Raw genomic sequence first — 57,671 nt, 5'->3', positions numbered from 1 at the left:
GCATGGCAGGCCAAATGGTATTGGCTCTTAAACGCAATAATAACTCAAATACTTTTGCATAGGTTTTTGGTCCGATATCCCCAGTTTCCGGTTCATAATTTAAGGCTGCCCAACGTTGCAGTCCCCAGTCTTCATCATTTAAAAAAATACCACGGTATTTAACTGAAGGGCTTCCATAAGTTTTGTTGTTTATATTTAAGACTACTTTTTCTTTTTTATTTGGCGTTACATCGGCCCACCATTCCCAGGGGGAAACGCCCATCATTCTGGATAACTCCAATATCCCATAAGCAGTTCCCCTTCTATCGCTACCAATAATTACCAAAGCCTCCTTTACGCCTTTTATTGGATTATTAACAATCTGTATATTATAGCTTTCCCATTTTGATTTAATTGCTTCTATGCTCACTTTCCCATTTGAAACCATGGTATCAATCCACCGGTTGTTTCCTAATGTTCCTGCTATTATCAACGAGTTTGATTTTGGCTTTTTTGTAGTTATCAAAGGCTTTGTGCCCGTTATATTAAGCACATCAGCAGCAAAAATATGGGCCGCAATCTCTACTACTTTTGCATCTTGCTTATCGATTAGTATGCTCGCTTGCTTGTTATTATCTACAACTAAAAACTGTTGTTGTTGCGAAAATGCCAACTGAAGCCCTAATATTAGTAAAGCATATTTATACATAATCTAATTTTTTATGCGCTCGTAGGTACCGTCTTCAAAACTTACTTTGAAAGTAGACGGGAATAAACCTGTGGGGATATAATAGTCTGTTGAAATAACCTGAGCCCCTGAGGCCTTGGCTTTTATAAACTTGGAGTAATCGTTGGTACGCGCTTCTTTAGTACCGGCATCAGCTCTTGTACGTACCATATAACCTTTGGCAACCAACTGTTGAATATAGTCAAAATCCTTAATGGGATTATTTATAATCCTGAAGGCCGCTTCCGGGTTTCCCTCCTTACTATTTGCAAAAAGCACGCGACCTTTTAAGGCAGGGTGCCCCTCCAAGTACCTGCCAATTTTCTCCGCTTTCTCATCCAAAACAAAAAGAAACTTCCCTTTAGAGGTTTCCAAATTTGGCCAACCTTTGGTTAAAACGGCTTCTTCTAAAGTATTGTAATGGCCACGTACGTCATCCGGTGTTATTAATTGGTCGTTTGAAAATACGGAACGAATTTCATTATCCAAATCATCATAGGCCCTTTTTGTAAACGATAAAGGTGGCGTTAAACCATCTATTACTTTATCTTTTGTATTCATTAAAATGAAAACAGGAGTATGGTTTGGATGCGTTTCAGACCAATTTTTAAGTGCCTTTAGGCAGTCCTTAAATAATAAATAATGACTTCTAAAATCAATATCCTGTATATGAAACAGCTTTAATCCCGGTTGGGCTAATTTCCCTGACACATCGAAAGCTAAAGGAGCTTTACCCGAGGCTTTCACTATTTCGAGTCCTTTTGGATTTGAAAAACGCCCGCCTTCCGGGTCGTAAAACACATCCAATTCCAGGTTTCTCAATCCTAAATCAAGCTGTTTTTCAATTGGAATATGGTCGTATTGCAATGACTTTGCTCCAGAAGAATCTTGAGTATACAGATAATCCCATAGCGGTCCCTCAATAGCCATTTTATAAGAATTGTGGCTACCTATTACCTGAATGTCGTTTAACTTCTGAGCCTTTCCTGTGTTATTTGAACAAGCCAAAAGCATAACACTTAAAATAACCGCTATGAATATTTTACCGTTCACTTTAAATGGATTTCAGCAACGCTGGTTTTTCATTATACAGTTTTACAATCAACTCACCAAACAAGGTATTGGCCCATGCAAACCATTTTCTAGAGAATTTAGAAGCATCATCTTTGTTAAATGTTTCATGCATAAAACCTGTATTATCATGGGTTTTCATTAATTGTTTGATACACCAAACAATTTCATTATCATCTTCGCTGGTCATGGCTCTTAAAATAATACCCATTGGCCAAATGGTATCTAACCCTGCATGAGGCCCACCTTGTCCTTCTCCAGCTTTACCTTTAAAATAGTACGGGTTATCGGCACTTAACAAGTATTTACGCGTATTTTGATATACTTCCGGTTGATAATACTTTTTCTTGTTCAAATATTTCATTGCTATTAAGGAAGGAATGTTTGGGTCATCAATAAAGACTTTATTGCCATAACCATCTACCTCATAAGCGTAAATTTTTCCATAATCCAAATGTTCAGCAATGGCATATTGGTTAATAGCTTCCAATACTTCTTTTGAAAAAGCTTCACACTCATTTGCAAATGCTGTATCGTGTAAAACCTCTTTGTAGATCTCGCTTAATTGCGCTAATGATTCTACTGCAAATAAATTGGAAGGAATTAGGAACGGATACATACAACCATCATCTGAAGGACGGAAGGCTGAAGCGATCAACCCAACGGGTTTCATTGGCCTTCCTTTTCCTTTAAATGGTGCCACAATATTGTTATTCCACCTTAAACGTCTAAAATAATAAGGAGTTTCCCCATCCTTTCGCTGTTCGGTTTTAAACACCTCTACTATTAAACGCGCTGCATTATCCCAGTCTGAATCAAAAATTGAAGTATCCCCCGTTTCCTTATAATAACCATGTGCCAAACGCACGGCATAACACAATGAGTCAATCTCCCATTTACGTTCGTGAACACCCGGGCGTGGCATTGGTTCATCATTTTTCCAATGCGTTTCCCTGTTAAAATCTTTCAAAAAGGAATTTGCATAGGGATCCAGATTGATGCATTTTGTTTGGCGATTTATTAGTCCTTTAAACAAATCGGCTAACTTTTTTTCTTCCTTGATTAATGGAAGGTAGGGCCAAATCTGTGCTGTTGAATCACGTAACCACATGGCGTCAATATCACCTGTAATAATATACGAATCCGGTTTGCCGTCGATATATTCAAAATCTACTGTGGTATCCAAAGTATTTGGAAAACAGTTTTCAAACATCCATGACAATTCTAGGCTATCTATGCCTTTCTTTACCTTTTTTATTGTTTTCTCAACCGCTATACTTGTAAATGTTCGGTCAGCTATGGCTGGTCTATTCGATTTAAACTCTTGATAAGTCATTACCCAATTTAATGCTGGACTATTTAAGGTGGAAAGTCCTACCGTAGCCAATGTTGTATTTTTTATAAAATTCCTTCTGCTTGCCATATACATTGTTCTTTTTACTTTACTGGTTTATAATATCTGACATAATCAAATATGGCAGATGATGGTAATTTTGTATCATCTACAGATTCTGTTCCCCCTAAAAAGGAGGCAATACTCGTGAGCCAAATATTTAAACCACTGTGATTTAAATCTTTAATATTTATTTCACGTACTACTTCTCCATTTAAATAGTACCTAACATACTCTGGGGTATATTCGCATGCTAAAACCTGAAATTTTTCATCTATACCAAAAGCTTCAACATGTTTTCCAATATAATCTTTATGACCGTCGTACCATTTGTGCAAGTTTACATGGTATCCCTTTCGGTCTTTGGAATCATTTTCTAAAATATCAATCTCTATCGTAGCTACATTGGTGTTAGTGCCACCAGAACCATCATGAGTCATTAACCAGAACGATGTATGCCACCCACCTCCAAAAGGAGTTTTTAATCTTGCTTCATAATACCCATATTTAAATTTTTTTTTGGATATCAAACCGGCTCCTGTATATTCTTTATCTAATGATTTTTCTTTTTTAAGATTAAGATATAGAAACCCATCTTTTACCTCGACATTTTCTTTTTTTTGCGTACTCCAATGTTTACTATCCGTGCGATAATCCCAAATATCTGTTTTTAATGATTGTTCATCAAATTCATCTGAAAATGCCAATTCGTAATTTGTATTGCTAATTTTAATTACATTGTTGCCTTTACAACAGACTGTTAATATAATTATACCAAGTCCTGCAATTATTTTTTTCATAAATCCTAAAATTTGCATCATTTAATATTTAATTACTCGACATTTAACTCATCAACAAAAATCCAAGGAGATTTGCCTGCGCCTTCATGCCATTTTGGTAATTCACCATAGTTTTCAACTTCCAGCTTAATATGTTGTGCTTTTACCTTCTTGAATTTTAAACTATGATGGATTATTTGCTTTTGACCAGCTTTCAGCTTTTGGTAGGACTCTTTTTTAATTAGTTTATAACTTCCTAAATCATCTTTTATAAATACTGAAATACTTTTTGGAGGAAAACGCCACTTTTTTGTAGAAGTAAGGGTATTTAACTTTATGGAACTGAATTCACAGACTTTACCTAAGTCTAAATTTATGATGAGGTCTTTATTGTTTACCCCTGTCCATTTTCTATCGGAAAAGGTAGTAGAAGCCTCTATTAAATCTATTAATTGGCTACCATCTTTTTCTCCATACTTTTCAGGAATATTATCGAAAGTTATTTTTGGATAGCCCTTTTCTAAACCTTCAAAAATTGATTTTACGATGGATTTTGAGAAAACGGGACTAGGCTCAAACCCTTCTTGAAAAGAAACCGCTTTAATTTGTGTCGATTTATTTACAGAAAAAGGTCCTGTATACAAATACGAATTTTGGGTAGGGTCATTTCCATCTAAAGTATAATAAATTTGATCGTTTTTATTATTTGATATTAGCTCAATTTTCAATTGCTTGCCAAACCTAAATACTTCATCCTTTATAAAAGGGGTATAACAGGCCATTGGTTTCGTTTTATATGCCAATAGCTCTTTTTGATATTGTGGCAAGGCTTCTTTTGTTGATGCCCATTCCTTGTTAGGCTTTGGCCCCATTTCAAAAATCAACTCGCCTCCATTTGAGACGTCTTGATGCTTAATAAAAATCTTGTCTATGGACTTCCCGTTCAATGTCACAGATTGGATGTACTTATTCTTTTCTGAAACATTATTTGCCAATACGGTAAAGGTTTTTCCGTTCTCTAATTTTATTACAGATTTCGGGAAGGACGGCGAACCCAAATAATAATTCATATCTGCCGGTGCCACGGGGTAGAATCCCATTCCCGAAAGGATGTACCAGGCAGACATTTGTCCGCAATCCTCATTATTCACCATGCCATCTAAATGATGGGAATACATCTCTGTCATGACCCTTCTTACCAATTCCTGTGTTTTCCAAGGTTTGCCAGCAAAATTATATAGATAAGGAATTTGATGTCCAGGCTCATCACCATGACTGTACTTACCTATAAATCCAGCTATATCTACATGTTCTTCACCTTGCATCTCTATTGGGTTATTAATCATATCGTCTAACCATTTGGAGTAGCTATCATTATCACCAAATAAGTTTATGGCCCCCAACATATCATGAGGTGTATAGGCCGAATATGCCCATATATTCCCAGAAACATAATTATGAACCAAACCATCCCAATGTGTGGTATCCATCTCTATAAATCTTCCGGATGACTGCCTAGGCCATAAATATTTTGTTGTGGGATTATATAAATTCCTATAGCCTAAACTTCGTTTTTTAAAGTATTGGGCATCTTCTTTTTTCCCCAGCTTCTCTGCTAATTGGGCAATGGCAAAATCGTAATAATTGTTTTCGGTTGTTTTTGTTACGCCACATCCCACTTCGGCAGGGACAAAACCATAATTCACATAATAACGCACACCATTATCCGATCCATAATTAACACTACTGCCGCCATCTCTAAAAGCCGTTTCCCTTATACTCTCATAGATTAAATCTACATCCAAACCTTCTGGATGTTTTAAGGCTGCTTCTGCCATTGCTGAAATTCCGGGGTATCCCGGCATACAATAATTATCATGGCCTAAAGCTTCCCAAAGGGCTAGCCCTGTTTTGGTATCGGTAAATCTGGATAGCAGCACATTCACCATTTTTTTATTGGTTTCCTGGTCAATTATAGACCAAAGTGGATGTGTAGCCCTAAAGGTGTCCCAAGTTGAGAAATTACTATACTGAGTCTGTTTTGGAGAATGATATCGTTTACCCTCAACAATATAATCACCGTTAACATCTGAAATAATGTTCGGGGCTATAAAATTGTGATACATGGCTGTATAAAAAATGGTCTTTTGCTCAGGCGTTGCTTCAATTTCTATACGGTCTATTTTATCTTCCCATAAGGCTATGGCTTCTTTATGAACTTCATTGAAACCTTTACCTCTAACTTCTGCCTCGAAGTTGGCTTTGGCTCCATCATAACTCACAAAAGAAATGGCCACGTAAACCTCTACCTGTTCATTAGGCGTACCCTCAAACTCAAACACAGCTTTGGTGTTTTTAAAAGCACTTTCATTAATTTTTCCAATTATGATATCGTCAATGGCCATGTCTGATTTAGAAAATGGCTTCGAAAATTCAGCATAGAAATAAACCTTTCTATTTCCACACGAAGCATCAAAAGCATGTTTCATTCCTTGTATTGAATTATTGGAAAGCACCTTTAACTCAGTTAATTTGGTTTGCCCCCTTGTGTTGTGTGTTGGGTCGATTAGAATCCTGTGAATCCCATCTTCCTTAAAAGTGTATCTATGAACTCCTACCCTAGGTGTGGTTGTTAATTCTACATTTACATTGTAATCATCCAATAAAACCTGATAATAGCCAACCGAAGCTTTTTCATTTTCATGGGAAAACCGCGACCTATATCCTTTATCTGGATTTTCCATGGTTCCGGGTTTCAATTTTAAGTCTCCCGTTGTAGGAATAAATAAAAAGTCTCCCAAACCTGTTAGGCCAGTTCCACTAAAATGTGTATGAGCAAAGCCTTTTAATGAAGTTGATTTATAATGGTACCCCGAACAATAATCCCATTCTTCTATATCCTCAGAGGGGCTTAACTGTACCATTCCAAACGGCGTGGTTGCGCCAGGAAAGGTATGCCCTAAACCATCCGTTCCTATCATAGGGTTTACATAATCAATAATGTTTTTAGGTTCTTGCTTTTCACAGGACCATATTATTAGCACAACCAATAAAATTGTTATTACTCTGAAATTCATTTAGAATTTAATTTTTGAGTTTGAAACATTGTTTTTAACCAAAAGCTCTTTTTGATTACAATTTGCTCCAACATTTACAGTATTAATTCTTAGACCTTCAACATCGTCGGCCAAAAAAACGGGCCTGGGGTCTGGTTCCAATGTGTTTAATGAAAAATTTGTCACCGAAATATCCTTGGCATGGCGAATAAACATGCCGGAGCACGGCAGCTTTTTCCAAACAGTTGGTTGGGGATACCCTTTTATATCTTCTTTTACATCATTCAATGTAGCTAAATAGTCCCCTTTCTTTAGGCCTCCTTTTTGAATAATATTGATATTATCTAATCGGATATTTTCGACTTTGTGGTCTGGAATCCCTGTAATAGAACAGGCCCAATTACCACTATTATAGGCTGTAATATTGCTAATGGTAACATTTCTCAAAGTTCCTATTTGAGGTTCCGGAGCTTCGGCAATATGCTTTCTACTTCTTCCTCCTAACCTAATGTAAATAGGACACATGGTACCGTTAATAGTTAGATTACTCACCGTAACACCTTCCATTGTACCTCCATCCACAATTTCAAGGGACAAACCGGTAATACCTATACCAAACTTATTGCCAGTTGGAGGTGTTTCACATCTTGTGGGTTTCACTATGCAATTGTTTATATTAATATTTTTAAAACCTCCGGTTGATTCCGTTCCCATTTTTATGCCATTGCAATAACTACTGGCTATACAATTTGTTATTACAACATCTTCGCAGGGTGATGTTCCTGTACTTTTTAAGCAAATAGCATCATCATCTGAATCAAAGATACTATTGGCTAAAACAAACCGCCTGCATCCATCGATATCAATACCATCATTGTTTCTATTGCCGTGATTCCAAACTTTAATACCATCAACCAATACATCCTCACAATTAAGGTAATGCTGATTCCATATTCCGGAGTTTTTTAGATAAATATCCTTAACCACAACCTCAGAACAACTAATAAATAGAATATTTCTTGGTCTGCCGTCTTTATCACCACCAGCTTCATATGGCCTTGGTTTTTGTTTTGCACCTTGTCCGTCAACAATACCATGCCCCGTAATGGCTATATTTTTTACTTTATGGGCATAGATTAGAGCATACCAGCCACCAATATCCTTTTGAGAACGGTATTCAGGTTGTATTTGCCTAGGGAAATCATCGTGGTTTTCACTGGCCAGTAAAGTGGCTCCATTTTCAAAATGTATTTTCACGTTATCCTTTAATGTAATAGTACCGGATAGAAAGGTTCCTGATGGGATAATTACCTGTCCGCCTCCTGCTTCATGACACTTATCTATGGCTTCTTGAATAGCCCCGGTATTTAATGTTATACCATCCCCAATAGCTCCAAATTCAAGCACATTGTAACCAGGGCTTGTTGGATGCTCTTTACAACTAAAAACTGTAATGATTATAAAGGCCAAAAGGATGCACGGTGTTACACATACTTTTTTCATAATCTTAATTTTTAATTCGTATAGTGGATGCATTTAAATTGTATTTAGGCAGGCTAATATTTGAAGGGGCTGCAAGAACGGCATCTAAATAACCTCCCTGAACATTTTTAGCCCATAACACCGAGAATTCGGTCTCTCTGGGGTTTGTATAATCTGGTTTATGTACTCTGGTGGTTCCGTTTTCAATTCTTTCCGGGTGCTGCCAGTTTAAAGGCACATTAGCTGTTGGCCAATTTAGTTTTACATTATCCAATACCAGATTAGAAACATTTTCGGCTACAAAAACAGCTCTAGCGGCCCCTGCTTCTTTAAACTCCGACACTCTTGGAAATTGGTTACTCCTGGCTCCTTCAATCATGCTTGCGGGGTCTTCAATTCGGGGATAGGTTAAAATGACATCCCTAAAATATATGTCTTCCAAAAAACCATCAGGATCTGATGTCATTAATATCCTTCCGTCTGTATGAGCGGCCACATTCGAAATAATGACATTCCTTATCCCTCCTACCTCACCTTTGCCATTTTTCTCCACCATTAGTTGAATGGGTCTGTTATACACCAATTTAGCATTTGTATTTCCGGTTAAATTATTAACCACGATATTTTCGATAACGGCACCGTTTTTTGAATACAGTCCAAAAAAACGCGAGGTTCCATTAAACACACAATTAGAAAAACTAATATCACGCATGTCCTTATAGGATTCTCCGGCTCCTAACTTAATACCAACGCACAAGGTTTCCATGACACAGTTTGAAACCGAAATACGTTCCGATTCATTACTATCTGCAACGGTTTTTATAACAATGGCATCGTCACATGTTTTTATAAAACAGTCTGAAACCGTAATATCGCTACAGCCAGTTAAATCAATACCATCGGAGTTCGGGCTATAAATGTTATTAATAACCTTAACGCTATTTATAGTTGCTATTTTTGAATTGAATAAATGGATATTCCAACCGCCTCCAGTTTTTACTGTAATATCTTTTATGGTAATACGTTCGGAATGGTTAATATCAATTAACGGACTTACCTTCTGCTCTTTAGCTTTAATCCATCTGGGAACCACCATATTATCATTATCATCTTTTTCATAAGCTTCCCAAAAATGTTCTCCATTTCCATCGATGGTGCCTAAACCCGTTATGGCCACATTGGAAATTGAATCAGCGTAAATTAAGTGCCATGGTTGACGGTCTTTATTATGTCCCCAGGATAGTTCCGTATAATCTTCAATATGGGGAGACCCCAAAAGTATAGCCCCTATCTCCAAATGAAGATTGACGTTGCTTTTTAAAAAAAGGGTTCCCGATAAAAATGTTCCTGAGGGAACAATAACTTTTCCACCTCCATTTTGATGCGCTTGGTCAATAGCCTTTTGAATGCTTTGGGTATTTAATGTTTGACCATCTCCAACAGCCCCAAAATTCACAATATTATATACGGCCTTTTCCTGACTACAGCCACACAATAGAACGATTATAAGCACTAGTTGTATATGGATTAACACTGTTTTAGTACTCATTGAGGTAGCTTATTTATTATTCGACATTTTAAGATTTAAGAGACCACCATTGGTCAATTGTTTGTGATCAATTTTATAGTCGTTTATAGCTTTATCATTAAAATGGATATGGTTTACATAAACATTGTCTTCACTATTGTTCTCCGCCTTAATGACTAGCGTTTTTCCGCTATAATAATCCGGGTTTAATTGAATGGTTACTTTATCAAAACCAGGGCTTCCTATTTGGTATTCCGGATTATCATCAGTTCCACCATTCACCTGAAAAAGGCCAATTTTCATTAAAACAGCAAGGCTTCCCATGAGCCCTTGGTCTTCATCTCCATTATAGCCGGTTGCTGGTGAAAGCCCTCCAAAAACTGTTGTAGCTACTTTTCTTGACCAATATTGCGTTAAATCGGGCCTGGACAAACCACTAAATACAAAGGCCGTTTGAATAGATGGTTGGTTACCGTAATTAATTGGGATCCTTCTATACTCGGGATGGCCTTCCACGGCATGGGAACTGCCAGAAGTGAACCCCAATAAATCAGCCTGTTTAAACTGTTCATTTAATTTTTCAATAGCTTTATCCATTCCCCCCATAAGCAATGCTAATCCTTGCAGGTCGTGAGGCACAAACCATGTAGATTGCGCTGCGTTAGACTCGATAAACCCATTTTCATATTGATAGGGATCAAAAGGGCTAATCCACTGCTCATTAGAATCTTTGGCTCTCATCCAGCCTGATTCCTTGTTAAATACGTTGTGATAGTTTTTGCTACGCTTTACAAAGTAGGCATGGTCTTCTTGATGCCCCAGTTTTTTTGCCAATTGGGCCAAGGTCCAATCTTGATAAGCATACTCCAAAGTAAGTCCTGCACCATCTTGATGTATCCCAAACTTACCTTGAGGATTCGGATGTGGCACGAAACCTTCTTTCAAATAGTGCTGCAAGCCACCTCCCTTAAAGGTATTATGCTCATACCCTGCCTTTTCCATAATACCTCCGGAAAGATGGTTCTTCTTTAATGCCTGATATATATATTCATGATTACTCTTTATAATCCCTTTCTGGATAGCACTAACAAAAAAAGGCGTTGCTGGATTTCCAGTCATTACATAAGTATAATTTCCTCCCGAAGGTCCTCTTGGCACTAAACCGCCATCCTTGTAGTATTGCAAAAAGGAAAGCACAAACTCTTCGTATATTTCCGGATAAACCAGCCCCCAAAGTGTATTTAGCGTCCATTGAGCTCCCCAAAGGGCATCAGAGTTATAATGGTTAAATAACGGGATTCCTTTTTCGTCTAATGGTAACTGCCCAATTTTAAATGTGTCTCTAGTATTGTCAGGGTACGCTCCATTTACATCACTAATAATTCTTCTACCTTGAAGCGCGTGCCATAAGTCTGTATAAAACCGTTGCTTAGACGTATCCGTCCCCCCTTCAACAACTATTCTACCAAGTAAATCGCTCCATGCTTCCCTGGAGTCCTTAATAGTGCCTTCAAAGTCCCAATGCGGCAACTCTTTTTGTATGTTTAAAGCAGCATTTTCCAAAGAGGTATATGAAATACCTATCTTCATTAATAGTGCGCCATCAAAATCTTTAAAACTTAATGCGTAGTTTTTTGTTTTTTCGTCTCTTATTAAAGCGTCAACCGGTTTATTCAGCACTACTTTAAAGTATATCTTAAGTGGTTTTGGTCTGCGCTTTGTTGGATAGGCTATTACCGAACCGGCAAATTCTGTTTCGTTAAGTTGTACTAATTCCCCATCACCATTTTCGCAGGGGCCGAGTATAGTATTTAAATTGAAAAGAATATGCTTATTTGTATTTTCGGGATATGTATATTTGTGAAAACCAACACGTTTTGTACTGGTTAATTCGGCCTTTATTTTATACCGATCCAACTCTACTTTGTGATATCCTGGTGTAATTTCTTCATTTTCATGCTTAAATTTTGAATAAAAATCAGAGAATATACCGGAACTATGGGATTCGGGTATTGTAACTGGCATTACCGATACACCAGAAATTTGCCAGGCGTGTATATGACTAAACCCCTTAATAGTATCTGTTTTATATCTATAGCCACTACCCCAAGCACCATCTATCTCTGTATCCGGATTCAGGTTAACCATCCCGAAAGGCCGACAGGCAGATGAGAAAAAAAACCATCTGGAATTCTCTGTATCTAAAGTAGGATATACCATTTCAGACAGGTATGCCTCCTGTGAAACAAGATCTTGGTTTGCCCGTTCTTCTTTATTTGAATTGCATGAGACCACAAACAGAATTAACAGCAATGATTTTATGTATAAACGTGTTCGTTTCATGGCTCTATTGGGTTTTGAATATGGTGTTATCCATATTAGGATTACTGCTTATGGACCCTGTGTTTTTTAATACAATTTGTTTATGCAATGTTTGCGGAATTTTGATATTTTCAAAGCTAATTCCCTTTACATCGTCCAATACATAGGCTGGACGATAATCGGTATTCTCTAAGTTGAGCCTTACATTTTTAAATGTTATGTTGTTTACGTGACGTACATAAAACCCCCAGGATGGTAGTTCTCCAAACATAGAAAACTCGGGATAGTCCTTTATTTTTTCAGGAACCTGATTTAGTCTTGATAATGGGACATAAGCCATTCCTTTAGAGGAGCGACCCGGATAGGTAATTTCAACATTTTCAATACGTACATTTTCAATATTATGATCCGGAATTCCAACTATAGAGGAAGGGAAAGGGTTGTGAAAGAAATTCACTTCAGGTCCGCGTAAATCATAGTCTATATCCGGTCTTCCAAAGGGTATTTGAACCTTCATATCCTTAATATGAATATTCTTTACAATTCCAGGTTTATCACCTGCTCTATGGCCCAATCTGATGAAAATGGCATTGCCGGTATTTTTTGCTACAATATTGGATACTTTAATATTTTCAATGACACCACCGTCAACGCTTTCAATGGCTATGGCTGAACGAAAGGTATCAAAGACTTCTATATTCTCAATTGTGACATTTTTAAAACCGCCGTAAGAAGCTGTTCCAAATTTTATGGCACTGGCGCTACTCCTAACCGTACAATTGGCAATATAAATGCTGTCATTAAATGTCTCCGGATAATACGATTTTAAACAAATACCATCATCTGCTGCATCCACATCGCAATTGGTTACTTGTACGTTTTTACAATCGGTAATATCCATACCGTCATTGTTCCAATAGGCGCGGTTTACAATTTTTAAATTATCGAATCTTAAATTTCTGCACAATTCAAAAGACAGCCCCCAACAGGAACCATTATGAAGATTTAAATCCAATAGCTCCACGTTTTTGCAAGATGAAAAACGAAACAACTTAGGTCTGGCCGTTTCATTTGTCCTCATACGCCTATAATTGTATTTAGGGTCAATCTTAATACCCGCATGATGCAAACTATCCACTGCCAAGGCCAATTTTAATCCTTGTCCGTCAATTTTACCCTGGCCATAAATTTTAAAGTTATGTGCCTTATAGGCTACCAAGAGTGCCATTTGTGAGTTATCATCTTTCTTTGGGGCATCGGGCCGCCCATGCATTTCTACATTTTCATAGTGAAGCGGGTTTGTACTCCCCAAAAGCACTGCGCCTTCTTTTAGGTAAAGGCTAACACTGCTCTTCATACTCAAACTTCCGGTTAGGTAATCTCCTTTAGGAAACACAAGTGTTCCTCCTCCCTTACTGTTAACCGTATCTATTAATTTTTGTAAAACGGACGTGTTTAAGGAAACACCATCGCCTTTTGCGCCGTATTCAGTTACAAGGTATTCCGCATTATCAGTTTTCTTTATATACGGTTCTACGGTTTTTGGTTTTGCTGTTACTTCTTCTTTTGTTGATTCCTTACATCCACTCAAGAATATAATACTGCATAAAACCAGTACCGTATGTTTTAAATATTTTGACCTTTTTAACATAGTTTATTTGTTTTTACCCCAATGTTTATTAGGCTTATCTCCCAATTCAAATCTCAGAATACCTCCCTTAGAGATCATATTGAAGTCTACTATGGCAGTATTGATTTCTGCTCCATTCCAAGTTACCTGTTGTATATATATATTTTCAGATGATAAGCCATTGGCTATTATCTGCAATGGTTTGTCTTTTGTTTGAATGGTTATCTTATCAAACTGTGGTGTTGTTAAAGCTAATTCCGTACTTCCGGGAAATATGGGATATAATCCCATGGTAGACCATACATACCAAGAGGACATGGTACCTGCATCGTCATCCATTTCCCGTATGTAACCATCTGGTGTATTGGTAAATATTTTTTTGAAAATTGGCTTTTCAAACTTTTCGTGCGTCCCATACCAATTATTAGTTTTTGTATTTAACAGTTTATGGATGAGTGCCTGTGTTTTCCACGGTGAGTCCGTATAATTATAAAGGTATGGCACCTGAATATCAGGTTGGTTTCCTATATTAAAAAGCTCATTATCGAAAAAATAATCCAATTGGCTTTCGAACACTTGTTGTCCTCCAACCATATTTTGTATACCTTCCATATCAAATGGAACAAACCAGCGGTATTGCCATAAGGTCCCTTCATATAAACCATCCCCATGCATGACATCGGCGTCTTCGTCCATCATGAGAAACTTCTCTTTCCACAAAGTCTTATATTCAAAAGCCCTGTCTTTGTATGCTTTATGATCATCCAGATACCCCAATTCCTTTGAAATTTGGGAAAGTGCCCATAAATCTAAACTCGATTCCAAGACATTATCCGGTGATTTAAAAGGCAAAGTCTCAGCCTCTTCTTTTAATTCTGCATAAATACTTCCCAGGGAAAATGGTAATTGTCCTTTTTTATAGGCTTCCAGTAAAACCAAAATGGCATGTTCCGTTCTTATTGTTAAAAACGGCTCTGTTTCTGTGGCCCAGTCAGGTTTCCCTTGCTTATATAACTGTTTTAAGGAACTTAATATTTCTGAATATCTTTCGGGATATACCAATGAAAAAAGTGGTAATTTGGTTCTAAATGTGTCCCATATAGACCATCCGTGATAATAATTTTGATGGCTATTATATAGTTTCCCGTCACTGCCCCTATAATTTCCGTTATCATCATTTATAATAAATGGGGATTGTGTTGCATGATATAAATGTGTATAAAAAAGTTCTTTTAAAGTATCATTACCTGTTTCCACCTGCACGTTACCCATGACCTTGTTCCACTGCCTGTAGGCAGATTTCTTTACGTCTTCAAAAGAGGTATCCAAAGCTTTTCCCAAGGTATTTTGTGCATTTTCTTCACTCACTGCAGATAATGCACAGAGTAATTGAACAGCTTCATCATTTTTTGTTGAAAAAGAAAAAGTCAATTTAGAATTTTGCTCTGAAACACTTGTAATTTCCTTATTAAAACTAATGGCATAATAAAATGTATATTGCCCTTTTCTGCATACATTAACACTGGTTACTTTGCCGGCTATTACGCCATTATCCAAAATGGTATGTTCCTCTGCAATGTGGCCAACATAAGAGCTTGCCAAATCAATTGTTAAACCAGAAAACTTTGACTTGGGGAATGTATATTTATGGTATCCAACTTGTCTTGTGCCTGTAAGTTCTGCTTTAACACCGTTATCCAAGAGTACGGCATAAGCCCCGGGTACAGCTCTTTCACTATTCTTTGAGTAAGTTACTCTGGTAGGTATTGAATCTGATTGCGAGGCAACAAAGGGAAATATCCTTAGGTTCCCCCCAACACCCCGACACCCTACCCCTGAAAATCTAGTATTTGAAAACCCTATTATTTCTTTGGCACTGTAATCATAACCTGAGTGTGCTATGGGCTCTGTATCAGGACAAGGTTTAATCATTCCAAAAGGTACACCCGCAGCCACATCTGTTTGTCCATGATCATTGGAAGTGCATATAAAGGGGTTTATATATCTGGCCAGGCCCCTATCTTCCTCAACCAAAGTGCTTTCCTGTCTTTTACATTGAACAAGCAACAAAACTAGAATAAATATGTATGGGTGTAATTTTAACATCAATACTATATTTGAAAATAAAGGCAGACAAACATTATAAATTCCATCTGCCTTTATAAAACTAAACAACTATGACTAACTCAAAAATTAATCTAAAGCGCTATTAATCTTTAGTAATTAGGGTTCTGCTGCAATGAACCATCAGATAGTTCAATTTCATGAGAAGGAATTGGTCTTACTAAATGCGTATTGGCATTAAATGCACTATGATCCGCATTATGAGGATTGTATATCATAATACGCTCCTGCAATTTCCCGGAACGCTTTAATACAGCCCATCTGTTTTCTTCACCGGCCAACTCAATACCTCTTTCATCCAGAATAGTATCTATATCTACAGATGTATAATGATTAGCCACACCGGTAGCTCTTTCCCTAACCCTATTTATGTGTGATAACGCTGACGTAGTATTTCCAGCTCCCAGGTATGCCTCTGCTGCCAACAAATGGGTTTCAGCTATTCTAAATACATAAGTATCTCGAGAACCACCACGCTCGGCATCGATGTTTACATCATCAAACTTCTTAAAAATAGGGAAATTTGTTCTAATTACATTGGATGAATACTGGTAAATTACGCCCCCTATATTGGTTGGGTTTCCAAACAAATACTGGTCTGGCTGATATACCCAATAGCGGTTCAATTTATCTGTTATCTCAGGTGTACTTAAAGCCATTTTTGGGTAATATGCTATGGTATCTCCGGCCACAACGTTATCGGTTCCAACGTCTGATGTAAAGGTAGCTTCTTCGTCTGCAAATAATACACGATGTAATGTAGCCGCATCCCTTGTATCATTATCAGCTAATAAAGAATAGAAATGAGGTGTAGGCATCAAACCTGTATTATTGGCACCATATTGGTTATTTCTACCAATACCTATATAATCATTTACACTGTTCATGAATATACCATGCTTTGTATTATCCCTATCCTCACTATTTCCTTGCGAACCATATTGTACCGCAAACAGGACTTCCGGGTTTACCTGATTGTTTAAGTCAAATACCTCAGCATAGGTTTGGCTTCTAATATCATAAGTACCAATAGCTTGTTCTGCTAAATTTGCGGCTGTAGTAAAGTCAGCCGAACTTCCAAAAGCCTTATATGCTCTTGTTAAATATACATCTGCCAATAAATGTCTGGCAGCAGCTCTGGAAATACGGCCTGTTTGCGGACTGTCCTGTAAGTTTGGAATGGCCGCTTCCAGATCAGAAATAATTTGAGCAAAGGTGGCTTCTTCAGAAGAACGTGCATAATCTGAACGAATGGATGTTGTTTCTTCTAATTCTAAAACCACACCTCCAAAATGTTGAACTAAATTATAAAACCCTAAGGCACGTAATGCTTTAGCTTGAGCTATACCGTAATCACGATCTCCAAGTTTAGAATCACTCCAACTAATTTGATTTTCAAAACGATTGATTACAATGTTGGCATCGGCGATCATATTATAGTTAGCACTCCAATACCAACCAATAGTTCCATTATCTGCGCTTAATCCAAAATAATCATTCAAATCCGAAGTACTGCTTACATCTCCCTGACTAGTAAACATGTCTGTCCCGGAAAAAGCAATATTATAGTTTTTGTAAATATCCCTAAGACCACGATATACGCCTGCTACTAATTGGTCTGCATTATCCTGCGTAAGCGAGTTTTCGGTGGTTACATCGTAAAATTCTTCCTCTAAGTAATTCTCACAAGCTACAAAACTGGAAACTACCATAAAGAATGCTAAATATTGTATTTTAAAAATTGATTTCATTTTCTTAACAATTAAAATTTATAATGATACATTTAATCCAAACAACACGGTTTTAACCATATAACTCGAGCTATAAGAATTTTGTAGTCCTGTTTCAGGATCCGGTCCTTCGTAATCTGTAAATATGAATGGATTCTGAATATCTAATGATAAGCGTACAGCATCTAAGTTCACTTTATCCAAAATGCTATCAGGTAAAGTATAAGTGAACCCTATATTTGCAATTTTAACAAAGTCAAACTCTTCATAATAGTATTCTCCCGGGTGTGCATAAGCCAATGCCGGGCGTGATGCATTAGGATTATTTGGCGTCCAGTAATCTAAGTTTATTTTGTTGAACTTAGCCCCATCATTTTGGTAAGGCGCAAAGTTTTGATAGAATTCAGAATGCCCCAAGGTTCCCTGACGTGTATTAACCTGGATTCTCGCTTCCCAATTCTTGTAAGAGAAGGTATTGGTCATACCAGCTATCCAATCCGGTGACGGTGATCCGATAACTACTTTATCATCACTGTTAATTACACCATTATTATCTTGATCCACAAATTTGTATTGTCCCGGGCGCGCTCCAAAAGAAGCAGCTTCAGCATACTCATCCAACTGCCAAATACCTTCATTTTGATAAGAGAAAATAGCGTCTGCAGGGGCTCCTACTTTTATTACACCATGACGACCCAATGGCACTTGGTCTAATTCACCATCAATTTTTAATACTTCGTTCTTGTTTTTAGCAAAGTTAATTGAGGTACGCCATCTAAAGTTTTCATTAGATACGTTTATAGTATTTAACACTACTTCAACCCCTCTATTTCTTACTTTACCAAAGTTACCTATGGCTGAACCAAATCCGGAGATATTAAATAACTCCCTGTTAAAAATACTTCCATCGGTCTCTTTGTTATAATAATCTATGGTTAAAGCAATTCTATTATTTAAGAACCCTACATCAACCCCAACATTTGTTTCGGTAGATACCTCCCAAGTTAATTCCTGGTTTGCTAAACCACCAATAGTCTGAGCTGTTGACACATCATCACCAAACAAATAGGTATTATTATTTAAGAAAGAAAAGGAACCATAAGGACTTACAGAATTAATATTACCGGTTTGTCCGTAACTCAATCTAAGTTTTAAATTGCTGATCCACTCGGTGTTTTGCATAAAGTCTTCTTCACTAACTTTCCAAGCAAAGGCTGCCGATGGGAAAAAATCCCATTTATTACCTTCAGCTAAACGTGAAGCGCCATCATAACGACCAGTTACATATAGAATATACTTGTCTTTATAGCTATAATTTACCCTTGCAGCAAAGGAGGCTGTATTTTCTTTTGTAAAATAACTATCATAGTTACGAATATCCAAACCTGCTCTTGTATCGTAAAAAGAGTATAAATCTGAACTAAAGTTTCTGGTTTGAATATTACTTCCTTCTATTTCTTTTTGATACAAAGATGTAATCAATGTTGTTTTTATACTATGATCTTCATCGATATCAAAATTCATGTTGATTATATTATCCCATGTATAGGCCACATCTAATACTGTATTGTAATAAGACCTTATACGCCCTGGATCATTTCTGGCAGATTTAGTTAATAAACCTCTATACTCTCCAAAACGGATAGAACTTAAACTAGGAGAGAACTGTGTTTTTAGACTCAACCACTCCAAAGGTTGATACTCCAAAAAAGCATTGGCAATGATATCAAAACGCTTTGTGTTTACAGACCAGGCACCATCTTTTTCATATAATGGATTGATGAAACGTTGATCTTGTTCATCAGGGATTAAATCAATATCGCCATTTTCGTCATAAGGGTTCACTGTAGGCGCTAAACGGAAAGAACTTCTAAATAATTCACGACTACCTTCTTCGCGTTCTGAAAAGGCCAAATAAGTTTTTATGCCAAATGTTAGTTTATCATTTACTCTTTTAGATAAAGCTCCTGAAAGGTTATAGCGCTCAAAATCCTCTATACCTACAACGCCTTCGTCTTTCAAATATCCCAGTGAAGCATTATAAATCAATCCATTTTCTCCTCCGGAGGCAGCTAAAGTATGACTTGTTTGAATACCTGTTTCCTGAAACATATCTATCCAATCTGTATACCTTCTATTAGCAACATTATCCAGCTCTTCGCTACCAATGAATTCTGTAGTCATATCAGGTACAATATTATTATAGTCTGATGCAGTAGCAGCTCCCGCGTTTAATAAGTTTCCAAACTCCCTTGCTCTTACTACATCTTCTGCAAAGGCTACGTATTGATCTCCATTAAAGAAGTCTGGGGTATTTACCGCAGTACGCACGCCAAAAGTAGCATCGTAAGTAAACTTTGTTCTACCCTCTATACCGCTTTTAGTTGTAATAATCACAACACCATTGGCACCTCTGGCTCCGTAAATAGCCGTTGAAGAAGCATCTTTTAATACGTCTATTTGTTTAATATCGGCAGGATTCAACATGTTAATGTTATCAAAGAAAATCCCGTCTACCACATATAATGGTTGTCCTAAATCTGCTCCAGGATTATCATTTATACCGTCATTCCCCTGGTTAGTATTACGTAAAGCAGTATTACCTCTTACCGTTATTGCTAAAGGAGCACCCGGCTTAGAGTTTAATGTTCTTACATCTACACCTGCCAAACGCCCTTGTAAAGCCTGAGCAACATCTGTTTTCCGTTGCTCAACAACCTCGTCACTTCCTATAGAAGCAACAGAACCTGTAAGATCACTTTTCTTTACAGAACCATACCCAATTACAACTACTTCGTCTAACTGAGCTGCATCTTCGAGTAATTGAACATTTAATGGGGATTGTCCTGTAAATATGATTTCTACAGTTTGATATCCCACATAAGAAAACACAATTACATCCCCATTACTAGCACTAATTTGGTAGTTACCATCAAAATCTGTTGCTGCACCCGTAGTAGTGCCTTTTATTAAGACATTAACTCCTGGTATAGGAACATTTTGACCATCTGTTACAACACCTGACACACTATCTTGCGCAAATGCTGAAGATGAAAAGCCTATAATAAAGGCTAATAATAATAGTTTAAGTTTTTTCATTTTTTATATTCTTTAGTTAATCGCTGATAAAATTAGAATAGGTCATCTAGTTTAGAATGGACATTTTATTCAAAAACATGGAGAAGCATCTTTTTTAATTACCAAAAACCAGGATTTCAATTACAAAATTTATTCAAAAAAAGTAATACTTTGGGGAAATTCAATCCTGTTTTTTAACAACAATATGAGTCGCCCTCAATGCTTTTAGTGTTAGATTTGTACATGTTTTTGATTTATTATTCCATCATACAAAAGGCCATTAATTATAATTTTGAGCCACTTACCATTTCCATAATTATTTAAGATTAAAAACATATTAATTTATGAATCTATTTAATATAAAAAACAAAGTAGCAAACATGCTTGATGGAAGCATTGGTAAAAGTTTAGCAAATGTAGGAGTTCAAATAGTTACTTTAGACCGAGATAAGGATGCTATAGGCAACAAAATATCGGAAATAAACAATAAAGTGAGAAAATCAACAGGCTTCGTTTCTAATTTATTGGGCCGAACCTCTTTAGTAGAAGTTAAAGACCAAGCCGGGATGGAGCGCTTACGTGGCCTGGCCGAATTACGGAGCCTGGAGCCAGGCATAAAAAGGTCTTTGTATCTCTAGGCTAACTTTTTAAAACTGATAAAAATGAAAAACGCACCAAAAAAAGAACCCTTGAAAAGTATAGAACATTGGGAGGAGGATGTTTTAAAGCGATATCCGGACCCAAAGGTTCCTAAAAAGTCAAAAGAAGAATTCAGGAACTATAAAGACTCGGATAGAGCCGAAACAGTGAGAGAATTTTATAGATTGAACCACAGCTATCAGACTTATGATTTTGTATGCGAAAAAGAACAAGATCTTTTACAATTTAATAGAAAAGAAATGTCTCTTTGGGAAGCTATAGACTTTTTAAATACGCTGGTAGACGATAGCGATCCGGACATTGATTTGGATCAACTGCAACATTTGCTACAAACATCTGAAGCCATTAGAGCTGATGGACATCCGGATTGGTTTGTATTAACAGGATTTCTACACGATGTTGGTAAAGTACTTTGTCTTTTTGATGAGCCTCAATGGGCGGTTGTAGGGGACACTTTTCCCGTAGGGTGTAAATTTTCAAATAAAATTGTGCATTACGAATACTTTTCACAAAATCCGGATTATACCGATGAACGATACAATACTAAATATGGTATTTATTCCCCAAATTGTGGATTAGACCATGTGAAAATGAGTTGGGGGCATGATGAATACCTGTATCAAATATTAAAGGATTACCTGCCTGAACCGGCATTATACATAATAAGGTATCATTCCTTTTATGCCCAACATAGAGAAAATGAATATGCCCATTTAATGAATGCTAAAGATGTAGAAATGTTCAAATGGGTAAAAAAGTTTAATCCATATGATTTATACACCAAAGCACCTGTAAAACCAGATGTAGAAACCCTAAGGCCTTATTACGAAGAATTAGTAAAAAAATATTTACCGGACGTCTTGAAGTTTTAAGATGAATAGGAATAATTAAATACCCTTTGGAGATGATTTATACATATTTAGGCTTTTTTGGCTTTACCTTGTTTGTAATACTATATACAAGTTACAAGCTCAGAAAAGACAAGTTTAACACTTCAACGGGTTATTTTTTAGCAGGTAAAAGCTTAACGGGGCCTATTATTGCGGGCTCTATGATTCTTACTAATATATCTACCGAACACTTAATTGGTATGAATGGTAGCTCTTATAAGAATGGCATCATCATTATCGCATGGGAGGTTACTTCGGCCATAGCTTTGGTTATTGCGGCCATCTATTTTATCCCAAAATTTATAAAAATGGGATTAACCACCATCCCTGAGTTTTTGGAGATAAGATTTGACGGCACTATTCGGTCCGTTGTTGCATTTTTATTAATGTCATCTTTTGTTATTACACTACTTCCAATAGTCTTATACTCTGGTGCCATAAACATTGAAAGTGTTTTTGATTTTTCAAGTATGTTCAATATTTCAAAAGAGGAATCTTCAATTTTTACCATATTGGTCATAGGCGTTATCGGTTCTTTATATGCCATTTTTGGTGGTCTAAAAGCGGTGGCTTATTCAGACTCCCTTAACGGTATTGGCTTGTTATTGGGAGGCTTGATAATACCTGTTATAGCATTACATCAAATTGGTAATGGTGAAGTACTGGAAGGCTTAAAAACGGTCTACGATTTTGCCCCTGACAAATTCGACATTATTGGAAAACCCAACTCCGTACTCCCCTTTTCTGTGATATTTACAGGGCTAATGATCAACCAGTTATATTTCTGGGGTATGAATCAAGCTATAATTCAACGGGCTTTTGGAGCAAAAAACCTGGTCGAAGCTCAAAAAGGTCTGATCTATACCGGGGTTTTAAAATTGTTTGTCCCTGCCATAATAGTCTTACCCGGCCTTATAGCCTATTATTACTTCCAAGATGAGTTTTATAATACTCCCGACCTTATTTACCCCATGCTGGTAAAAAAGGTATTGCCTACCTATTTGTTTGGCTTTTTTGCAGCGGTCATTTTAGGCGCTGTGCTTAGTACATTTAATAGTGTATTAAACTCTGCAAGCACCATTTTTTGTTTAGACATCTACAAAAAAATAATCAATAAAAATGCCTCCGATGCCACTTTAGTAAAGTATGGAAAACTAACCTCGGTTATACTTGCCATTATTGCCATAGCAGTCGCCCCTTTTGTGGCGTATGCACCAGATGGGTTGTACCAACTCCTGCAAGAATTAAATGGTATATTTTTTATTCCAATATCATCTATAATCATCGCCGGTATATTTTTTAAACAAATAAATACCGTCGGGGCTAAAGCAGGGCTTTTCTTTGGTTTTGCTTTTTACATACTCACGACATTCATTTTAAATCTAAATATTCATTTTGTTCACTTGTGGGGCATAGAGTTCGTTTTAAATTTTTTCATCATGTTTTTAGTTTCAAAGTTTGTCCCTACCACCGAGGCAGCAACTTATTATGAAGAAAAAAAGCATACGGAAGAAGAAGCTTCGTGGTCTAAAGTTAAACCGTATGGGGCCGTTTTAGTTCTATTAACCATTTTGATTTACATCCTCTTATCATAAATTGCCGGGCCAAACACGTTCATAGATGATAATTTTCTTTTAGAAAAGCGCCTTATTAATGTTTAAGCTATTCTACATCGATTTGTGTAGCAAGTTTTATGTCTTTTGATGACGCTCCTATCATGATATCTACCTTCCCTGTCTCTACATCCCAATCTTGTTTTGCCGTTGACCAGTATTTCAAATCATCTTTGGTCAGACTAAAACTAACATTTTCTGTTTTGCCTTTCTTTATAGCGACTCTTTTAAAACCTCTCAACTGTTGTAACGGTCTGTTTTTTTTGCTCCCAGGGTAAGCAACATATAGTTGAACCACCTCATCACCATCTATTTTACTGGTATTTTTAATAGATACATTTATTTGAAGTTTCGCATCGGCTTTTAGAGTTTTAGAACTAATTTTTAAATCTGAATACTCAAAAGTTGAATAACTTAATCCGTAACCAAACTCCCAAAGTGGCTTTCCATGATAATATAAATAGGTTCTACCCTCACTAACTTCATACCTTTCCATCGCTGGTAAGGTTTCTACAGTTTCGTAATATGTAATTGGTAAACGACCGGCCGGATTATAGTCTCCAAATAGGATGTCTGCAATAGCTGTGCCTCCTTGTTCCCCAGGATACCAGGCATTTACAATCCCCGGAATATGCTCCTTAACCCATGGAATGGTGTGTTGACTTCCTGTAATTAATACCACTACTATGTTTGGGTTTACTTTATATACGGCTTTAAGCATCTCTATTTGATCCCCTGGTAAATTAAGGTGCTTTTTATCATGTCCTTCTTTCTCATTGTACATACCAGTCCCAATAACCGCTATTACTATATCGCTTTTTTTAGCAGCTTCAATTTCGGCATCATAAGAATTCACATAATTATCGGGTGTTTTCCAAAACAAACGTGCTCTATGCCCCGAACCTTTGTCAGCCCATTCCATTTTTATGCTGTATTTTTTATTTTTATCAAAATGGAATGCTATTCTGTTATCATACTTCTTTCCCCAACCATCAATAATCAGTTTATTATTAATCCATAGTTTTACTTTACCGGAAGCTTTAATAGCTAAATCATAGGTTCCCGTTACCGGAGGTAGCATATTACCTTCCCATCTTATAGATTTTTCTTTTTCTGCCAAATATGGATCCGGAGGGTTGTCCTGAAAATGAATATCAATCTTGGCATCTGTTCTTGTTTTACCCTCACCTTCTAAATCCATATTGGAAAAGTAAGTAGCTTTTAAACCATTTTTTCCATGGGGTGTTTGTAAAAAACGGGCTCTTACCATATTTAAATCTGCAAAATTCAGCTTGGTATCCACATAATTGATTTTAGCATTTTTCCCTACCAATCCTTTAATTCCTTCATAAGGCGATACAGCTTCGTTTAAAGGCACCCCACTGTAGTCTCCAAAAATGGTTTGATTCGCATTATGACCTATTATTGCGATTGACTTTATTTTTTTAGGGTTTATTGGAAGTATATCATCTTTATTCTCTAATAAGACAATGGACTCTAGCGCAGTTTTTAAAGCTAACTCCTGATGCTCTTTACAACCAACTACCTCTGGTCTTATTTTATTGTATGGATTCAATCCTATGGGGTCAAAAATCCCCAACTTCATTCTGGCCCTTAGTACGTTTGTTAAGGCATAATCAATCTCTTCGATTGTAATTTTCCCCTGCTTCGCTGCCTTAACTAAATAATCACGCATTATATAACCGCCTCCATTACATTCTAGATCCATCCCCCCTCTTAAAGATGCTGCAGCTGCATCTTCAAAGTTTTTTGTGAATTTATGAGCGTTTTTTAATAAATGAGGGTTTCCGCAATCTGAAACAACGTACCCTTTAAATTTCCACTCTCTTCGTAATAAATCTATTAACAACCACCTGTTCGCATTGCTCGGCACCCAATTCACAGCATTGTATGCTGCCATGATAGATTCTGCTTTACCTTCAGTTATCGCCGCTTTAAATGCAGGTAGATAATATTCCCTTAAGGTTCTTTCTGAGATGGCCGAATTTGCAGAAAACCGGTTGGTTTCAACGTTATTGGCCACATAATGCTTGGGTGTTGATACCACTTTTAAATACTTTGGATGGTTACCCTGCAAACCTTTGACAAACTGCACTCCTATTTTTGAAGTTAGATAAGGGTCTTCGCCATAGGTTTCTGCGGTTCTTCCCCATCTAGGGTCTCTTGCCATATTTATTGTTGGCGACCAAAAGGTCAATAAATCTGAATGGTTTCTTTTTTGTTCTTTTCCATAATTTAATTCGTTCCAACGCCCTCTTGCTTCGGTTGAAATAGCCGTTGACACCTCTTTCATTAAATCTGGGTTAAATGTAGCACCAAATGCAATAGCCTGAGGAAACACTGTAAATTTACCAGGCCGTACAACACCATGTAATGCTTCATTGCCGTGATAGTATTTAGGTATACCTAAACGTTCTATGGCAGGAGCTAATTCCCATAGTAAATCTGCCTTTTCTTGTAAAGTTAATCTGTTAATTAAATCTTCAACCCTTTCATTGATTGGTAATTCGGGATTTTTAAATGGGAATTCCAGTTCTTGACCAAATAGGGTAATGCTATAAAATAGTGTAAAAACAACTGTAAAAGTATTTTTTATTAATTGCTTCATTTCAAAATTCGTAGTTATGTTCTTGTCATATTTAATTATCTTATTTTCTTCGTAGCTACAGCACGGCCATACCACATTATAAATGCAAAGCATAATAAGGGAAGTACAAAGGAAAAATTTACTTCAGAGACCCCCATAACTTTAGTATCGGCCACACCATTGCCTCCTATATCGATAATCACGCCCTGGAGCTTTGGCATTAACGCGCCACCCACAATGGCCATGATCAATCCTGCTGAACCAACCTTTGATTCGTCTTCGGTCAGGTCCCCTAAAGCGATACCATAAATCGTTGGGAACATTAAGGACATAAAAAACGATACGCCTACTAAAGCATAAAGACCGAACGTTCCCTTAATAAAGATAGTTGCCAACACACAGGCCATAGCTCCAATGGCGAACAGCATCAACAACCTTCCTCCGCTCATTGTTCTCAACATGGCCGTACCAACGGCCCTTCCTATGGTAAAAATTATAAATGCCACCATTTGGTAATATCCGGCCGTAACACTACCCACTCCCATACCCTCGGCATATTGGTATATATATGTCCAACACATAATCTGGGCTCCTACATATAATATCTGGGATAAGACCCCAAAGGCGTATTTGGGCTTTTTAAACAAATCAGCAAACGTCCTCCCTATACTAGGCATATCCCCTTCGGCTTTGGATTGCGGCATCTTACTAACGGCAAAAACTACAAACACCCCTATCAAGACTAAGCCTAGAGCGACATAAGGATCTCTAATAACCAATAAATCAGATGTTTTTATCAATACCTTTGACGCCTCGTCCAAGGCGCTGAAATCTTCAACATCGTCTGATTTTAAGTTTTTCAGAACAAATTGCTGGGCTACAAACAGGCCTGCGATCAGGCCAACGGGGTTAAAGGCCTGGGCCAAATTCAATCGCTGGGTCGCCGTTTCCTTTGGTCCCATTGCTAGGGCATACGGATTGGCTGCTGTCTCTAAAAACGCTAGGCCAAAGGTCAATATGTATAAACCGATACAGAAAAACATAAAACTTTCAGAGCTAGCAGCGGGATAAAATAACAAGGCTCCTGTGGCAAACAAAGCCAACCCTATCAATATACCTATTTTATAAGAATACCTTCGCATAAACATAGCTGCCGGAAGCGCCATACAAAAGTAGCCGCCATAAAAGGCCATCTGTACCCAAGCGGCCTGGGAATTGGACAATTCCAGTACTTTTTTAAAGGCCTGGACCATAGGATCGGTCACCGCATTGGCAAAGCCCCAAAAGGCAAATAAGGAAGTTACCAATATAAAAGGGGTCAATAACTTTTTTGGAACAACGGGGACTTGTAAATTTTTATTCATAGTTCTTAATTATTTGCGCATGCTAGTCCTTTTGCACACAAGGAAACAGGCAAATTTTGTGCTTTTTTTGTAGAGCTTAATAGATAAATTACCCAATTACATGGATAATTAATTCATTCACACTATTTCCTTCACCAATTAAAAAGATAGGCTATGGTTCATTATATCCATTTAAGCTAGAAGTAATGTTCTGCGGACAAGCTAGTGCGCACTGTGACTACGAAAAGAGAAATTTACATTTACCTGACCAAATGAGTTAAACTAATATCAAACATGGCTTACGATTATAAGAAAGTCTCTTGAAGAAAATATCATTCCAAGCTATTTACCAAAATACGAAACCACTAAAAAAATGCCCTCAATGCTATACCCAATGAAAAACTTGTCATTTTAGATAATTTGAAATTTGTGGGTAACGAAAAAACCAAAGCGGTTTATCAAGATTTTGAAAATGATATATATAGTGCATTGAAGGAAGGTGTAGATAAGATTAAAAAGTATGATAAAATATTCTTAATATATCCGGAAAAGGCGGTTTACCCCTACCCAAAAAGAATTTTACACGGATTTAGAAAATTTTGTGTAGAGTATAAATTAAACTTTGAAATCCTGAATGAAGTATATGAGGACATGATATCGAAAAAAGGGGATTTGTTTATAGTGATAGAAGAAAATGACTTGGTTAATTTAATTAAGCAAATTCGTGAAGATGAGTTTGTTTTAGGAGAAGATATTGGATTGATCAGCTATAATGATACACCCTTGAAAGAATTATTTGGAATCACGGTCATTTCTACTGATTTTAAAGTAATGGGGGAATCTGCCGCAAAACTAATTTTAAATAATGTTCAGGATCAAATTAAAGCACCATTTAATTTTGTAGATAGGGATTCTTTATAATTACTCCTTAATTTAGTATAGTTGAATTGGATTGCTCTTCCTTTTCAGAAGGAGAAAGGCATCTAATAAATGAATGAATATCAAAAGATAAATGGGTTGAAGAACAAACCAAAAGAGTGAATTCTATTTTCTCTGCTATCCTTTTACCGGCGTAGGATTTGTCTGAAATAAAAAACGGAGAGCCTATTAATTTTAATAAATTCTCCGCTCGAGTGACCACGACAGGATTAACTACGTTGATCCCAGGCGATCCCACCTGACAATACAAAATCCAATCGCCTAAGCGATTGTTTTTTAGTTTTAGTTCATTTACAAAACTCATGATTTGACATTTTCTAAAACTAAAAAATCCATTCCTTTTCAGGAATGGATTTTGTGCTCTAAGTGACCACGGAGGGATTGAATATCCCTGAGCGCTCCGCGCTGAAAATCAACAAAAGAATCAAGGACTGCACTCAAAATAAAAAAGCAAGCTCTTTTATTTTGAGCTTGCCTCATTTCAACTTTTAGTTGATTTATTCGTGACCACGGAGGGATTCAAACCCCCGACCGCTGGAGCCGAAATCCAGTGCTCTATTCAGCTGAGCTACGTGGCCATTATTTCAGTATTCAGTTAGCAGTCTCAGTTCATTGCTAAAACCAATTAACTGGATAATTTTGTTTTTACGATCCCGGAAATGGTTTTACCATCGGCCTGTCCTGCCAATTGTTTGCTTACCATGCCCATAACCTTACCCATATCTTTCATGCCTTCTGCACCAACCTGATCAATCACAGCAACAACCACTTTTTCTATTTCTTCCTCAGTCAAAGCTTCCGGTAAAAACTGACTAATAACTTCTGCTTCCGCAAGCTCAGGAGCCGCTAAATCTTCCCTGCCCTGCTCCATATATACTGCGGCACTATCTTTACGTTGTTTAACCTGTTTTTGAAGTAATTTTAATTCTTGTTCTTCGGTCAACTCATCTCCTGCACCACTTTCCGTCTTGGCTAATAAAATAGCGGATTTTACAGCGCGTAACGCTGTTAAAGCCGTTTGGTCTTTAGCTTTCATAGCTTCCTTTAAAGCCGTCATCACATCTTGTTGTAAACCCATCTCGTAAAATTTTAGTATGCGAAGATAAAAAATAGATGTCTAATATATAACAAATAATCCTATTGGATTTAAATCAATTATTATTTACCTAAAAAAATAAGATTCTTACTTTATTAAAACAAATTCAGCATAAGTCTCCGCAATAAAAAACCCGGAAAGTTGAGAGGACTTTTCGGGTTTTACAAATATAAGTAAGTCAGTGTCTGTTAATCTACATTATCATGTAGAAATGAATTATTACTTCTTAATTGAATATCATCGTTATCGTCTAAATCAATACTCGTTCTTGACATATCGGTGGTCTCAGATGAATGTTTTGTTTCATCCAAATCTACCCCCTGACGCTTATATGCAGGCACTTTTTCTATATCATCAATTTTCGCATTATTGAATTTATAGTTGAAGTCCTTCATTTTACGTCTGCGCTCTGCCGCTCTTTCTTTAAGCAACTCTGAAATAGGACTGTTCATAGGGTCTATCTCTTCTTCTACTTCCTCTTCAACTACATTTTCATGAACAATCTTCTTTTCAAAAACCACATCATTATCAATTTCCTCAAGTACTTCGGGAGATTGCTTTTGATTTATAGACGATTCAACTTCAACATAATCATCCAGTGTGTAACGAACGTCCCCCTCTTCATTGGTTTCCGTAACTGTTATAAGCTCTGTATAATCATTTACAGGAATATCCTTTACCTCTTCGTTTAAATCGAAAGAAATAATATTTTCCTGCGCCTCTTTCTCCTCTTCAACAGGTTTAGATAATGGCAAATCAAATGTCAACGTAATTTGTTGCTCCTCCTCCTCAATAGTATCAGCTATAACCTCTATATCTTTAACATCATCAACATCAGTAGCCATTTTTGTGACCGGCTTGATAATGAAATCTTCTTCTTCTTCTTCAATATTAGCCTTGACTTCTTCATAAACCACATTCATATTTTTTATGATCTCTGAAGTTGGTATTAAATCCACATTTGGAGTGGATTCAGTCTCCTTTGCTTGTTTTTTAACTTCCGGTTTTTGTTCGTCTTCACAATCTAAATCCAAAGTATGGCGCACAATAGGTGGTTCTTCTTTCTTCTCCAACTCTATTACAGGCGCGATAATTACCGGCTCTTTTTCTTCAGAGCTTAAATCCTGGTCTTCAGCTGTTAAGGAGTGGATCACCTTTTTGGTTTCGGTATTAGAAATCTCGTCTTGTTGCTCCATATTAAAACCGGTGGCAATAATAGTAACGGCAATGGATTCTTCTAAAGTTTCATCTTCCCCAACACCCATAATGATATTGGCGCCATGACCTGCTTCATCCTGGATGTGGTCGTTTATTTCTCCAATTTCATCAATGGTAATTTCATGGGTTCCTGAAACAATAAGCAATAGCACATTTTTAGCACCGGTGATCTTATTATCATTCAATAATGGCGAATCCAACGCTTTTCTAATGGCGTCTTGTGCCCGGTTCTGACCGGATGCCATGGCTGACCCCATAATGGCTGTTCCACTATTGCTTAATACCGTTTTAGCATCACGTAAATCAATATTTTGCGTATAGTGGTGTGTAATAACTTCTGCTATACCACGAGCAGCGGTAGATAGCACTTCGTCTGCTTTTGAAAATCCTGCTTTAAAACCAAGGTTTCCATAAACTTCACGAAGTTTATTGTTATTTATTACGATTAAAGAGTCAACAACATTTCTTATTTTTTCAATACCTTTTTGAGATTGCTCAATACGCATTCTACCTTCAAACTGAAACGGCATGGTCACAATACCAACAGTCAGAATGTCCAAGTCTTTGGCCATTTTAGCGATAATTGGTGCAGCTCCCGTACCTGTTCCACCGCCCATTCCGGCGGTGATAAATACCATTTTAGTGTTGGTATCCAACATTCTTGAAATTTCTTCAAAACTTTCAACGGCGGCCTGCTCACCGATATCCGGGTTGGCCCCTGCTCCTAATCCTTCGGTCAGATTGACACCTAACTGAATTTTATTAGGAACACCACTGTTTTGAAGCGCCTGGGCATCCGTGTTACAGACATAAAAGTCTACGCCTTTTATACCCTGCTGGAACATGTGGTTAATCGCATTACTTCCACCGCCACCAACACCGATAACCTTAATGACATTTGACTGATGCTTTGGTAAATCAAATGCAATACTTTCGAATTCTTTGTCGCTGCTCATAAATTCTTTTTTTCTGGGGTTTTGTACTTATTTTTTTATTCAATGAATTATTTTGTCATTCTGCGTTATCTAGAAAATCCTTAACTCTTTCGGTTAATTTATCCAGAAACGACCTGCGTTCTTTTTTCGGTTCTTCTTGAATGTCTTCCTGATCTTCTTCTACTTCATCCACTTTCGCATCTGCCTCCACCTTTTTTCTTTCCTGGCGTTTCAATCCGTCCAATACCAAACCAACTGCTGTAGCAAACAACGGACTTGTAATATCTTCGTCACTATCCCCGGCTAAATGCTCATTAGGATATCCAATTCTGGTATCCATGCCTGTGATATACTCTACCAGTTGTTTTAAATGCTTTAATTGACTACCGCCACCTGTTAAAACAATGCCTGCAATGAGCTTTTTCTTTTGCTCTTCGTGCCCGTAATTTTTAATCTCCACATACACCTGCTCAACAATCTCAACAACACGCGCATGAATTATTTTAGACAAGTTCTTTAAAGTGATCTCTTTGGGTTCTCTACCTCGTAACCCGGGAATAGATACAATCTCATTATCTTTATTCTCTCCCGGCCAGGCGGAACCAAACTTTATCTTAAGAAGTTCGGCTTGTTTTTCAATAATGGAACATCCTTCCTTTATGTCCTCGGTAATAACGTTGCCTCCAAACGGAATAACCGCCGTATGACGAATAATACCATCTCTGAAAATAGCTAAATCGGTAGTTCCACCACCTATATCAATTAAGGCCACTCCTGCTTCCTTTTCTTCCTGGCTTAAAACGGCATTAGCCGAAGCTAACGGCTCTAAAGTGATACCTTCAAGGTTCAATCCGGCACTTTGTACACATCTGCCAATGTTTCTGATAGACGATACCTGGCCAACCACTACATGAAAGTTAGCTTCCAATCGGCCCCCATACATCCCTATAGGCTCCTTTATTTCAGCTTGTCCGTCAACTTTATATTCCTGAGGCAACACGTGAATGATCTCTTCCCCCGGAAGCATTACAAGCTTATGAACCTGGTTGATCAACCGGTCAATGTCATCATCATCAATAACATTTTCCGAGTTAGGCCTGGTGATATAATCACTGTGTTGCAAACTACGAATGTGCTGACCTGCAATACCAACGGTAACATCTTCAATCTTCATATCTGCAGCAGCCTCGGCTTCCTGAACCGCCTGTTGAATAGACTGAATGGTTTGTGTAATATTATTTACCACACCACGGTGCACCCCTAAACTCTTAGATTTTCCAATACCTAAAATCTCAAGTTTGCCATACTCGTTTTTTCGGCCGATCATGGCCACAATTTTAGTGGTTCCTATGTCTAATCCTACTGCTAAATTATGTTCCATAGTTTACTTCCAAAGTTTACTTTTGCTCGATATTTGAGATTTAATTCTCAATGTTCACACCGTGTTTATAATGCCTTTTTTATTCAATTCTCAATAATAGCTTATTCCATTTTATTTACTACATACTACCTGATTGTCAAATTGTAAATTGACCTTTTTATAATCGTTAAGCGTGTTTTCTTTTAAGCTCTTTTGATAAAACGCTTTCAGATTATTTATTTTTTTATCTAATAATTTCACATCCCCCAATTGTACCAAAAACTTACATTGCCTGAGCCTTAAAAAAATGACCTTATCTATGCTTTGATGGATCTCAATAACATGCTTTTTTAAGAAGTCATCATTTTTAATTTTTTGGGCAACTTTAAAGATGTTCTTTAAATTATTTTTTTCAACATAACCGGTAACCAATGGTACTCTGGCAGAATAATTACCTGACAAAGGCATAAACGACCCTTCGTCATCAATGTAATACGACGCGTTAGTACTTACTCTTGCAACAGGCGTTTTTTGTTCAACTTTGGCATTAAGTGTGCCATTTACAGCTACATACACCTCTGCAGATTTTATCAATGGATTAGATTTCAGGGCATTTTCTAATTCATTCAAATCTAAAGCTTCTTTTGACTCATTTTTAAAGCCCTGATAATTTTGTATTAACAATTTACTAACATTCTCATTGGTGATATACAGGTTATTTTCCCCAATAAATTCAACGTTCGGTTTGGATACCTTTCTCGCATCATTTTTGTGGGATGCAAAGGCGTATAAAAAGACTATCAGGCCCAATAAAACAATCATTTTTATGTAGTTCCAGTTAACTCGCAAGGCTTAATCCTTTTTTAATTTTATTTACTTCTTCTCCTATATCGCCGGCGCCTATTGTTAAGATGATCCGGGCATCACTTTCAAGTATGTTTTCAAGTAATGCTTCTTTACTAACTAACCGCTTATTTTCATTCCTTATTTTCCCCAATAACCAGGCAGAAGTCACCCCTTCAATTGGCAATTCCCTAGCCGGATAAATGTCTAGTAATATGATTTCATCAAACTGCGATAAACTATCGGCAAATTCATCTGCAAAATCCTTTGTTCTACTAAACAAATGCGGTTGAAAAACAGCTAACACCTTTCTCTCAGGGTACATTTCCCTAACCGCCTGATGCACCGCATTAATTTCTTCCGGGTGATGGGCGTAATCATCAATAAAAACCAGGGCGTCTGTTTTTATATGATAGGTGAATCGCCTTTTTACACCCTTAAAGGATGCTAAAGCTTTGGCGAGCTGCTGGTGAGGGCAACCATACTCCACAGCCATCGCCAAGGCTATTAATGCATTCGACAAATTATGTCTACCAGGTAGGTTAAAATGTATATTTTCAAGTACGGCTTTTGGTGTTTTTACATCAAAAACATAAGTACCGTTTTCAATCTTTATATTTTGAGCTGAGTAATCGGAATCGTCCTCTATGCCATAGGTGATGCCTTCCATTGGCAATCCGCTTTTTACAAAAAGCTTTCCTTTAGGCTTTAAACGTTTTGTAAATTCTATAAACGACGCTTTTAAAGCATCCGCTTCACCGTAAATATCCAGATGGTCGGCATCCATTGAGGTAATGCCAGCCATATTAGGTGATAAGGTTAAGAACGATCTGTCAAATTCATCCGCTTCGACTACTGAAACTTTAGTCCCTTTTATAATTAAATTCGAATTGTAATTTTCCGTAACGCCTCCTAAAAATGCGGTAACCTCCACATCGCATTCATGTAACAAATGCCCCAAAATACTTGTTGTGGTCGTTTTACCATGTGTACCGGCAACCGCTAAACAAAATGTGTTTTCTGTTATGAGCCCTAAGACCTTGGAACGCTTTAAAACCTGAAACTGATTATTTCTGAAATAAGTTAACTCCGAATGGCTTTTTGGTATGGCCGGTGTATAAACTATCAGGGTATTTTCCGATTTTAAGAATGGGACCGGAATATTTTCTACACTATCATTAAAATGAACCTCAATACCCAGATCAATTAGCCCATCTGTTATTTCAGAGGGTGTTTTGTCATACCCCACTACCAGCTTTTTATTTGCCTTAAAATACCTGGCCAAAGCACTCATACCGATACCTCCGATACCAACAAAATAAACGTTATGTATATGTTTTAAATTCATGCTTTGTTCAACAGTTTTTCCACTTCATCCACTATGTCTTTTGTGGCGTCCACCAGGGCTAACTTTTTAATATTTTCCCCCAATGTTTTTTGTTTCTCCTGGGATGCAATTAATTGTGAAAACTTATTTTCAAAATCCACTTCCAGATCTTCCTCTTTAATGATGATAGCAGCATCATTATTTACAATGGCCATCGCATTTTTGGTTTGATGGTCTTCTGCCACATTGGGAGACGGTATAAAAATCACCGGTTTACCTACAATACATAACTCCGATACCGAGCTGGCACCGGCCCTTGAAATTATGATATCTGCTGCTGCATAGGCTGAGCCCATATCGTTTAAAAACTCGTATACCTGCACATTATTGGTGTTGCTGTAAATTTTATATTGCTGGTAATACAACTTTCCACATTGCCAAATAATCTGAACGTTTTGAGTGTCGAAAAAATCTAACTCCGTTTCAATTAATTCATTGATCCTTCTGGAACCCAAACTACCTCCTAAGACCAACAACGTATACTTGCCGTGTTTTAAATTGAAATGATTTTTAGCTTCTACCGTTTTAGAATCAATATCCAATAAATCCTGTCTTACAGGGTTCCCTGTTTTAATCATTTTTTCTTTCGGAAAGAAGCGTTCCAAATTATCATAGGCCACACATATTTTTTGTGCTTTTTTAGCCAGTAATTTATTAGTGATTCCCGGAAAGGAATTCTGTTCTTGTATTAAACTGGGTATATTGTTTGAAGCAGCCACATACAACAATGGCCCGCTCGCAAAACCTCCGGTCCCTATAGCCACATCCGGCTTAAAGGACTTTACGATTTTACGAGCTTTCCAAAGGCTACTAATTACTTTTAATGGAAATAATACATTCTTTAAAGTTAATCTACGCTGAATCCCGGAAATCCAAAGGCCCTTGATATTGTATCCTGCTTGCGGCACCTTTTCCATTTCCATTCTATCTTTCGCCCCTACAAACAAGAATTCCGCATCCGGAAAACGCGATTTTAATTCGTTAGCAATAGCAATGGCAGGATAGATATGACCTCCTGTGCCGCCTCCTGATAATATGATTCTATGTCCTTTTGTTTCTGCCACTAATTCACGAATGCTTACTTAATTTTAAATACTTTAAATGGTTTCACTTAATATTTCTAACGGATTTTCTTCTATGTTTTCCTGTTCTTTAATTTCTTCTCTTTTGGCGCTTACACTCAGTATAATGCCGATTGCCAAACAGGTCATCCATATGGAGGTTCCTCCGCTACTGATCAATGGTAACGTTTGCCCTGTCACCGGGAATAATTCTACGGCCACCGCCATATTTATTAATGCCTGGAATACTATGGGGAGTCCGACACCTAAAACCAATAACTTTCCGAAAATGGTATCGGATTTTTGTGCTGCTATCACAATCCTGAACAGTAGCCACATGTATAAAATCATGATCAGTGCGCCACCTATTAACCCATATTCTTCTATAATGATGGCAAATATGAAATCTGATGACGACTGCGGTAAAAAGTTCTTTTGCCTGCTTTTTCCCGGACCAACACCATTAATACCTCCGGAAGCAATGGCTATTTTTGCCTTTTCAATTTGATAATCCGCTTCCGTATCTTCGCCATTGGAAAAGTTTCTAATCCTATTTTCCCAGGTTTCAACCTTAACACTCAACGGCCCATTGGTTAACTTGGCAGCCATTACGAACATGGTCAAACTCAACACCCCTAACCCAACAATTATTATCATATAACGCATAGGGTAACCTCCTAAAAAAGCCAAAACAAACACCATTGAGAAAATAATTGCTGCGGTTGAAAAGTTATAAGGCAAAATCATTATTAGAATCAGAAACACCGGTAACCAAAGCGGTAAGATCGATTCTTTAAACGTTATATTTTTATCTTTAATTTTTGACAAATATCTGGCCACATAAACCATTAACACCACCGAAGCCAAAGTCGATGTTTGGAAAGACATACCAACTATCGGTATTTGGATCCATCTGCTGGCGCTTGCCCCTTCAACAACGGTTCCCTGCAACATAGTAAGTCCCAATAACACTAAAACCACAGGGATCATAATGAGTGAGAGCCCTCTAAAGTATCTGTATGGAATCTTATGAACCCCATACATAATGGCAAACCCTAAAAACAAATGCATAAAGTGTTTTACAAAAAACGCAAAGGTATTACTGCCGCCACCTTTGTACGCCAGGTTACTGGCGGCACTATAAACGGGCAGGAAAGATAGTATTGCCAACAACGCTACTATGGCCCAAATTAAACGATCTCCTTTTATGTTTTTAAATAGTGTTTGCACTTAACTCTTAATGTGTCTCCTAATATTTTTTGTGTCATTCAGAGCGAAAGCGAAGAATCTTTTTTATAGATTAGAGATTCTTCAGTAGTCCCTCCTTCTGAATGACAACCTTTTATAAATTACGTACGGCATCTTTAAATTGACGTCCTCTATCTTCATAATTTTCAAACAAATCAAAACTTGCACAAGCTGGTGATAACAATACATTATCTCCGGAATCGGCCACCTTGTAAGCTATCTTAACCGCTTCACTCATAAACTGGGTTTCAATGATGATATCTACCATACTACCGAACGTATTCATCAATTTTTCGTTATCAACACCCAGGCAGATGATGGCTTTTACTTTTTCATTTACAAACGGAAACAACTCCTCGTAATTGTTTCCTTTATCTACGCCGCCAACGATCCAAACCGTAGGAGCATCCATACTCTCTAAAGCATAATATGTAGCATTTACATTGGTTGCTTTAGAGTCGTTTATATACTGCACCTTATTAATTTTTAAAACGTGTTCCAAACGGTGCTCTACCCCCTGAAAATTCTCTAAACTTTCTCTGATGGTCTGCTTTCTGATCTTTAGCAAATGGGCTACCGTTGTAGCAGCCATGGCGTTTTTAATATTGTGTTTTCCCTCTAATGTTAAACTTGTTGTTGGCATAATAAATTGTTTATTATCTATTGTTAGTTTTATGTTATCATTATCTAAATACGCGCCATTTTCAATTACTTTTTCTAATGAAAATGGCAATAATGTGGATTGAACCGGGTGGTCTTTAAGGTGATTTACTATCACTTCATCATCGGCATTATAGATCAAATAATCCTCTCTGGTTTGGTTTTCGGCAATTCTGAATTTCGATCTGATATAATTTTCAAATTGATAATCGTATCGATCCAAATGATCCGGTGTGATGTTGGTAATTACCGCTATATGCGGTTTAAAACTGATGATATCATCCAATTGAAAACTGCTGATCTCCAACACATAGTTCGGATGATTGTCTTCCAAAACCTGTTTTGCAAAGCTGTCGCCAATATTGCCAGCCAAACCAACTTCCATTGCCTGTTTTAAAATGTGATGTGTTAAACTTGCCGTGGTTGTTTTACCGTTGCTTCCAGTTATCCCAACAATGGTTGCATTAGTATACATGGACGCAAATTCAATTTCAGAAACCACCCTGATCCCTTGTGCTCTGATTTGCTTGACCAAAGTCACTTTATCAGGAATTCCCGGGCTTTTCATCACGATATCTGCATCCAGAATTTTAGCTTCGGAATGCCTTTCATCTTCCCATTCAATCTCATTATGTATAAGAACCTTTTTATATGTTTCTTTTATCGTTCCTTTATCTGAAACAAAAACGTTGTATCCCTTTTCCTTTCCTAAAAGCGCTGTTCCCACACCACTTTCTCCGCCGCCTAATATGACTAGTTTTTGTTTTGTCATTTCTTCTTTTCTTCCATTTCCGCTTTTACTTCAACAACGCTTCGACAAGCTCAGCGTGACACAAGGGAACACAATTGCTATCTGATCTTTAATGTTACAATAGACAGAATAGCCAGTAAAATGCCTATGATCCAAAAGCGGGTCGAAATTTTACTTTCGTGATACCCCAGTTTTTGATAGTGGTGGTGCAATGGTGACATTTTGAAAATTCTACGCCCTTCTCCATATTTCTTTTTGGTGTATTTAAACCAACTCACCTGCATGATCACTGATAGATTTTCTGCTAAAAAGATGCCGCACAATACCGGGATCAACCATTCTTTACGCACTGCAATGGCAATTACCGCTATAATCCCGCCAATGGTTAAACTTCCCGTATCACCCATAAATACCTGGGCCGGATACGTGTTATACCACAGGAACCCAATAAGGGCACCAACAAAAGCCGCAATGTAAATGGTGATTTCCTCCACCCTGGGGATGTACATGATATTCAGGTAATCTGAGAAAATAATATTACCGGATACCCAGGCAAAAATCCCTAAAGTAAGCACAATGATAGCCGATGTTCCCGCGGCCAATCCGTCAATGCCATCTGTGAGATTCGCACCGTTTGATACAGCTGTTATAATAATTATTGCAATTAATATGAATATAACCCAGGCGTACTTTTGTAAGTCCGGATGGATCCAGGTGATCAAATCGGCATAATCAAACTCGTTCTTTTTTACAAAAGGAATGGTTGTTTTGGTAGACTTTTCTTCCGGCTTAAAAAATGCGGACTCCGTAGCATCCGGGTCGGCTTCTAAAATTTGCTGTTGTTCAGTAATGGGCAATTTCTCCTTGATCACCACATCCTGATGGAAGTATAAGGTTAACCCAACTATTAAGCCTAAACCAACCTGGCCAATGACCTTAAAGCGCCCTTTTAACCCTTCCTTATTATTTTTAAACTTCTTGATATAATCATCAATAAAGCCGATAACTCCCATCCAAAGCGTGGTCACTATGAGCAGAATGATGTATACATTTTCTAATTTTGATAATAGCAATACCGGAATTAAGGTGGCCAAAATAATGATGACACCTCCCATGGTCGGTGTTCCGGCTTTTTCGGCCTGACCTGCCAGACCTAGATCCCTGATGGTTTCACCTAGTTGTTTTCTTTGTAAAAAGCGTATGATCCTTTTACCGTAGATTGTAGATATCAACAGCGACAATATCATGGCAGAAGCCGCCCTGAAGGTAATGTAACCAAAAAGGGTAGCTCCCGGAAACTGGAATTGCTGTTCTAAATATTCAAATAGGTAATACAACATATTATTTTTCTTTTTTTTGCCACGAATTCACGAATGATTCACTACAAATTCCAAATCTCAATCCCCAAACACCAAAAACTCCAGGCTTCTGGCTTCCAACTGCTGACTTTATCATTTCTGTAATTGTTTTAAATATTCCTGAACGGTTTTATAGTCATCAAAATCAAAGCGTTCTCCTTTAATTTCCTGGTACGTTTCATGGCCTTTTCCTGCTATCAAAATGATATCGTTTGGCTGCGCCAACTGGCATGCCGTTTTAATAGCCTGCGCTCTATCTACAATGGTCAATGATTTTTTAAAATTCTGAGGCTCCACCCCTTTTTCTATATCTTTCAGGATGTCTTCCGGATCCTCACTTCGCGGATTATCACTTGTAAAAATGACCTTGGTGCTTAACTCCGTAGCAATGTGCCCCATTTTAGGTCGCTTGGTCTTATCTCTATCGCCACCACAACCAACCACTGTGATCAGTTCCTCGTTTTTAGTTCTGATACTGTTAATGGTTTCCAACACATTTTTAAGTGCATCCGGCGTATGCGCATAATCCACAATAGCCGTTATTTTTTCATCGGAGACCAGGTATTGAAAACGTCCGCTAACACTTTCCAGATCAGAGATCAATCTTAAAATCTCAAATTTTTCAAGCCCTAATAATTCCGAAGTGGCATAAATAGCCAGGATATTATAGGCATTGAAATTCCCTATAAGTTTCGTCCAGACCTCATTGTCATTTACCTTTAAAAGCAAACCTCCCAGTTGATTCTCTAAAATCTGAGCTTTGTAATCGGCATAACGCTTTAAGGCATAGGTGAATTTTTTGGCTTTGGTATTTTGCAACATTACCAAACCGTTTTTATCATCAGTATTTACAAGTGCAAACGCCTTTTTTGAAAGCCCGTCAAAGAATGCTTTTTTTACATCCCTGTATTCTGCAAACGTATTGTGATAATCTAAATGATCATGCGATAAGTTGGTAAAAATCCCCCCTTCAAAGTGCAAGCCTTCGGTCCTGCCTTGATGAATGCCATGAGAACTCACCTCCATAAAGCAGAACTCAACACCTTCGTCATTCATCTCCTTTAAATACTTATTGATAGTAAGCGAATCCGGCGTGGTATGTGTAGCTGTATATACTTTATCATCAACCAGGATCTTTACGGTAGACAATAAGCCCACTTTGTACCCGGCATTTTTAAATAACTGATACAACAAACTGGCAACAGTCGTTTTCCCGTTTGTTCCGGTAACACCAACCAGCCTTAAATTTTCCGAAGGTGCCCCGTAATAATTAGAAGCCAAAATGGCTAAAGCTTTATTGGAGTTATCCACCTCAATATAGGTAACCCCCTCAATTAGTATCTGAGGCAATGTTTCACAAATAACAGCTGTTGCTTTCCGTTCAATGGCTTTTTCAATATAATCATGCCCATCAACCACACTTCCTCTAACTGCTACAAACACATCGCCTTTACCAATGGTTCTTGAATCAAAATGAACAGCATTAACCGTAACACCGGTATCACCTACAACCGCATTGATCGAAACTTTATACAATATGTCTTTTAACAGGATCATGATGCGCTTAAGACGATGGTTTGATTATCTTTTAATTTTACACTCTTGCTAACCGACTGCTTTTTCACAGTACCGCTGCCAACAAGCCTGACTTTGAGTTTTATATCCATGTTTTCCAAAAGTGCTACAGCATCCATAGCCGGTAAACCAACTACATTGGGCATAATGGTTTTATAGGTTTGAGCCAGGTCATAGTAGCTTTCATATTCCTTTTCTATGGAAGCTTTTTTGATCTCCAAAGTTTGAATCTCATCAATTAAAGGAGTGTCTGTGTAAATCTTTTGAGCGATCCTTTTAAAGACAGGCCCCGATACATCAGCACCATAATACCCAACACTTTTATCCGGTTCATGGATCACCACAATACAAGAGTATTTAGGATTTTCAGCCGGAAAATACCCAGCGAATGACGATATATAATTCAGCTTTTCCTTATCCCTGTAATCCTTTTGACAAGTCCCGGTTTTTCCCGCCATGGAAAAGTTTTTTGAATACAGCCTGTTCCCCGTTCCATGCTTCTTTTCTACAACATTTTTAAGGAGTTGCTGTACCTTTTTAATAGTTTCTTTGGAACAAACCTGTTTATTAATGACTTCTTTTTTAAAGGGCACAATGGTCTTATCAAATTCTCTTACCTCCTTTAAAAATTGAGGCTTCACCATTTCCCCATCGTTGGCAATAGCATTGTAGAACGTCAAGGTTTGTAATGGTGTGAACGACACACCATAACCATAAGCCATCCATTGAAGCGCTATACCGCTCCAACGGCCATTTTTAATCCGGGGATCCGGGATAATGGGTTTACCCTCACCAATAATGGGGATTTGAAGCGTCTCATTTAAGTTCATGTCATACAACCTGTCCACAAACTTTTCCGGCTTTTTACCGTAGGCCTGATGGATCGCTTTTACTATCCCTGTATTTGATGACACTTCAAAAGCTTCTGAGACTGATATTTTTCCATAACCACCATTTCTGGAATCCCTCACTTTTTTTCCGTAGAAAGTCAAAATGCCTTTTTCAGTATCCACTACATCACTCGTGTCAATAACTTTATCTTCAAGCGCTGCAGTGACCGCCATTAACTTAAATGTTGAGCCCGGTTCATGCGACTCCCAAACTGCATAATTTCTTTTCTCATAATAGAACCCTTTACTGCTTCTTCCTAAATTTGATATAGCCTTAACCTCACCAGTTTTGGTTTCCATCACCACCACACAACCATGATCTGCCTTATATTTCTCCAATTGCTGTAAAAGCGCATGATGTGCTATATCCTGAATATTCACATCTATAGTGGTGTACACATCATAGCCGTCTTTGGGCTCAATTTCATTGGCATCGTTTAAAGGTTTCCACTGGCCTTTTCCAATACGCTGCTTTTTCCTCTTTCCGTCAACACCACGTAAATATTTTATCCCAAACGCACCATCAATTCCGGGACGCGTTAAATTGCCCTGCTCATCTATACGCTCATAACCAATAGTCCTTTGGGCGATCCCACCCATAGGATGCTCGCGTTTTGTGCGTTGCTCAACGATCAATCCGCCTTTAAAAGCTCCAAGGTTCAATAGTGGAAAGTTTCGCAGTCTTATATAATCCGAATACCCAATATTTCTGGCCAGTAAGTAATACCTGTTTTTGTTGGCCCTGGCTTTTTGCAATTCGTTTTGATAATAGCCTGATGACTTTCCGGAGAATTTTGACAACGAATCCGATAAGGGCTTTAAATATTTTTTAAAATTAATGGCTGACGGCGTTACCGCATCAATTCTGATATCATATTTTGGAATGGAAGTAGCCAGCAAATTACCGTTAACAGAATACACATTCCCCCTGTTAGCAGGGATCACCACATCTTTTACAACACGTTTCTCAGCTAACGCTTTGTATTTCTCCCCATCTATAAACTGAATACTAAGAAGCTTCAGGACTACGGCAAGTCCGAAGACAAACATACATCCTGATATAAAGTAGAGTCGGTTTAATATGCTTTTCTCGTCAACTGCCAAAGCTTCTGTTTAATTTTGAGATTTTACTTTTATCTTTTTGGGCGGAATCACCGAAGGCTCAATGCCTTTTTCTTTCATTATATCTATAACATTCGATTCCATTTTAAGCCGCATGAGTTTGGTGCGACCCTCTAAAAATGTGGACCGAATTTCTTTTACTTCATTTTTTAACCTGGCTATTTCATATACCTTTTTATCGGCGCTATGCGAACTGGCAATCATGATTACCGACAAAAACGAAATGAAAATGATAAACCTCCAATTCTTAAACGAATCATCGCTTACCAAAAACGTTCCTTTTAATATGCTGTAAATACGCTTTTTCATTCCCATCCGTCCCTTCGGGACACCTTCCCAAAGAGAAGATTATAATTATAGTTTTTCCGCTATACGCAGCTTGGCACTTCTTGCCCTGTTATTAATTTTTATTTCTTCTTGTGACGGTACAATCAGTCCGTTTACTTTTTTAAGTGGCACTTCAAAATTTCCAAATACATCACGTTCCGGTTCGCCTTCAAACAGGCCGTTTCTTATAAAACGCTTTACCAGCCTGTCTTCTAACGAGTGGTACGAGATAAAACTCAACCTGCCACCCTGCACCAGGAGCTCCGGGGTTTGCAACAAGAACTCTTTAAGCGCTTCTATTTCCTGGTTAACCTCAATCCTGATGGCCTGATATATCTGCGCCAGCACTTTGTTCTCATGACGCGGCGGCAAAAACTTTCTTAAAACCGCCTTCAACTGTTCACTGGTCACTATAGGCTCTGTTCGCCTGTGCTCCACAATTAACCTTGCCATAGCCGGCGCCGGCCTTAATTCTCCATATTGTGCAAAAACCTGTCTTAATTGCTCCTCCTCGTATTCGTTTACCACATGAAACGCCGACAGTTCATTACGCTGATTCATCCGCATATCAAGATTCGCTTCAAAACGTGTAGAAAAACCGCGTTCCGGAACATCGAACTGATGTGAGGACACCCCAAAATCAGCTAAGATCCCATCCACCTGCCTGATACCGTAAAGCCTCAAAAAGCGCTTTACATACCTGAAGTTCTCATTTATTAACGTAAATCGAGGATCATCAATTGTATTTTTAAGAGCGTCTTCGTCCTGATCAAAAGCAAACAGCTTTCCCTTTTCACCAAGCCTTTTCAATATTTCTTTACTATGCCCACCACCTCCAAATGTGACATCTACATAAACACCATCGGGTTTAATACTTAAACCGTCAACAGTTTCTGTTAACAACACCGGATTATGATAGGCCATGATCATCATCATCTTGTCCCATAACTTCTTCGGCCAGGTCTGCAAAGTCAATCGCTGCATCATCAATGGCCTGTTCGTATAAATCTTTATCCCAGATCTCAATAATATTGATAGCCGAAGCCACCACAATATTTTTTGAAATACTGGCAAACACCGTTAAATCCTTAGGAATTAATAACCGCCCGTTTACATCCACCTCAACCATTTTAACGCCGGCCGTAAACCTTCTGATAAAATCGTTGTTCTTCTTTTTAAACCTGTTAAGCTTGTTCATTTTTTGCATGAGCACCTGCCACTCGGCCATGGGATACAGTTCCAAACATTTTTGAAACACCGAACGACGCAATACAAAGCCTTCCGCCAATACAGCAGCCAGCTGCTTTTTTAAAGGCGCCGGCACCATTAGCCTGCCCTTGGCATCTACTTTGCACTCGTATGTTCCGGTTAAAAAGCTCAAACGTGGTTTGTTGGTTATGCTATTTGAAATTCAAATATATCGAAAAATTTACCACAATTTACCACAATTTACCACTTTGTTAATAATTTTTCGATGAAACGCTGATTTAAGAAGATTTTTGAGGCGAAAAAAAATAGCAGCCATTAATAGTCAAAGGATTACAAAAAAAACACAGGGTCCCAAAATATTATCAACATTGGCTTTTGGGCCATTTATTTTTCCGAATGAATTAAAATGGTTGTAATATGAATGAAATAACTATATTTGTTTTTAACGAAACGACCAACTGATTAATGACGCATCGCTTAAAAAAAGAAGGCAATTACAGTTATATTGAAGCAGGTGAAGGCACACCGATTATTGTGCTACACGGATTGATGGGAGGCTTAAGTAATTTTGATTCCGTAATCAATTTTTTTAGCACAAAAGGCTACCAGGTCATCATACCGGAGCTCCCTATCTATACCATGTCTTTAATAAAAACCAATGTAAAGAGTTTTGCCAATTATTTATACGACTTTATTGAGTTTAAGGGGTTTGACCAGGTGATCTTACTGGGAAATTCCCTGGGCGGCCATATTGGTTTATACCATACCAAACTATACGCTAAAAAGGTGAAAGCCTTGATCATTACAGGAAGCTCGGGCCTTTACGAAAGTGCTATGGGCGGCGGCTATACCAAGCGCAGTGATTACGAGGTTATTAAAAAGAAAGCCCAGGAGGTTTTTTACGATCCGGAGGTAGCCACTAAAGAGATTGTAGATGAGGTTTATGCTACGGTCAATGACCGGAATAAGCTTGTAAAAACCCTGGCTATTGCCAAAAGTGCTATCCGACATAACATGGCGAAGGACCTGCCGAAAATGCAAACACCCACCTGTATCATCTGGGGTAAGAATGATAATGTGACACCGCCGGAAGTGGCCGAAGAGTTCCATGAGCTTTTACCGGACTCCGACCTGTTTTGGATCGATAAGTGTGGGCACGCCGCTATGATGGAACATCCTGATGAGTTCAATACCATTATGGAGAAGTGGTTAAGCGCTAGAGGTTTCTAGCGCAAATCTCAAAAAACGAATTCCAAATTCCAAGAACGAACATTGATAAGCTTTTAAATAGGAGATTCCGGTATACACTTCGATACTTCGACAGCGCTCAGTACAGGCAAGCTCAGTGTGACATTGGGAATGATTAAGTGATAAAACGAATATTAATAAGTTTTAAATAAGAGATTCCCGCTTTCGCGGGAATGGAAAAAAGATGAGAATTAAGTCTGCCGAATTTGTAATGAGCAATTCCGATGTGGCGAAATGCCCAAAGAGCATGCTGCCGGAATATGCCTTTATTGGCCGGAGTAATGTGGGGAAGTCCTCGCTTATCAACATGCTGACCGGTAGAAAGAGTTTGGCTAAGACCTCCGGAAGGCCTGGAAAAACGCAACTTATCAATCACTTTTTAATTAATAAGAACTGGCATTTGGTGGATCTGCCCGGGTATGGGTATGCGCGGGTGTCTAAGTCGTCTAAAAAAGTATTTCAAAAGTTTATCACCCAATATTTTGGTAAGCGCCGGCAGCTGGTTTGCGGATTTGTTTTGGTGGATATCCGGCATAAACCCCAGCCTATTGACCTGGAATTTATGCAATGGCTGGGCGAAAACGGTATCCCGTTTTGTATCATTTTTACCAAAGCCGACAAGCTAAAACCCAAAGCTATTGAAACCCATGTAGCGGACTATAAAACCATTCTACTGGAAACCTGGGAAGAAATGCCCACCTACTTTATTACCTCTTCTTCTAAAGGGATTGGAAAGGATGACCTCCTGGAATATATTGATGCTTTAAATAAGAATTTAGTGGAATAACCACATTATTTTATAAGAGATAATCTATACATTTGAGAGTGTCAACTACACGTATATTTTAGAATCAGGAATCCCATATAGCCATTGAAAAAGGCGGTATAAAAGGATAAAAATTCCTTATATAAACAAGTTTATGTACAAGGCGCAAAAAACTAAGTACGACGAAATCAAAAAATGAAACTGGTTAAAAAACTATTTAAATGGCTCTTATACATTCTGCTGATTCCCGTCACCTATGGCATTGTTTCTTTGATCTTAACCACCATAACAGTAAATGGCAAAGCTGATGATACCGTTTTAGACAAAACGATCTATTTAAATACCAACGGCGTTCACTTGGATATAGTTATTCCCAAAAAGGAGCTAGACAACCTGTTTTTATCAGACATAAAACATAATACGACAGAACATTATTTAGCCTTTGGCTGGGGCGACGAGAACTTTTACTTAAACACTCCAACCTGGGATGACCTGACTTTCAGTACAGCATTTAAAGCCATGTTTCTAAAAAGCACCACCTTAGTCCACGTAACCAGATACAGGCAAAAACATCCGGATTGGGTGGAGGTAAACCTAAGCGCATCCGAGTTACAAAAATTGAATACATATTTATTAAATACCTTTGAGACCGATGAAAACGGTATGAAAACCATACTTAAAAACAAAGGCTACACAATAATTGACGATTTTTACAGAGCCAAAGGCAGCTATTCCTGTTTTAATACTTGTAACAGTTGGGTGAATACCGCCTTTAAACAAAGTGGTTTAAAGGCATGCCTTTGGACGCCTTTTGATTTTGGGTTAATGAATAAATATAAATAAATACATTTGTCAGTAATGACTATAAACAATACCAAATCCTCAATGAATAAAACCGAAAACAAAACAACAGTAAAAGCAGCCCATGTTAACCTAAATACGGAAGCCCTGGATACAGTAGATGGTAATGACTTACTTGACACGGTCTTACCCACTACAATTGAAGGAACATCTCTGGACAAAGCCTCCAAATATGTTGAGCTAAATGAGCAAATAATTCAAACGAACCATTTCCTGCTGATGCTTCAAATTGCCTTCAATCAGCATAAACCTATTGCCATATCTCCCGATGATCTTTGGTTATTGATCTGCCAGGGGTTCTCTGAGCATATAAAACTTTATTCTGAGGATTTTAAAGATATATTTGGCGTGGACGAAAGACAAACCATCCAGGTCAGAAGAGACGACTTTGTAATTGGCGATGATAATCCCTGGGAAGATGTATTTCCAGAGTTCTCTAAAAAAATTGCCCAATCCATAAATGAAGACCTCTACTCAAATATTATATTAAATTTTTCCACCTCAACGAAAAAAGAAATAAATGCCTTTGAGATCGCCTTCATGGACTCCATGTCGAGCTATTTTGATTATGAGTTCATTACTATATGTGGCATTCCCGAAATAGAAATCAGGGGAACTATTGAAGATTATCACAAAATCATAAATGCCTTAGAAGGCCTTAAAAAATATAATTTAGACTGGTGGATTAATGCAATTACACCTAAGATCAATAAGATTATCGAAACTTTAAAAGGCGAAGCCAATTTTGAGTTTTGGAATTCTATTTACAAAGAAAACGATGAATGTGGCGGGCCCATTATTACCGGTTGGATTGCTGATTTCTTCCCATATTTAAAAACACGCTGCCTTGAACGGAATGGTGTAATGGACTATGATGAACACCCTAATTCCAAACTCCAGGTTCTAAAAACCACCGATATTGAAGACGCTAGTTTTGATGACTATGAGAAGCATAATATTCATACCGTATTGATTAAAAATCCAAGATTAACGGACTATAATGATTACCCATTAAAGTTAGATAATTTTCCATCGGGCCTATCTACTGTACCGTTTAAATGGCAATATTTTGATAAAGCCTTAGAAATGAATTTCGTTTCTGGTTTTATCGGTATAAAGGAATCCGAATTAAATAACACGTTAAATACTGATATTAATTGGATTGTATACAGAAATTAAAAAGTTTGTAAATGACAACTCAAAAACAACTGGCAAATAGAATACAAGAAGTTTTACTCAGCGGTAAATGGGTGGCCGGAACCAACATTAAAGAACAGGTATCCGATTTAACCTGGGAGCAGGCCACTACAAAAGTCGGTTCTTTAAATACCATTGTCGACCTTTTGTTCCATACCAATTACTACATTGCAGGCCTGGTGCACTTTTTTAAAACCGGAAACCTGGACATCAAGGACCAATATAGTTTTGACGGCCCGGAAATCAAATCCGAAGCCGATTGGCAGGCCTTAATTGACAGGTTCTGTAACGATTCCGAAGAGTTTATTAAAGCTGTGGAACAAATGACCGATGCCGAGTTAGATCAAATATTTTTTGATAAAAAATACGGGACCTATCACAGAAACATCAATGTGATCATTGAGCATAGTTATTACCATTTTGGGCAGATGGTTTTAATTAAAAAACTGCTTGAAACAAAAGGCCAATAATCAACTCTTTATTTAAAACAGTTAGCACATTGTGGATTCCTGCTTTATTCATTGATTCTTATTTTAAATTTTTGAATTCATGAATCTTCGATTTCGCAGGAATGACAAGTCAATTATCCTGATATGATCTCGAAATAAGGACTATGGCCATTTTTAAAGCATTTGTCATTTCGAACGTAGTTGAGAAACCGCTAGGTTCAACGGAGTTAAATCTCATTATCAGAGGAAATAGAATAATGAGATGTCTCAATCGTACCACATTTCGACATGACAGGAATTTTATGATAGATTTTGGCCTTTATTGACACTTCAACTGTTCAAAAAAGAGGGGAGTAAGGGGTGTGTTATAAGTTTATAAAAGAAACCAGCTTCCCTACTTACCTCATTAGGAATACCAGTTAACCTTAATTGATCCCCGGTTTCACTTCGACAAGCTCAGTGTGATATAAAGAATAACGGAGAGATTCTTCCACTTCGGCAAGCTCAGTGTCAGAATGACAAATGACTAGCTCTTAACATCCAGAGCATCGCGTAAGGCATTGCCAATAAGCATAAACGCCATAACTAAACTCATAATGCAAAGTCCGGGAATAATGGCCAGATAAGGCTTCCCGAGAATGATGTAGTTGTAGTGATCTTTTATCATAGCTCCCCAACTGGCCATAGGCGGTTGTGCGCCAATGCCTAAAAAGCTTAACCCGCTTTCTATTAGAATAGCCGCAGCAAAATTAGCCGCAGAGATCACAATAACCGGCGCCATAATATTTGGAAGGATATGTTTGACTATGATCCGTAGATCACCAAAACCCAAAGCCCTGGCGGCGGTAACATATTGCATTTCCTTTGTACTGATTATTTGTCCGCGCACCACCCGGGCCACCTCAACCCACATGGTGAGCCCCACCGCAATGAAAACCTGCCAAAACCCTTTTCCTAATGCCAATGTAATGGCAATTACCAAAAGTAAGGTTGGTATGGACCAGGTCACATTGATGAACCACATGATAACCGCATCTGTTTTGCCTCCAAAATAGCCGGCTAAGCTTCCCATCAACACCCCGATAAGCAACGAAATAAAGACCGCCACAAAACCGATAAAAAAGGATATTCTGGCACCAACCAAGACCCTGCTCAACAGGTCCCTGCCGTATTTATCAGTACCGAAAAGGAATTTTTTTTCTTCTATAAAACGGTTCACATCGCCATCAGGAAAGGCATCCAAACCAATCGTTTTTTCAACACCTTCCACCCCATCAGATGCATACTCTTTATAGGTTAATATCTCTCCTTCAACAGTATATTCAGAGATCGGCACTTCGGTATCGGCATTTTTCTTTCCAAAAAACAATTTACTTAAAGCACTTTGCTTCGTTTCAAATTGTGAGGGTATCGTAAGCATAGTTACTTTAAAACCCGGTTTTTTGGAATGGATTGACAAATGCATCTGATTGGCATGCCTGGAATTATCAGGCGCGATCACATAAGCGAATATCGATATCAACCCCACAAGCACCAAAAAGTAAAAACTAAAAACGCCCCAAAAGTTCTTTTTAAACTTTTGGAGCGCTAATTGTTTTAATGAGTTTGGTTTACGACTCATAAACAAACATTTCTATTGTTTTACTGTGGCTTCTTTTCTTTGAGTAGCCGCTACTTTTTTTATAGGATAGGATATTTTTAGATCTTCTAATACATTAAGCGCTTCTTCCACATACACATCTTTAGCTAAACTTTCATGCCAGCGCTCACGCTTTTCCTGTAAGTCTGTGGTATCCTGAGCAAAGAGTGATTTTTCATAAGCATGGGACCGGAAGGTTAAATTGGTTTTATACTTTGAAATAGCATCAAACTTCTTTCCTTCTTCATTATTCAACTCATAATCTTTCTTGTAGGTATCATAGTTTAGAGACACTACGGTTTCATCGATCTTACTTTTCACCCATCGGGCATTTTCCTCAATAAGCTTTAACTGCGGATTGTTATTCATGCGCTCTTTACTCTTGTTGATCGTGGTTTCATAATCAAAGTAATACTCCCATGGCGTAAAATCTGCCGCGGTGATCTCATCATAAGGCAACGGGTTGTCCTTTTCCTTTTCTCCTACTTCAATAAAACTAAATCTACCAGGCACTTTTACGTCACTCTGAACCCCTTCAAGCTGTACGGAGCCTCCGTTAATCCTATAATATTTTTGGGTTGTAAAGGCCAAAGCCCCTAAATCACCACTGGTGCTGCTTCTAACAAGATCGTTTAAATTATATACGTTTTGAACCGTACCCTTTCCATAGGTTTGCTTACTGCCGATCACAATGGCACGCTTGTAATCCTGCATGGCAGCAGCCATAATTTCAGAAGCGGAGGCTGATAATTCGTTTACTAAAATTACCAACGGACCATCCCAGGCAATAGATTTGTCTTTATCTTTCAACACCTCTTTATTGGCACCGGTAGAACGCACTTGTACAACCGGACCATCTTTAATAAATAAACCGGCCATATCTACAACGGTTGGCAAAGATCCACCTCCGTTGTTTCTTAAATCAAGTACCAAGCCTTCCATGCCCTCGTCCTTTAAACGCTCAATTTCTTTCTTGACGTCCTGGGCCGCATTGATGTTTTTATAATCATTGAAATCTACATAAAACTTAGGTAAATTGATAATCCCAAAGGTTTTTCCATTCTTTTCAACCACAGACGATTTCGCATAGGTTTCACCTAATTCCACGACATCTCTTACGATCTCAACATCTTTAATGGTACCATCCACTTTTTTAATGGTTAACGTTACCTTGGTTCCTTTTGGCCCCTTAATGTACTTAATGGCGTCATTGATGCGCATTCCAACTATGTCAATAGGAAACTCTTCGTCTTCCTGTTTTACTTTAAGAATGATATCTTCAACTTCAAGTTCCTTACTTCGCCAGGCTGGCCCCCCGGAAATAAGCTCCACAATTTTAATGTAATCCATTCTTTTTTGGAGCCTGGCACCAATACCTTCCAACTTACCTGACATATCCATATCAAACGCCTCTTTATTTCTGGGCGCCAAATAGTAAGTATGGGGATCGAACTGTTCCACAATGGCATTTACATAAATACCAAACCAGTCTTCACGTTGCAGGTCATCAATATTATCGTTGAAATAAATTTCAATGGATTTCAATGTGGCTTCACGCGCTTCCTTTTCAATTTCCGCTTCACTTTTCATTATATAAGCGCCATCATTTTCCTTGGTCTGCTTTTCCTGGATATGAATATCATCATAATTGGAAAGTGTTGAAAACTTCAGTTGTTTTCTCCAACGTTCCTTTAATTGCTTTTTGTTTTTAGCGAATACGTCTTTATCATAATCCGTATTGAACGTTTCGTCTACAGTATAATCAAAAGGCGTTGCCAATACTTCATTATAGATGTCTTTGGCCTCAGCGATGCGTTTTAATAAGCGCTCATGCATAACATTGAAAAAAGTAACATCGGTAGCCTTAAGCTGGTCATCTAACTTTAGCTTATACTTTTCAAAATCTTTAATATCGGATTCATAAAAATACCGCTTAAAAGGATCCAGGGTTTCTATGTAATCTTTAAATAACTCTTCTGAAAATGTATCATCCATAGCAATAGGATCAAAATGACCTCGTTCCAAAACAAAGGTTATGATCTGAACCAGCAATTTATCTTTATCAGGGTTATCAAATGTTTTTGTAGTAAAACTGCAGGATGCAAACGCAAGTAGCAGTAATAAGGATAGAACTTTATAATTCCTTTTCATAATTTTTCGCATCAGTTTAATGTTTAAGAGTTCTATTAAAATAATAGTAATTTTTCACTAAAATAACGAAAAAACCATGCCAACAGGGGGAAATACCTGTAATTTTTTGTTAAACCGAAGAAAATAAGCGTTTACTCATGAAATTATGTATTTTAGCGATGATTTATCAGGAAGCCCATGACAGAAAAACCGCTTATTTTAGTAACTAACGATGATGGTATCAATGCACCGGGGATCAGAACCCTGATTAGCATTATGAATACCCTGGGAGATGTGGTGGTAGTGGCACCTGATAGTCCGCAAAGCGGTATGGGTCACGCCATAACGGTTGACGCCACGCTTTATGTCAACAAAGTTAAGGTAGATGATGGCCCGCAAACCGAATACCGATGTTCCGGTACGCCGGCCGACTGTGTTAAACTTGCTATCAGGGAATTGCTAGACCGAAAACCTGATATTTGTGTTTCCGGGATAAACCATGGCTCAAATTCTTCAATAAATGTGATCTATTCGGGTACCATGAGTGCCGCGGTTGAGGCTGGTATTGAAGGGGTTCCGGCTATTGGTTTTTCATTATTGGACTACTCATGGAACGCTGATTTTGAAGCTTCAAAATCGTTTGTAGAACGTATTACCAAACAGGTTTTAAAAAACAAATTGCCCAACGGTGTGGTTTTAAATGTGAATATCCCTAACCTTCCAAAAGGCGACATAAAAGGCGTAAAAGTATGCCGGCAAGCCAAAGGCAACTGGGTAGAGGCTTTTGATAAACGCCAAAATCCTTCGGGAAAGGATTATTATTGGCTTTCGGGCAAATTTGTAAATTTAGATGGCGGTGAAGATACCGATGAACATGCTTTAGAAAACGGCCATATATCCGTTGTTCCGGTGCAATTCGATTTAACCGCGCATCCCTTTATTAAAGAACTAAACACTTGGAATTTAAATAACTCTGGATGAAACGAACATTAATTTTCATCATATCAAATTTATATTGAAGAATGATTAAAATTTATGTGAGTTCCTGAATGTATTCAATTTTTTTGAACATTGAGGAATCAAAAAAATTTAAACAGATGAAAAAAGAGATTTTTATAGGCATGTTCGTTGGTCTGATTGCCAACGGTACCGGTTTAATTATTGCAGCCACTTTATTAGGTAAGGGTGACGATTTCACCAATGTCATTAAGGCGGCCGCTGAGGAAGGCTTTTTAGGAAAGCTCATTAGTTTGGGAGCTATTTTAAATTTAATTGCCTTTTTTCTATTCTTAAGAAAAAAACAGGATTACAGGGCCAGAGGCGTGTTATTGATTACTGTTTTCATAGCTGTATTTACATTTGTTTTTAAACTATTTTAATGGCTTTTATATATTTTTGTCTCCTCGAGCGCAGTCGAGAGGTTAACAACAAGAAAGGTCTCGACTGCGCTCGACCTGACACTAAAAAATGAAATACTATATCCTTGCAGGAGAAGCATCGGGAGACCTACATGGCTCTAACCTTATGAAGGCATTGCAAAAAGAAGATGCTAATGCCACTTTCAGGTTTTGGGGTGGCGACCTTATGGAAGCCGTTGGAGGCACCCTGGTTAAGCACTATAAAGAACGTGCTTTTATGGGGTTTACCGAGGTGATTATGAACCTCTCCAAGATCTTCAAACTGATTGCTTTTTGTAAAGAGGATATTAAGAATTTCAACCCGGATGCCCTCATTTTTATAGACAATTCCGGTTTTAATTTACGCATAGCAAAATGGGCCAAAGAAGCAGGCTTCAGAACCAATTATTACATTTCACCTCAGGTTTGGGCCTCAAGAGCCGGCCGAGTTGAATCCATCAAACGTGATATTGATGCCATGTACGTTATCCTGCCTTTTGTAAAACCTTTTTACGAAAAGTATAACTACGAGGTACATTTTGTCGGACATCCGCTAATCGGTGCTATTGCTAACAGAGACCAAATTGACGAATCAGAATTCAGAAAAACGTACAACATAAGTGACAAACCCATCATTGCGTTATTACCCGGAAGCCGAAAACAGGAAATAAAAAAGATGCTTACGGTCATGCTGAGTTTGGTGGATGATTTTCCGAAGTATCAATTTGTAATTGCCGGTGCCCCCAGTCAGGAATACAGTTTTTATAAGCAGTTTATCAGGACCGACCAGGTTAAGTTTATTCCCAATAAAACTTACGACCTGTTAAGTATTTCACATGCAGCGTTGGTTACATCAGGTACAGCTACTTTAGAAACCGCTTTATTTAAAGTACCACAGGTAGTTTGTTATAAAGGAAGTACCATTTCATACCACATAGCTAAAAGGATCATCACACTTAAATTTATTTCTTTGGTGAATTTGGTCATGGATAAAGAAGTGGTGACGGAGCTTATTCAACATGACTTTAATAAAAAACGACTTAAACTGGAACTTCAAAATATTTTAACCTCTGAAAGGCGTACAAAAGTATTTGAAGATTACCACAACCTGGAAAAGGCCTTAGGCGGCAAAGGCGCCAGTGAAAATACTGCTAAATTGATTTATGAATCTGTTAAATCATGAAAAAGGGTTTCCTAATATTCTTTTTAATTCTAAGTTTTAGCGGTTGCAAATCGTCTAAAAAAGCTAAAAACAAGAAGAAAACTACTTCAGAAGTAATCACTAAAACAACTGAAACCGATAATTCCGATGGTATTTATAATGCAACCCCAAAAGAAGAAACCTCAACATCTAAAGCCAATGACATCGTTAAGTTTGCCAAACAATTCAAAGGGGTAAAATACAGGTGGGGAGGCACCACCAAAGCGGGTATGGACTGTTCCGGGTTGGTTTACGAATCGTTTAGGGTGCATGATATCTATTTACCCAGAATTTCGAGGGACATGGCCAAAAAAGGCAAAAAAATAAAATTAAAGGAGGTTCAGGAAGGCGATTTACTGTTCTTTAAAACCAGGAACCGGAGAAATGCCATTAACCATGTGGGACTGGTTACCAGGTCCACATCCAAAACCCTGGAGTTTATCCATGCCACCACGAAAAAAGGCGTTATCATTTCTAAACTCTCTGAGGACTACTGGAACAAATCCTTTGTGGAAGCGCGCCGTATTTTATAATTAGAACGGATTCTTTAGCCACAAATTCACAAATGATTGAGCATTGCTTTTAAAAATGATTAGTGCATTCGTGGCTAATAAAGTCATCAGTAGTAATAAACTATTAACAAATAGAAGCAAATTCTTTTGCCGCAAATTCACGAATGATTGAATATGCCTTTTAAAAAAATGATTGGTGTATTCGTGGCAAATAAAGTCATCAGTGGTAATTAACTATTGACAAATAGAAACGGATTCTTTAGCCACAAATTCACGAAT

General features: G+C 37.8%; 44 protein-coding genes and 1 tRNA gene (1 of these 45 running past the window's edge). 13 read left to right on the top strand and 32 right to left on the bottom strand.

The genetic code is table 11. The annotated features are described in order from the left end of the window. The 12 genes from Q0983_RS10180 to Q0983_RS10125 all read right to left on the bottom strand — a co-directional run. On the bottom strand, window positions 1–688 hold the 5' end (the start) of the coding sequence (locus tag Q0983_RS10180) for a glycosyl hydrolase 115 family protein (RefSeq protein ID WP_299552293.1). The gene continues 2,255 nt to the left of window position 1, outside the view; 688 of the gene's 2,943 nt are visible here — the first part of the coding sequence; the start codon lies at window positions 686–688; its stop codon lies off the left edge, out of view. Between the two features lie 3 nt (window positions 689–691). After that, window positions 692–1,759, bottom strand: coding sequence for a phosphatidylinositol-specific phospholipase C1-like protein (locus Q0983_RS10175; protein WP_299552290.1), 1,068 nt, complete (start codon window positions 1,757–1,759; stop codon window positions 692–694). A 1-nt stretch (window position 1,760) separates the two neighbouring features. Continuing rightward, on the bottom strand, window positions 1,761–3,200 hold the full coding sequence (locus tag Q0983_RS10170; protein ID WP_299552286.1) for a glycoside hydrolase family 125 protein: 1,440 nt from the start codon (window positions 3,198–3,200) through the stop codon (window positions 1,761–1,763). A 14-nt stretch (window positions 3,201–3,214) separates the two neighbouring features. After that, window positions 3,215–3,970 carry a glycoside hydrolase family 16 protein gene (locus Q0983_RS10165; RefSeq protein WP_299552283.1) on the bottom strand — a complete coding sequence of 252 codons (756 nt, stop codon included), beginning with the start codon at window positions 3,968–3,970 and terminating at the stop codon, window positions 3,215–3,217. A 32-nt stretch (window positions 3,971–4,002) separates the two neighbouring features. Continuing rightward, window positions 4,003–7,026: a GH92 family glycosyl hydrolase gene (locus Q0983_RS10160; protein ID WP_299552280.1), complete on the bottom strand. Its 3,024-nt coding sequence runs from the start codon at window positions 7,024–7,026 to the stop codon at window positions 4,003–4,005. Further along, window positions 7,027–8,508: a glycosyl hydrolase family 28 protein gene (locus tag Q0983_RS10155; RefSeq protein WP_299552277.1), complete on the bottom strand. Its 1,482-nt coding sequence runs from the start codon at window positions 8,506–8,508 to the stop codon at window positions 7,027–7,029. It lies immediately after the preceding gene. A 4-nt stretch (window positions 8,509–8,512) separates the two neighbouring features. Beyond that, the gene (locus Q0983_RS10150) at window positions 8,513–10,036 is read right to left on the bottom strand and encodes a glycosyl hydrolase family 28 protein (protein ID WP_299552274.1); all 1,524 of its coding nucleotides are present in this window, start codon (window positions 10,034–10,036) and stop codon (window positions 8,513–8,515) included. A 9-nt stretch (window positions 10,037–10,045) separates the two neighbouring features. After that, window positions 10,046–12,358, bottom strand: coding sequence for a GH92 family glycosyl hydrolase (locus Q0983_RS10145; RefSeq protein WP_299552271.1), 2,313 nt, complete (start codon window positions 12,356–12,358; stop codon window positions 10,046–10,048). Between the two features lie 4 nt (window positions 12,359–12,362). Beyond that, the gene (locus tag Q0983_RS10140; protein WP_299552268.1) at window positions 12,363–13,988 is read right to left on the bottom strand and encodes a glycosyl hydrolase family 28 protein; all 1,626 of its coding nucleotides are present in this window, start codon (window positions 13,986–13,988) and stop codon (window positions 12,363–12,365) included. Window positions 13,989–13,991: 3 nt separating this feature from the next. Then, window positions 13,992–16,073: a GH92 family glycosyl hydrolase gene (locus Q0983_RS10135; protein ID WP_299552265.1), complete on the bottom strand. Its 2,082-nt coding sequence runs from the start codon at window positions 16,071–16,073 to the stop codon at window positions 13,992–13,994. A 110-nt stretch (window positions 16,074–16,183) separates the two neighbouring features. Next, the gene (locus Q0983_RS10130; RefSeq protein WP_299552262.1) at window positions 16,184–17,842 is read right to left on the bottom strand and encodes a RagB/SusD family nutrient uptake outer membrane protein; all 1,659 of its coding nucleotides are present in this window, start codon (window positions 17,840–17,842) and stop codon (window positions 16,184–16,186) included. An 18-nt stretch (window positions 17,843–17,860) separates the two neighbouring features. Then, entirely contained in the window at window positions 17,861–20,920 is a 3,060-nt protein-coding gene (locus Q0983_RS10125) for a TonB-dependent receptor (RefSeq protein ID WP_299552259.1), read from the bottom strand. Window positions 20,921–21,243: 323 nt separating this feature from the next. On the opposite strand from Q0983_RS10125, the gene Q0983_RS10120 reads away from it, so the two are divergent. The 3 genes from Q0983_RS10120 to Q0983_RS10110 are packed head-to-tail and all read left to right on the top strand — an operon-like array spanning window position 21,244 to window position 24,044. Next, window positions 21,244–21,537, top strand: coding sequence for a hypothetical protein (locus Q0983_RS10120; protein ID WP_299552256.1), 294 nt, complete (start codon window positions 21,244–21,246; stop codon window positions 21,535–21,537). A 24-nt stretch (window positions 21,538–21,561) separates the two neighbouring features. Continuing rightward, window positions 21,562–22,431: an inositol oxygenase family protein gene (locus Q0983_RS10115; RefSeq protein ID WP_299552253.1), complete on the top strand. Its 870-nt coding sequence runs from the start codon at window positions 21,562–21,564 to the stop codon at window positions 22,429–22,431. 32 nt (window positions 22,432–22,463) lie between these two features. Beyond that, a complete protein-coding gene (locus Q0983_RS10110) occupies window positions 22,464–24,044 on the top strand; it encodes a solute:sodium symporter family transporter (protein WP_299552251.1) in 1,581 nt (526 codons plus the stop codon). 67 nt (window positions 24,045–24,111) lie between these two features. Here Q0983_RS10110 and Q0983_RS10105 read toward each other — a convergent pair whose 3' ends face one another. Beyond that, window positions 24,112–26,691: a glycoside hydrolase family 3 C-terminal domain-containing protein gene (locus tag Q0983_RS10105; RefSeq protein WP_299552248.1), complete on the bottom strand. Its 2,580-nt coding sequence runs from the start codon at window positions 26,689–26,691 to the stop codon at window positions 24,112–24,114. A 35-nt stretch (window positions 26,692–26,726) separates the two neighbouring features. Continuing rightward, on the bottom strand, window positions 26,727–28,034 hold the full coding sequence (gene fucP / locus Q0983_RS10100; protein ID WP_299552245.1) for an L-fucose:H+ symporter permease: 1,308 nt from the start codon (window positions 28,032–28,034) through the stop codon (window positions 26,727–26,729). Window positions 28,035–28,442: 408 nt separating this feature from the next. Between fucP and Q0983_RS10095 the strand changes: the two genes are divergently transcribed. Next, a complete protein-coding gene (locus Q0983_RS10095) occupies window positions 28,443–28,934 on the top strand; it encodes a substrate-binding domain-containing protein (RefSeq protein WP_299552242.1) in 492 nt (163 codons plus the stop codon). A gap of 7 nt (window positions 28,935–28,941) precedes the next feature. Here Q0983_RS10095 and Q0983_RS10090 read toward each other — a convergent pair whose 3' ends face one another. The 16 genes from Q0983_RS10090 to mraZ all read right to left on the bottom strand — a co-directional run bounded on the left by Q0983_RS10090 (window position 28,942) and on the right by mraZ (window position 46,164). Then, the gene (locus Q0983_RS10090) at window positions 28,942–29,256 is read right to left on the bottom strand and encodes a hypothetical protein (protein WP_299552239.1); all 315 of its coding nucleotides are present in this window, start codon (window positions 29,254–29,256) and stop codon (window positions 28,942–28,944) included. Between the two features lie 200 nt (window positions 29,257–29,456). Further along, window positions 29,457–29,530: transfer RNA gene (locus Q0983_RS10085), tRNA-Arg, on the bottom strand. A gap of 47 nt (window positions 29,531–29,577) precedes the next feature. After that, the gene (locus tag Q0983_RS10080) at window positions 29,578–30,030 is read right to left on the bottom strand and encodes a GatB/YqeY domain-containing protein (protein ID WP_299552237.1); all 453 of its coding nucleotides are present in this window, start codon (window positions 30,028–30,030) and stop codon (window positions 29,578–29,580) included. Between the two features lie 206 nt (window positions 30,031–30,236). Beyond that, window positions 30,237–32,222: a cell division protein FtsZ gene (ftsZ, locus tag Q0983_RS10075; RefSeq protein ID WP_299552232.1), complete on the bottom strand. Its 1,986-nt coding sequence runs from the start codon at window positions 32,220–32,222 to the stop codon at window positions 30,237–30,239. Between the two features lie 55 nt (window positions 32,223–32,277). Then, entirely contained in the window at window positions 32,278–33,582 is a 1,305-nt protein-coding gene (gene ftsA / locus Q0983_RS10070) for a cell division protein FtsA (protein WP_299552230.1), read from the bottom strand. A gap of 111 nt (window positions 33,583–33,693) precedes the next feature. Beyond that, window positions 33,694–34,383 carry a hypothetical protein gene (locus Q0983_RS10065; RefSeq protein ID WP_366141005.1) on the bottom strand — a complete coding sequence of 230 codons (690 nt, stop codon included), beginning with the start codon at window positions 34,381–34,383 and terminating at the stop codon, window positions 33,694–33,696. A 16-nt stretch (window positions 34,384–34,399) separates the two neighbouring features. Then, entirely contained in the window at window positions 34,400–35,752 is a 1,353-nt protein-coding gene (gene murC, locus Q0983_RS10060) for a UDP-N-acetylmuramate--L-alanine ligase (protein WP_299552225.1), read from the bottom strand. Continuing rightward, on the bottom strand, window positions 35,749–36,855 hold the full coding sequence (gene murG / locus Q0983_RS10055; protein ID WP_299552222.1) for an undecaprenyldiphospho-muramoylpentapeptide beta-N-acetylglucosaminyltransferase: 1,107 nt from the start codon (window positions 36,853–36,855) through the stop codon (window positions 35,749–35,751). The genes murC and murG overlap by 4 nt, the downstream gene beginning before the upstream one ends. A gap of 33 nt (window positions 36,856–36,888) precedes the next feature. Further along, window positions 36,889–38,082 carry an FtsW/RodA/SpoVE family cell cycle protein gene (locus Q0983_RS10050; RefSeq protein WP_299552219.1) on the bottom strand — a complete coding sequence of 398 codons (1,194 nt, stop codon included), beginning with the start codon at window positions 38,080–38,082 and terminating at the stop codon, window positions 36,889–36,891. A 112-nt stretch (window positions 38,083–38,194) separates the two neighbouring features. Continuing rightward, window positions 38,195–39,532: a UDP-N-acetylmuramoyl-L-alanine--D-glutamate ligase gene (murD, locus tag Q0983_RS10045; RefSeq protein WP_299552216.1), complete on the bottom strand. Its 1,338-nt coding sequence runs from the start codon at window positions 39,530–39,532 to the stop codon at window positions 38,195–38,197. A gap of 77 nt (window positions 39,533–39,609) precedes the next feature. After that, window positions 39,610–40,851 (bottom strand): phospho-N-acetylmuramoyl-pentapeptide-transferase, encoded by a 1,242-nt coding sequence (gene mraY / locus Q0983_RS10040; protein ID WP_299552214.1) that lies wholly within the window; start codon window positions 40,849–40,851, stop codon window positions 39,610–39,612. A gap of 111 nt (window positions 40,852–40,962) precedes the next feature. After that, entirely contained in the window at window positions 40,963–42,426 is a 1,464-nt protein-coding gene (locus Q0983_RS10035; RefSeq protein WP_299552211.1) for a UDP-N-acetylmuramoyl-L-alanyl-D-glutamate--2,6-diaminopimelate ligase, read from the bottom strand. Beyond that, complete coding sequence (locus tag Q0983_RS10030; protein WP_299553177.1) at window positions 42,423–44,384, bottom strand: penicillin-binding protein; 1,962 nt, start codon at window positions 44,382–44,384, stop codon at window positions 42,423–42,425. The genes Q0983_RS10035 and Q0983_RS10030 overlap by 4 nt, the downstream gene beginning before the upstream one ends. A gap of 63 nt (window positions 44,385–44,447) precedes the next feature. After that, window positions 44,448–44,765 (bottom strand): FtsL-like putative cell division protein, encoded by a 318-nt coding sequence (locus Q0983_RS10025; RefSeq protein WP_299552208.1) that lies wholly within the window; start codon window positions 44,763–44,765, stop codon window positions 44,448–44,450. Window positions 44,766–44,810: 45 nt separating this feature from the next. Continuing rightward, window positions 44,811–45,707, bottom strand: coding sequence for a 16S rRNA (cytosine(1402)-N(4))-methyltransferase RsmH (rsmH, locus tag Q0983_RS10020; RefSeq protein WP_299553174.1), 897 nt, complete (start codon window positions 45,705–45,707; stop codon window positions 44,811–44,813). Then, window positions 45,694–46,164: a division/cell wall cluster transcriptional repressor MraZ gene (gene mraZ / locus Q0983_RS10015; protein WP_299552205.1), complete on the bottom strand. Its 471-nt coding sequence runs from the start codon at window positions 46,162–46,164 to the stop codon at window positions 45,694–45,696. Before mraZ ends, rsmH begins: the two co-directional genes overlap by 14 nt. Window positions 46,165–46,457: 293 nt before the next feature. On the opposite strand from mraZ, the gene Q0983_RS10010 reads away from it, so the two are divergent. The 5 genes from Q0983_RS10010 to Q0983_RS09990 all read left to right on the top strand — a co-directional run bounded on the left by Q0983_RS10010 (window position 46,458) and on the right by Q0983_RS09990 (window position 50,534). Next, a complete protein-coding gene (locus tag Q0983_RS10010; protein WP_299552202.1) occupies window positions 46,458–47,222 on the top strand; it encodes an alpha/beta hydrolase in 765 nt (254 codons plus the stop codon). Window positions 47,223–47,424: 202 nt separating this feature from the next. Continuing rightward, window positions 47,425–48,027: a ribosome biogenesis GTP-binding protein YihA/YsxC gene (gene yihA / locus Q0983_RS10005; RefSeq protein WP_299552197.1), complete on the top strand. Its 603-nt coding sequence runs from the start codon at window positions 47,425–47,427 to the stop codon at window positions 48,025–48,027. A gap of 174 nt (window positions 48,028–48,201) precedes the next feature. Then, the gene (locus tag Q0983_RS10000; RefSeq protein ID WP_299552194.1) at window positions 48,202–48,849 is read left to right on the top strand and encodes a DUF2459 domain-containing protein; all 648 of its coding nucleotides are present in this window, start codon (window positions 48,202–48,204) and stop codon (window positions 48,847–48,849) included. A 42-nt stretch (window positions 48,850–48,891) separates the two neighbouring features. After that, entirely contained in the window at window positions 48,892–50,046 is a 1,155-nt protein-coding gene (locus Q0983_RS09995) for a DUF4419 domain-containing protein (RefSeq protein WP_299552191.1), read from the top strand. An 11-nt stretch (window positions 50,047–50,057) separates the two neighbouring features. Then, window positions 50,058–50,534, top strand: a complete 477-nt coding sequence (locus Q0983_RS09990; protein ID WP_299552188.1) for a DinB family protein — start codon at window positions 50,058–50,060, stop codon at window positions 50,532–50,534. Window positions 50,535–51,039: 505 nt separating this feature from the next. Here Q0983_RS09990 and Q0983_RS09985 read toward each other — a convergent pair. After that, the gene (locus tag Q0983_RS09985; RefSeq protein WP_299552185.1) at window positions 51,040–52,134 is read right to left on the bottom strand and encodes an ABC transporter permease; all 1,095 of its coding nucleotides are present in this window, start codon (window positions 52,132–52,134) and stop codon (window positions 51,040–51,042) included. Window positions 52,135–52,146: 12 nt separating this feature from the next. Further along, window positions 52,147–54,303 carry a carboxy terminal-processing peptidase gene (locus tag Q0983_RS09980; RefSeq protein WP_299553171.1) on the bottom strand — a complete coding sequence of 719 codons (2,157 nt, stop codon included), beginning with the start codon at window positions 54,301–54,303 and terminating at the stop codon, window positions 52,147–52,149. Window positions 54,304–54,480: 177 nt separating this feature from the next. On the opposite strand from Q0983_RS09980, the gene surE reads away from it, so the two are divergent. The 4 genes from surE (at window position 54,481) to Q0983_RS09960 (ending at window position 57,413) form a co-directional block, all read left to right on the top strand. Then, complete coding sequence (gene surE, locus Q0983_RS09975; protein ID WP_299552182.1) at window positions 54,481–55,263, top strand: 5'/3'-nucleotidase SurE; 783 nt, start codon at window positions 54,481–54,483, stop codon at window positions 55,261–55,263. Between the two features lie 116 nt (window positions 55,264–55,379). Further along, on the top strand, window positions 55,380–55,661 hold the full coding sequence (locus Q0983_RS09970) for a hypothetical protein (RefSeq protein WP_299552179.1): 282 nt from the start codon (window positions 55,380–55,382) through the stop codon (window positions 55,659–55,661). Between the two features lie 88 nt (window positions 55,662–55,749). Next, the gene (lpxB, locus tag Q0983_RS09965; protein WP_299552176.1) at window positions 55,750–56,862 is read left to right on the top strand and encodes a lipid-A-disaccharide synthase; all 1,113 of its coding nucleotides are present in this window, start codon (window positions 55,750–55,752) and stop codon (window positions 56,860–56,862) included. Further along, window positions 56,859–57,413 (top strand): C40 family peptidase, encoded by a 555-nt coding sequence (locus Q0983_RS09960; protein WP_299552173.1) that lies wholly within the window; start codon window positions 56,859–56,861, stop codon window positions 57,411–57,413. Before lpxB ends, Q0983_RS09960 begins: the two co-directional genes overlap by 4 nt. The last annotated feature ends 258 nt before the right edge of the window (window positions 57,414–57,671 follow it).

Origin of the sequence: Seonamhaeicola sp. (assembly GCF_028281565.1) — a bacterium.
Taxonomy (GTDB): domain Bacteria; phylum Bacteroidota; class Bacteroidia; order Flavobacteriales; family Flavobacteriaceae; genus Seonamhaeicola.
The sequence above is the reverse complement of the archived record's forward strand: the minus strand, read 5'-3'. Positions and strand labels throughout refer to the sequence as shown.

Excerpts from the sequence above, each read along its gene's own strand:
- Q0983_RS10170 (WP_299552286.1), bottom strand. The coding sequence starts at position 3,200 with ATGGCAAGCAGAAGGAATTTTATAAAAAATACAACATTGGCTACGGTA.
- Q0983_RS10165 (WP_299552283.1), bottom strand. The coding sequence starts at position 3,970 with ATGAAAAAAATAATTGCAGGACTTGGTATAATTATATTAACAGTCTGT.
- Q0983_RS10160 (WP_299552280.1), bottom strand. The coding sequence starts at position 7,026 with ATGAATTTCAGAGTAATAACAATTTTATTGGTTGTGCTAATAATATGG.
- Q0983_RS10155 (WP_299552277.1), bottom strand. The coding sequence starts at position 8,508 with ATGAAAAAAGTATGTGTAACACCGTGCATCCTTTTGGCCTTTATAATC.
- Q0983_RS10150 (WP_299552274.1), bottom strand. The coding sequence starts at position 10,036 with ATGAGTACTAAAACAGTGTTAATCCATATACAACTAGTGCTTATAATC.
- Q0983_RS10145 (WP_299552271.1), bottom strand. The coding sequence starts at position 12,358 with ATGAAACGAACACGTTTATACATAAAATCATTGCTGTTAATTCTGTTT.
- Q0983_RS10140 (WP_299552268.1), bottom strand. The coding sequence starts at position 13,988 with ATGTTAAAAAGGTCAAAATATTTAAAACATACGGTACTGGTTTTATGC.
- Q0983_RS10135 (WP_299552265.1), bottom strand. The coding sequence starts at position 16,073 with ATGTTAAAATTACACCCATACATATTTATTCTAGTTTTGTTGCTTGTT.
- Q0983_RS10130 (WP_299552262.1), bottom strand. The coding sequence starts at position 17,842 with ATGAAATCAATTTTTAAAATACAATATTTAGCATTCTTTATGGTAGTT.
- Q0983_RS10125 (WP_299552259.1), bottom strand. The coding sequence starts at position 20,920 with ATGAAAAAACTTAAACTATTATTATTAGCCTTTATTATAGGCTTTTCA.
- Q0983_RS10120 (WP_299552256.1), top strand. The coding sequence starts at position 21,244 with ATGAATCTATTTAATATAAAAAACAAAGTAGCAAACATGCTTGATGGA.
- Q0983_RS10115 (WP_299552253.1), top strand. The coding sequence starts at position 21,562 with ATGAAAAACGCACCAAAAAAAGAACCCTTGAAAAGTATAGAACATTGG.
- Q0983_RS10110 (WP_299552251.1), top strand. The coding sequence starts at position 22,464 with ATGATTTATACATATTTAGGCTTTTTTGGCTTTACCTTGTTTGTAATA.
- Q0983_RS10105 (WP_299552248.1), bottom strand. The coding sequence starts at position 26,691 with ATGAAGCAATTAATAAAAAATACTTTTACAGTTGTTTTTACACTATTT.
- fucP (WP_299552245.1), bottom strand. The coding sequence starts at position 28,034 with ATGAATAAAAATTTACAAGTCCCCGTTGTTCCAAAAAAGTTATTGACC.
- Q0983_RS10090 (WP_299552239.1), bottom strand. The coding sequence starts at position 29,256 with ATGAGTTTTGTAAATGAACTAAAACTAAAAAACAATCGCTTAGGCGAT.
- Q0983_RS10080 (WP_299552237.1), bottom strand. The coding sequence starts at position 30,030 with ATGGGTTTACAACAAGATGTGATGACGGCTTTAAAGGAAGCTATGAAA.
- ftsZ (WP_299552232.1), bottom strand. The coding sequence starts at position 32,222 with ATGAGCAGCGACAAAGAATTCGAAAGTATTGCATTTGATTTACCAAAG.
- ftsA (WP_299552230.1), bottom strand. The coding sequence starts at position 33,582 with ATGGAACATAATTTAGCAGTAGGATTAGACATAGGAACCACTAAAATT.
- Q0983_RS10065 (WP_366141005.1), bottom strand. The coding sequence starts at position 34,383 with ATGATTGTTTTATTGGGCCTGATAGTCTTTTTATACGCCTTTGCATCC.
- murC (WP_299552225.1), bottom strand. The coding sequence starts at position 35,752 with ATGAATTTAAAACATATACATAACGTTTATTTTGTTGGTATCGGAGGT.
- murD (WP_299552216.1), bottom strand. The coding sequence starts at position 39,532 with ATGACAAAACAAAAACTAGTCATATTAGGCGGCGGAGAAAGTGGTGTG.
- mraY (WP_299552214.1), bottom strand. The coding sequence starts at position 40,851 with ATGTTGTATTACCTATTTGAATATTTAGAACAGCAATTCCAGTTTCCG.
- Q0983_RS10035 (WP_299552211.1), bottom strand. The coding sequence starts at position 42,426 with ATGATCCTGTTAAAAGACATATTGTATAAAGTTTCGATCAATGCGGTT.
- Q0983_RS10030 (WP_299553177.1), bottom strand. The coding sequence starts at position 44,384 with ATGTTTGTCTTCGGACTTGCCGTAGTCCTGAAGCTTCTTAGTATTCAG.
- Q0983_RS10025 (WP_299552208.1), bottom strand. The coding sequence starts at position 44,765 with ATGAAAAAGCGTATTTACAGCATATTAAAAGGAACGTTTTTGGTAAGC.
- rsmH (WP_299553174.1), bottom strand. The coding sequence starts at position 45,707 with ATGGCCTATCATAATCCGGTGTTGTTAACAGAAACTGTTGACGGTTTA.
- Q0983_RS10010 (WP_299552202.1), top strand. The coding sequence starts at position 46,458 with ATGACGCATCGCTTAAAAAAAGAAGGCAATTACAGTTATATTGAAGCA.
- yihA (WP_299552197.1), top strand. The coding sequence starts at position 47,425 with ATGAGAATTAAGTCTGCCGAATTTGTAATGAGCAATTCCGATGTGGCG.
- Q0983_RS10000 (WP_299552194.1), top strand. The coding sequence starts at position 48,202 with ATGAAACTGGTTAAAAAACTATTTAAATGGCTCTTATACATTCTGCTG.
- Q0983_RS09995 (WP_299552191.1), top strand. The coding sequence starts at position 48,892 with ATGAATAAAACCGAAAACAAAACAACAGTAAAAGCAGCCCATGTTAAC.
- Q0983_RS09990 (WP_299552188.1), top strand. The coding sequence starts at position 50,058 with ATGACAACTCAAAAACAACTGGCAAATAGAATACAAGAAGTTTTACTC.
- Q0983_RS09985 (WP_299552185.1), bottom strand. The coding sequence starts at position 52,134 with ATGAGTCGTAAACCAAACTCATTAAAACAATTAGCGCTCCAAAAGTTT.
- Q0983_RS09980 (WP_299553171.1), bottom strand. The coding sequence starts at position 54,303 with ATGAAAAGGAATTATAAAGTTCTATCCTTATTACTGCTACTTGCGTTT.
- surE (WP_299552182.1), top strand. The coding sequence starts at position 54,481 with ATGACAGAAAAACCGCTTATTTTAGTAACTAACGATGATGGTATCAAT.
- Q0983_RS09970 (WP_299552179.1), top strand. The coding sequence starts at position 55,380 with ATGAAAAAAGAGATTTTTATAGGCATGTTCGTTGGTCTGATTGCCAAC.
- lpxB (WP_299552176.1), top strand. The coding sequence starts at position 55,750 with ATGAAATACTATATCCTTGCAGGAGAAGCATCGGGAGACCTACATGGC.
- Q0983_RS09960 (WP_299552173.1), top strand. The coding sequence starts at position 56,859 with ATGAAAAAGGGTTTCCTAATATTCTTTTTAATTCTAAGTTTTAGCGGT.